This window comes from Streptomyces sp. NPDC104313, from assembly GCF_055583985.1.
Genome location: NZ_JBVJMW010000013.1, coordinates 112,547 through 167,350, shown reverse-complemented (window position 1 = coordinate 167,350; position 54,804 = coordinate 112,547). Strand labels below are relative to the sequence as shown.

General features: G+C 61.8%; 65 protein-coding genes, 6 tRNA genes and 1 pseudogene (2 of these 72 only partly in view). 31 read left to right on the top strand and 41 right to left on the bottom strand.

All coding sequences use genetic code 11. The features are described 5' to 3' along the window. On the top strand, nucleotides 1–142 hold the end of the coding sequence (locus tag ACZ60Q_RS27440) for a hypothetical protein (RefSeq protein ID WP_469639861.1). The gene continues 233 nt to the left of window position 1, outside the view; the window shows 142 of its 375 coding nt (coding positions 234–375); its start codon lies off the left edge, out of view; the stop codon is at nucleotides 140–142. Between the two features lie 261 nt (nucleotides 143–403). On the opposite strand, the gene ACZ60Q_RS27435 is transcribed toward ACZ60Q_RS27440, so the two are convergent. Further along, nucleotides 404–1,249, bottom strand: coding sequence for a MurR/RpiR family transcriptional regulator (locus ACZ60Q_RS27435; protein ID WP_469639859.1), 846 nt, complete (start codon nucleotides 1,247–1,249; stop codon nucleotides 404–406). 203 nt (nucleotides 1,250–1,452) lie between these two features. Between ACZ60Q_RS27435 and ACZ60Q_RS27430 the strand changes: the two genes are divergently transcribed. Continuing rightward, a complete protein-coding gene (locus tag ACZ60Q_RS27430; protein WP_469639857.1) occupies nucleotides 1,453–1,872 on the top strand; it encodes a hypothetical protein in 420 nt (139 codons plus the stop codon). A 382-nt stretch (nucleotides 1,873–2,254) separates the two neighbouring features. On the opposite strand, the pseudogene ACZ60Q_RS27425 reads toward ACZ60Q_RS27430, so the two are convergent. Continuing rightward, nucleotides 2,255–2,749: pseudogene (locus ACZ60Q_RS27425) on the bottom strand (CBS domain-containing protein); the annotation flags it as partial. A gap of 114 nt (nucleotides 2,750–2,863) precedes the next feature. Between ACZ60Q_RS27425 and ACZ60Q_RS27420 the strand changes: the two are divergent. Beyond that, the gene (locus tag ACZ60Q_RS27420; RefSeq protein ID WP_469639855.1) at nucleotides 2,864–4,492 is read left to right on the top strand and encodes a recombinase family protein; all 1,629 of its coding nucleotides are present in this window, start codon (nucleotides 2,864–2,866) and stop codon (nucleotides 4,490–4,492) included. 110 nt (nucleotides 4,493–4,602) lie between these two features. On the opposite strand, the gene ACZ60Q_RS27415 is transcribed toward ACZ60Q_RS27420, so the two are convergent. The 17 genes from ACZ60Q_RS27415 to ACZ60Q_RS27335 form a co-directional block, all read right to left on the bottom strand. Beyond that, nucleotides 4,603–5,079 carry a cytidine/deoxycytidylate deaminase family protein gene (locus ACZ60Q_RS27415; protein ID WP_469639853.1) on the bottom strand — a complete coding sequence of 159 codons (477 nt, stop codon included), beginning with the start codon at nucleotides 5,077–5,079 and terminating at the stop codon, nucleotides 4,603–4,605. Continuing rightward, nucleotides 5,079–5,342 (bottom strand): hypothetical protein, encoded by a 264-nt coding sequence (locus tag ACZ60Q_RS27410; RefSeq protein ID WP_469639851.1) that lies wholly within the window; start codon nucleotides 5,340–5,342, stop codon nucleotides 5,079–5,081. Before ACZ60Q_RS27410 ends, ACZ60Q_RS27415 begins: the two co-directional genes overlap by 1 nt. A gap of 77 nt (nucleotides 5,343–5,419) precedes the next feature. Beyond that, on the bottom strand, nucleotides 5,420–5,683 hold the full coding sequence (locus ACZ60Q_RS27405) for a hypothetical protein (RefSeq protein ID WP_469639849.1): 264 nt from the start codon (nucleotides 5,681–5,683) through the stop codon (nucleotides 5,420–5,422). A 9-nt stretch (nucleotides 5,684–5,692) separates the two neighbouring features. Next, on the bottom strand, nucleotides 5,693–7,525 hold the full coding sequence (locus ACZ60Q_RS27400) for a DNA polymerase (protein WP_469639848.1): 1,833 nt from the start codon (nucleotides 7,523–7,525) through the stop codon (nucleotides 5,693–5,695). Between the two features lie 215 nt (nucleotides 7,526–7,740). Next, nucleotides 7,741–8,196 carry a hypothetical protein gene (locus ACZ60Q_RS27395; protein ID WP_469639846.1) on the bottom strand — a complete coding sequence of 152 codons (456 nt, stop codon included), beginning with the start codon at nucleotides 8,194–8,196 and terminating at the stop codon, nucleotides 7,741–7,743. A gap of 95 nt (nucleotides 8,197–8,291) precedes the next feature. Further along, nucleotides 8,292–8,843, bottom strand: coding sequence for a hypothetical protein (locus ACZ60Q_RS27390; RefSeq protein WP_469639844.1), 552 nt, complete (start codon nucleotides 8,841–8,843; stop codon nucleotides 8,292–8,294). Continuing rightward, nucleotides 8,836–9,654, bottom strand: a complete 819-nt coding sequence (locus tag ACZ60Q_RS27385; protein ID WP_469639842.1) for a metallophosphoesterase — start codon at nucleotides 9,652–9,654, stop codon at nucleotides 8,836–8,838. The genes ACZ60Q_RS27390 and ACZ60Q_RS27385 overlap by 8 nt, the downstream gene beginning before the upstream one ends. Next, nucleotides 9,651–10,061 (bottom strand): hypothetical protein, encoded by a 411-nt coding sequence (locus ACZ60Q_RS27380; protein ID WP_469639840.1) that lies wholly within the window; start codon nucleotides 10,059–10,061, stop codon nucleotides 9,651–9,653. The genes ACZ60Q_RS27385 and ACZ60Q_RS27380 overlap by 4 nt, the downstream gene beginning before the upstream one ends. Beyond that, nucleotides 10,054–10,398 carry a DUF3310 domain-containing protein gene (locus tag ACZ60Q_RS27375; RefSeq protein ID WP_469639839.1) on the bottom strand — a complete coding sequence of 115 codons (345 nt, stop codon included), beginning with the start codon at nucleotides 10,396–10,398 and terminating at the stop codon, nucleotides 10,054–10,056. Before ACZ60Q_RS27375 ends, ACZ60Q_RS27380 begins: the two co-directional genes overlap by 8 nt. A gap of 59 nt (nucleotides 10,399–10,457) precedes the next feature. Then, nucleotides 10,458–11,090, bottom strand: coding sequence for a topoisomerase (locus ACZ60Q_RS27370; RefSeq protein ID WP_469639995.1), 633 nt, complete (start codon nucleotides 11,088–11,090; stop codon nucleotides 10,458–10,460). Then, a complete protein-coding gene (locus ACZ60Q_RS27365) occupies nucleotides 10,984–11,379 on the bottom strand; it encodes a CHC2 zinc finger domain-containing protein (RefSeq protein ID WP_469639837.1) in 396 nt (131 codons plus the stop codon). Before ACZ60Q_RS27365 ends, ACZ60Q_RS27370 begins: the two co-directional genes overlap by 107 nt. A gap of 135 nt (nucleotides 11,380–11,514) precedes the next feature. Beyond that, entirely contained in the window at nucleotides 11,515–11,826 is a 312-nt protein-coding gene (locus tag ACZ60Q_RS27360) for a hypothetical protein (RefSeq protein WP_469639835.1), read from the bottom strand. Beyond that, complete coding sequence (locus ACZ60Q_RS27355) at nucleotides 11,810–12,253, bottom strand: endonuclease VII domain-containing protein (RefSeq protein ID WP_469639833.1); 444 nt, start codon at nucleotides 12,251–12,253, stop codon at nucleotides 11,810–11,812. The genes ACZ60Q_RS27360 and ACZ60Q_RS27355 overlap by 17 nt, the downstream gene beginning before the upstream one ends. Beyond that, nucleotides 12,254–12,601, bottom strand: a complete 348-nt coding sequence (locus ACZ60Q_RS27350; RefSeq protein WP_469639832.1) for a hypothetical protein — start codon at nucleotides 12,599–12,601, stop codon at nucleotides 12,254–12,256. Between the two features lie 46 nt (nucleotides 12,602–12,647). Beyond that, nucleotides 12,648–13,421, bottom strand: a complete 774-nt coding sequence (locus tag ACZ60Q_RS27345) for an AAA family ATPase (RefSeq protein ID WP_469639830.1) — start codon at nucleotides 13,419–13,421, stop codon at nucleotides 12,648–12,650. Between the two features lie 160 nt (nucleotides 13,422–13,581). Next, nucleotides 13,582–14,370 carry a RecB family exonuclease gene (locus ACZ60Q_RS27340; RefSeq protein ID WP_469639828.1) on the bottom strand — a complete coding sequence of 263 codons (789 nt, stop codon included), beginning with the start codon at nucleotides 14,368–14,370 and terminating at the stop codon, nucleotides 13,582–13,584. A gap of 568 nt (nucleotides 14,371–14,938) precedes the next feature. Further along, on the bottom strand, nucleotides 14,939–15,505 hold the full coding sequence (locus ACZ60Q_RS27335; RefSeq protein ID WP_469639826.1) for a hypothetical protein: 567 nt from the start codon (nucleotides 15,503–15,505) through the stop codon (nucleotides 14,939–14,941). 526 nt (nucleotides 15,506–16,031) lie between these two features. On the opposite strand from ACZ60Q_RS27335, the gene ACZ60Q_RS27330 reads away from it, so the two are divergent. From ACZ60Q_RS27330 to ACZ60Q_RS27195, 28 genes are all read left to right on the top strand, one after another. Continuing rightward, the gene (locus ACZ60Q_RS27330) at nucleotides 16,032–16,190 is read left to right on the top strand and encodes an HNH endonuclease (RefSeq protein WP_469639824.1); all 159 of its coding nucleotides are present in this window, start codon (nucleotides 16,032–16,034) and stop codon (nucleotides 16,188–16,190) included. Between the two features lie 181 nt (nucleotides 16,191–16,371). Then, nucleotides 16,372–16,444: transfer RNA gene (locus ACZ60Q_RS27325), tRNA-Lys, on the top strand. Nucleotides 16,445–16,546: 102 nt separating this feature from the next. Continuing rightward, nucleotides 16,547–16,628 (top strand) — tRNA-OTHER (locus ACZ60Q_RS27320). Between the two features lie 14 nt (nucleotides 16,629–16,642). Next, nucleotides 16,643–16,718 (top strand) — tRNA-Trp (locus ACZ60Q_RS27315). A gap of 56 nt (nucleotides 16,719–16,774) precedes the next feature. Beyond that, nucleotides 16,775–16,845: transfer RNA gene (locus ACZ60Q_RS27310), tRNA-Leu, on the top strand. Nucleotides 16,846–16,854: 9 nt separating this feature from the next. Continuing rightward, nucleotides 16,855–16,927: transfer RNA gene (locus ACZ60Q_RS27305), tRNA-Leu, on the top strand. 29 nt (nucleotides 16,928–16,956) lie between these two features. Then, nucleotides 16,957–17,029: transfer RNA gene (locus ACZ60Q_RS27300), tRNA-Pro, on the top strand. Between the two features lie 62 nt (nucleotides 17,030–17,091). Next, the gene (locus tag ACZ60Q_RS27295) at nucleotides 17,092–17,253 is read left to right on the top strand and encodes a hypothetical protein (protein ID WP_397751241.1); all 162 of its coding nucleotides are present in this window, start codon (nucleotides 17,092–17,094) and stop codon (nucleotides 17,251–17,253) included. Next, a complete protein-coding gene (locus tag ACZ60Q_RS27290) occupies nucleotides 17,250–17,669 on the top strand; it encodes a phage terminase small subunit (protein ID WP_469639821.1) in 420 nt (139 codons plus the stop codon). The genes ACZ60Q_RS27295 and ACZ60Q_RS27290 overlap by 4 nt, the downstream gene beginning before the upstream one ends. Before the next feature lie 262 nt (nucleotides 17,670–17,931). Then, nucleotides 17,932–19,254 carry a hypothetical protein gene (locus ACZ60Q_RS27285; protein WP_469639819.1) on the top strand — a complete coding sequence of 441 codons (1,323 nt, stop codon included), beginning with the start codon at nucleotides 17,932–17,934 and terminating at the stop codon, nucleotides 19,252–19,254. Between the two features lie 14 nt (nucleotides 19,255–19,268). After that, entirely contained in the window at nucleotides 19,269–20,711 is a 1,443-nt protein-coding gene (locus tag ACZ60Q_RS27280; RefSeq protein WP_469639817.1) for a phage portal protein, read from the top strand. Between the two features lie 38 nt (nucleotides 20,712–20,749). Continuing rightward, the gene (locus tag ACZ60Q_RS27275) at nucleotides 20,750–21,265 is read left to right on the top strand and encodes a hypothetical protein (protein WP_469639815.1); all 516 of its coding nucleotides are present in this window, start codon (nucleotides 20,750–20,752) and stop codon (nucleotides 21,263–21,265) included. A gap of 108 nt (nucleotides 21,266–21,373) precedes the next feature. Further along, nucleotides 21,374–22,468, top strand: a complete 1,095-nt coding sequence (locus ACZ60Q_RS27270; protein ID WP_469639814.1) for a phage major capsid protein — start codon at nucleotides 21,374–21,376, stop codon at nucleotides 22,466–22,468. A gap of 165 nt (nucleotides 22,469–22,633) precedes the next feature. Further along, nucleotides 22,634–23,074, top strand: a complete 441-nt coding sequence (locus ACZ60Q_RS27265) for a phage gp6-like head-tail connector protein (protein WP_469639812.1) — start codon at nucleotides 22,634–22,636, stop codon at nucleotides 23,072–23,074. Further along, nucleotides 23,058–23,384, top strand: a complete 327-nt coding sequence (locus ACZ60Q_RS27260) for a hypothetical protein (protein ID WP_469639810.1) — start codon at nucleotides 23,058–23,060, stop codon at nucleotides 23,382–23,384. The genes ACZ60Q_RS27265 and ACZ60Q_RS27260 overlap by 17 nt, the downstream gene beginning before the upstream one ends. 17 nt (nucleotides 23,385–23,401) lie before the next feature. Further along, nucleotides 23,402–23,749, top strand: a complete 348-nt coding sequence (locus tag ACZ60Q_RS27255; protein WP_469639808.1) for a hypothetical protein — start codon at nucleotides 23,402–23,404, stop codon at nucleotides 23,747–23,749. Beyond that, nucleotides 23,750–24,136 carry a hypothetical protein gene (locus ACZ60Q_RS27250; RefSeq protein WP_469639807.1) on the top strand — a complete coding sequence of 129 codons (387 nt, stop codon included), beginning with the start codon at nucleotides 23,750–23,752 and terminating at the stop codon, nucleotides 24,134–24,136. It begins immediately after the preceding gene. A gap of 64 nt (nucleotides 24,137–24,200) precedes the next feature. Continuing rightward, nucleotides 24,201–24,803, top strand: coding sequence for a phage tail tube protein (locus ACZ60Q_RS27245; RefSeq protein WP_469639805.1), 603 nt, complete (start codon nucleotides 24,201–24,203; stop codon nucleotides 24,801–24,803). A gap of 51 nt (nucleotides 24,804–24,854) precedes the next feature. Then, complete coding sequence (locus ACZ60Q_RS27240; protein ID WP_469639803.1) at nucleotides 24,855–25,169, top strand: hypothetical protein; 315 nt, start codon at nucleotides 24,855–24,857, stop codon at nucleotides 25,167–25,169. Nucleotides 25,170–25,186: 17 nt separating this feature from the next. Next, the gene (locus ACZ60Q_RS27235; RefSeq protein WP_469639801.1) at nucleotides 25,187–25,576 is read left to right on the top strand and encodes a hypothetical protein; all 390 of its coding nucleotides are present in this window, start codon (nucleotides 25,187–25,189) and stop codon (nucleotides 25,574–25,576) included. Nucleotides 25,577–25,587: 11 nt separating this feature from the next. Beyond that, nucleotides 25,588–30,357 carry a lytic transglycosylase domain-containing protein gene (locus ACZ60Q_RS27230; RefSeq protein WP_469639799.1) on the top strand — a complete coding sequence of 1,590 codons (4,770 nt, stop codon included), beginning with the start codon at nucleotides 25,588–25,590 and terminating at the stop codon, nucleotides 30,355–30,357. A gap of 9 nt (nucleotides 30,358–30,366) precedes the next feature. Beyond that, nucleotides 30,367–31,356 (top strand): phage tail family protein, encoded by a 990-nt coding sequence (locus tag ACZ60Q_RS27225; RefSeq protein WP_469639798.1) that lies wholly within the window; start codon nucleotides 30,367–30,369, stop codon nucleotides 31,354–31,356. A gap of 21 nt (nucleotides 31,357–31,377) precedes the next feature. Next, on the top strand, nucleotides 31,378–32,601 hold the full coding sequence (locus ACZ60Q_RS27220) for a siphovirus ReqiPepy6 Gp37-like family protein (protein ID WP_469639796.1): 1,224 nt from the start codon (nucleotides 31,378–31,380) through the stop codon (nucleotides 32,599–32,601). Between the two features lie 3 nt (nucleotides 32,602–32,604). Then, the gene (locus ACZ60Q_RS27215; RefSeq protein WP_469639794.1) at nucleotides 32,605–33,684 is read left to right on the top strand and encodes a hypothetical protein; all 1,080 of its coding nucleotides are present in this window, start codon (nucleotides 32,605–32,607) and stop codon (nucleotides 33,682–33,684) included. 161 nt (nucleotides 33,685–33,845) lie between these two features. Continuing rightward, nucleotides 33,846–35,270 carry a right-handed parallel beta-helix repeat-containing protein gene (locus ACZ60Q_RS27210; protein ID WP_469639792.1) on the top strand — a complete coding sequence of 475 codons (1,425 nt, stop codon included), beginning with the start codon at nucleotides 33,846–33,848 and terminating at the stop codon, nucleotides 35,268–35,270. A 7-nt stretch (nucleotides 35,271–35,277) separates the two neighbouring features. Next, on the top strand, nucleotides 35,278–35,565 hold the full coding sequence (locus ACZ60Q_RS27205; protein WP_469639791.1) for a hypothetical protein: 288 nt from the start codon (nucleotides 35,278–35,280) through the stop codon (nucleotides 35,563–35,565). Nucleotides 35,566–35,567: 2 nt separating this feature from the next. Beyond that, nucleotides 35,568–36,452, top strand: coding sequence for a peptidoglycan-binding protein (locus tag ACZ60Q_RS27200; protein WP_469639789.1), 885 nt, complete (start codon nucleotides 35,568–35,570; stop codon nucleotides 36,450–36,452). A gap of 349 nt (nucleotides 36,453–36,801) precedes the next feature. Then, nucleotides 36,802–36,951, top strand: a complete 150-nt coding sequence (locus ACZ60Q_RS27195; protein WP_469639787.1) for a hypothetical protein — start codon at nucleotides 36,802–36,804, stop codon at nucleotides 36,949–36,951. Nucleotides 36,952–37,034: 83 nt separating this feature from the next. On the opposite strand, the gene ACZ60Q_RS27190 is transcribed toward ACZ60Q_RS27195, so the two are convergent. From ACZ60Q_RS27190 to ACZ60Q_RS27085, 22 genes are all read right to left on the bottom strand, one after another. Then, the gene (locus tag ACZ60Q_RS27190) at nucleotides 37,035–37,319 is read right to left on the bottom strand and encodes a hypothetical protein (RefSeq protein WP_469639785.1); all 285 of its coding nucleotides are present in this window, start codon (nucleotides 37,317–37,319) and stop codon (nucleotides 37,035–37,037) included. Nucleotides 37,320–38,146: 827 nt separating this feature from the next. Then, a complete protein-coding gene (locus tag ACZ60Q_RS27185) occupies nucleotides 38,147–38,620 on the bottom strand; it encodes a hypothetical protein (RefSeq protein ID WP_469639783.1) in 474 nt (157 codons plus the stop codon). A gap of 192 nt (nucleotides 38,621–38,812) precedes the next feature. Next, entirely contained in the window at nucleotides 38,813–39,127 is a 315-nt protein-coding gene (locus ACZ60Q_RS27180) for a hypothetical protein (protein WP_469639781.1), read from the bottom strand. Between the two features lie 48 nt (nucleotides 39,128–39,175). After that, nucleotides 39,176–39,649 (bottom strand): Lsr2 family DNA-binding protein, encoded by a 474-nt coding sequence (locus ACZ60Q_RS27175; protein WP_469639779.1) that lies wholly within the window; start codon nucleotides 39,647–39,649, stop codon nucleotides 39,176–39,178. A gap of 118 nt (nucleotides 39,650–39,767) precedes the next feature. Further along, nucleotides 39,768–40,106 carry a histone-like nucleoid-structuring protein Lsr2 gene (locus ACZ60Q_RS27170; RefSeq protein ID WP_469639993.1) on the bottom strand — a complete coding sequence of 113 codons (339 nt, stop codon included), beginning with the start codon at nucleotides 40,104–40,106 and terminating at the stop codon, nucleotides 39,768–39,770. Nucleotides 40,107–40,314: 208 nt separating this feature from the next. Continuing rightward, nucleotides 40,315–41,052, bottom strand: a complete 738-nt coding sequence (locus tag ACZ60Q_RS27165; RefSeq protein WP_469639777.1) for a hypothetical protein — start codon at nucleotides 41,050–41,052, stop codon at nucleotides 40,315–40,317. Nucleotides 41,053–41,132: 80 nt separating this feature from the next. Continuing rightward, nucleotides 41,133–42,692: a DUF3987 domain-containing protein gene (locus ACZ60Q_RS27160; protein ID WP_469639775.1), complete on the bottom strand. Its 1,560-nt coding sequence runs from the start codon at nucleotides 42,690–42,692 to the stop codon at nucleotides 41,133–41,135. Nucleotides 42,693–42,805: 113 nt separating this feature from the next. Continuing rightward, nucleotides 42,806–43,240, bottom strand: coding sequence for a hypothetical protein (locus tag ACZ60Q_RS27155; protein WP_469639773.1), 435 nt, complete (start codon nucleotides 43,238–43,240; stop codon nucleotides 42,806–42,808). Between the two features lie 223 nt (nucleotides 43,241–43,463). Continuing rightward, the gene (locus tag ACZ60Q_RS27150) at nucleotides 43,464–43,817 is read right to left on the bottom strand and encodes a hypothetical protein (RefSeq protein ID WP_469639771.1); all 354 of its coding nucleotides are present in this window, start codon (nucleotides 43,815–43,817) and stop codon (nucleotides 43,464–43,466) included. Further along, complete coding sequence (locus ACZ60Q_RS27145; protein ID WP_469639769.1) at nucleotides 43,810–44,166, bottom strand: hypothetical protein; 357 nt, start codon at nucleotides 44,164–44,166, stop codon at nucleotides 43,810–43,812. Before ACZ60Q_RS27145 ends, ACZ60Q_RS27150 begins: the two co-directional genes overlap by 8 nt. A 417-nt stretch (nucleotides 44,167–44,583) precedes the next feature. Next, nucleotides 44,584–45,159 carry a hypothetical protein gene (locus ACZ60Q_RS27140; protein WP_469639767.1) on the bottom strand — a complete coding sequence of 192 codons (576 nt, stop codon included), beginning with the start codon at nucleotides 45,157–45,159 and terminating at the stop codon, nucleotides 44,584–44,586. A gap of 66 nt (nucleotides 45,160–45,225) precedes the next feature. Further along, complete coding sequence (locus ACZ60Q_RS27135) at nucleotides 45,226–45,945, bottom strand: hypothetical protein (RefSeq protein ID WP_469639766.1); 720 nt, start codon at nucleotides 45,943–45,945, stop codon at nucleotides 45,226–45,228. 126 nt (nucleotides 45,946–46,071) lie between these two features. Next, nucleotides 46,072–46,248 carry a hypothetical protein gene (locus ACZ60Q_RS27130; RefSeq protein ID WP_469639764.1) on the bottom strand — a complete coding sequence of 59 codons (177 nt, stop codon included), beginning with the start codon at nucleotides 46,246–46,248 and terminating at the stop codon, nucleotides 46,072–46,074. Between the two features lie 477 nt (nucleotides 46,249–46,725). Continuing rightward, a complete protein-coding gene (locus tag ACZ60Q_RS27125) occupies nucleotides 46,726–46,884 on the bottom strand; it encodes a hypothetical protein (protein ID WP_469639762.1) in 159 nt (52 codons plus the stop codon). Nucleotides 46,885–47,394: 510 nt separating this feature from the next. After that, a complete protein-coding gene (locus ACZ60Q_RS27120; RefSeq protein WP_469639760.1) occupies nucleotides 47,395–47,682 on the bottom strand; it encodes a hypothetical protein in 288 nt (95 codons plus the stop codon). Then, the gene (locus ACZ60Q_RS27115; protein ID WP_469639758.1) at nucleotides 47,675–48,010 is read right to left on the bottom strand and encodes a hypothetical protein; all 336 of its coding nucleotides are present in this window, start codon (nucleotides 48,008–48,010) and stop codon (nucleotides 47,675–47,677) included. Before ACZ60Q_RS27115 ends, ACZ60Q_RS27120 begins: the two co-directional genes overlap by 8 nt. 2,743 nt (nucleotides 48,011–50,753) lie before the next feature. After that, nucleotides 50,754–51,608 (bottom strand): rRNA adenine N-6-methyltransferase family protein, encoded by an 855-nt coding sequence (locus ACZ60Q_RS27110; RefSeq protein WP_469639756.1) that lies wholly within the window; start codon nucleotides 51,606–51,608, stop codon nucleotides 50,754–50,756. 339 nt (nucleotides 51,609–51,947) lie between these two features. Continuing rightward, the gene (locus ACZ60Q_RS27105) at nucleotides 51,948–52,664 is read right to left on the bottom strand and encodes a protein kinase domain-containing protein (RefSeq protein ID WP_469639755.1); all 717 of its coding nucleotides are present in this window, start codon (nucleotides 52,662–52,664) and stop codon (nucleotides 51,948–51,950) included. A gap of 205 nt (nucleotides 52,665–52,869) precedes the next feature. Then, nucleotides 52,870–53,331: a hypothetical protein gene (locus ACZ60Q_RS27100; RefSeq protein ID WP_469639753.1), complete on the bottom strand. Its 462-nt coding sequence runs from the start codon at nucleotides 53,329–53,331 to the stop codon at nucleotides 52,870–52,872. Between the two features lie 66 nt (nucleotides 53,332–53,397). Beyond that, entirely contained in the window at nucleotides 53,398–53,877 is a 480-nt protein-coding gene (locus ACZ60Q_RS27095; protein WP_469639751.1) for a glycine-rich domain-containing protein, read from the bottom strand. Nucleotides 53,878–54,088: 211 nt separating this feature from the next. Then, the gene (locus ACZ60Q_RS27090) at nucleotides 54,089–54,439 is read right to left on the bottom strand and encodes a hypothetical protein (protein ID WP_469639749.1); all 351 of its coding nucleotides are present in this window, start codon (nucleotides 54,437–54,439) and stop codon (nucleotides 54,089–54,091) included. Beyond that, nucleotides 54,436–54,804, bottom strand: partial view of an NUDIX domain-containing protein gene (locus tag ACZ60Q_RS27085; protein WP_469639747.1) — the 3' portion only. It continues 201 nt past the right edge of the window; only the last 369 of its 570 coding nucleotides appear in the window; its start codon lies beyond the right edge, outside the window; it ends in the stop codon at nucleotides 54,436–54,438. The genes ACZ60Q_RS27090 and ACZ60Q_RS27085 overlap by 4 nt, the downstream gene beginning before the upstream one ends.

The following is a 54,804-nucleotide window of genomic DNA, read 5'->3' as shown; positions in this document are numbered from 1 at the left end:
CACCCAGTACCACCTGATCCGGCTGCTCAGGGCCCGAGGCAACAACGGCCTGTTCCTCTACCTGGTGCTGGACGCGAGCCGGGCGAACCTGGCGATGGCCCGTCACCAGCTGAAGAAGATCGAGGCGGACCTGGAGGTCTGACCCGGGCCAGGTCCGGCCTCAGACCGGTCCGGTCCCAGGCGGGATCCGGTCCGGTCCCCACCAGGCCGGATCCGGGCCGGTCCCAGGCGGGATCCGGTCCGGTCCCCCACCAGGCCGGATCTCACCGGCGGTGACATCGCGCCCCGCCCGGCGCAAAAGGCGCTCCGGGCCGGTTCCGCGTACCGCTCCCGCGTGCCGGGGCCACGACGGCCGCAGATGAGCGACGCCTGAGAATCCGCGAAGGGGCCGGGCGCGGGGCCCTCACTCCACGAACAGACCGCGCGCCGCCGCCCGGGCGTCGAACTCCTCCAACCGGGCCTGGGCGTCGGGGAGTCCGTCGCACATCGCCTCCAGCAGCACCCGGCCGAGCAGCATCGGCGCGCAGACGGTGTCGAAGGAGAGCCCGGAGCCGATCGCCGCCGGGAGCAGCAGATCGCTGTGCTTGGCGACGGGCGCGAAGGCGGAGTCGGCGACCGTCACCACGGTCAGTCCCTGGTCCTGGGCGTACGCGAGCGCGTCCACGCTCTCCTTGGAGTGACGCGGCAGCGCGAAGCACATCAGGGCGGTGGCCCCGGCCCGGCGGGCGGAGTCGATCCGGTCGGGCAGCATGCTGCCACCCTCGTCGAGGACCCGGACGTCGGGGTGCACCTTGGCGGCGAAGTACCCGAAGCCGCGCGCCTGCGAGGAGGCGGCGCGCAGTCCCAGCACCGGCAACGGCCGGGAGGCGGCGAGCAGCCGGCCGGCCCGCTCGACGGGCGCGGGGTCGGCGAGCACGTCACAGAGGTGCTGGAGGTTCTCGATCTCGGCGCGGACGGCCTGCTGGTACTCGTTGTACGTCTCCCCCGCGTCCTCCTGCTCCGCGTCGGCGGGCGCGACCTCGCGCAGGTGCCTGCGCAGCGCCGGATAGCCGTCGAAGCCGAGGGCGACGGCGAAGCGGGTGACGGAGGGCTGGCTGACCCCGGCCAGCTCGGCCAGCTCGACGCTGGAGAGGAACGGCGCGTCGGCCGCCCGGCGGACCATGCAGTGCGCGATGCGCCGCTGGGTGGGCGTGAGCCGGTGGCCTTCGAAGAGCCGCTGCAACCGTGCGGCGGGGCCGCTCCCACTCATGCTGTCCCCTTGCTGGATCCGTCGCGCCACGACCGGCGCCGACCGTTCTATTCAGCCAGGAAGGTCGCTGTATGTCCATATGCAGGGGGTGGACCGGGGCGGTGCGGGAGCGGAACGGGGGCGGCGGGCCGGGGGGTTAACCCCCCGGAATCAGGGGGCTGGCCCCACTGCGGACGGGGGCCCGGCTCCGTACCGTGGTCGGTATGGAAGCCCGTGACCACGAGCTCAAGAAGGAGCTCGCCGCCACCCTCCAGGCACGCGGCGAGCTGGGCGCGGAGTACGAGACCGCGCTCATCGACTCGTTCCTGGAGAAGGTCGAGCAGCGGCTCGACACCACGCTCGACCGCCGGGTCCGCCGTCAGCTCGCCGAGCGGCAGATGTCCACCGCCCGGGGAGCGCACCCGGCGGAGCCGGGAAGCTTCGGGGAACGGCACGGTCTGGGGATCGTCTCGCTGATTCTGGCCATCCCGCTGTCCGCGATCGGCGTCGCGAACGCCGGGGTCGAGGGGCTGGTCGTGGCCTGGCTCGGCATCGTCGGCGTCAACGCGTTCCAGGCGGCGCGGGGCGGCGGCCTGTTCTTCCGTCGCCGGGAGGAACGCGCGCCGTCCGACTGGAGGGACTGAGCGCCGCACGAAGTATGTCGCGGGGACCGCCGCACCCCCGGTCACCCGGGGGGCGGGACGACGGCGGTCCCCGCGAGGGACGCGGTCCGGGTCAGGGCCGGTTGCCCGCGTCCGGGCGACGGTGGAGGTCCGGGAGCCGCTCCGTAGTCCGGTGTCGCCGTTCTGGGTGCCGGCGGGTTTCCCTGCCGACACCCACCAATGTGCCGCAGCCGTGTTAAGCGGGTGCTGCGCGGACGTGACGCGCTCGTACCGATTACGCGAAGGCCCGCCGCCGCCGGGCCGTCAGGCACCTGGGCCGGGGGCGCGTCCGCCCCGTCAAGCTCCGGCCGGGGCTCCGGGTCCGGCCCGTCAGGCCTCGGCCGAGCCCCCGGCGGCCGAACCCTCAGGCCTTCGCCGTGACCGCGTCCTTGGCGAGGAACGCCAGCAGGTCCTGCCTGCTCACGACGCCCTTGGGCTTGCCCTCGACGAGCACGATCGCCGCGTCGGCGCCGCCCGCGCCGCCCAGCACGGCCATCAGATCCTCGACCGGTTCGCCGGAGCCGACCTGCGGCAGCGGAGCCGACATGTGCTTCTCCAGCGGGTCGCTCAGCGAGGCGCGCTGGGTGAACAGCGCGTCCAGCAGCTGCCGCTCCACGACGGATCCGATGACCTCGGCGGCCATCACGTCCGGGTGACCGGCGCCCGGCTTCACGATCGGCATCTGGGAGACGCCGTACTCGCGGAGCACCTCGATGGCCTCGCCGACCGTCTCCTCCGGGTGCATGTGGACGAGGGAGGGCATCGGGCCCTCCTTGAAGTCCAGGACCGCACCGACGTTGGCGGAGGTGCCGGTGTTCTCCAGGAAGCCGTAGTCGGCCATCCACTCGTCTGAGTCAATCGGTAGACCTGTGTTAGCTTCCTTCCCTACTGACAAGGGGCGGCACGCTGGACGCTTCCCCACTGACAAGGGCAGGCGGCTGAGCTGCCTTCCCTACCGACAAGGTGGGACTCCATGGCAGGCAGGTCCAAGAGCTACCTGAACCCGGACCTCGTCCGGGCCTTGAGCCAGGGCAGGACATACGAGGAGTGGCTAGACGGTCGCGTGCCGGGCATGGACTACGCCCGCATCAGCGGCGACCAGTCCGTCAGGTCTGCGGTCAAGGCCAAGGGCCGCGAAGTAGGTACAGGCGTGCGCCACCAGCACGAGGACAACGAGGAGCAAGCCGAGAAGCATAACGTCGCCATTGTCAAGTATTACGAGGACAACAACATTACTGCGGCGGACCCCGATGTCTTTCGCCCCGCATTTCTCGAAATGACAAAGGCCCTACTACACAGGAAGACGGAAGAGGGCTACAGGATATGCGCCATAGTCGCAACAGAGTATCAACGCGTTTGGCGTCTCCCGGAAGACTACTTGCGATTCCGGCGAGCCGTAATCGCGGAGGATGACGGGCTTTTCATAGAACGAGAAAAGCCCTATGACATCAGAAGCACCGGGGGCCACATCGTCGGACTGGTGAACTCCGGTGTCAGTGAAGGCGAAGTATCAAACACAAAAGAGCGCATCGAGAGGAATCAGCGGAGACGCCAACAAGACGGAACGACCCCCGGAGGAAGGCGTCGGTTCGGATACTTGGGCCCGGACCCGCTGAAGGGGCGTTCCACGAATACCATCTGCGACGAGAAAGAGAAGCCCTGGGGGCGCTTCATCATTGAATCGGCGCTAGCTAGACGCGCCTGGAAGTCGATCGCCAGAGAGGTGAACGCGAATAATGTGACCGGAGCTTCTGGGAAGCGCTGGTCCGGCGAAACCATTAGGCAGTGGGCGGTGAACCCCACGAACTATGGATACCGCGCCGTTCGGGGTGTCCTGGTTCGAGACAAGGACGGGAACCTGGTAAAGGGCAAATGGGAAACCATTGGAACCCTGGAAGAATGGCAGATAATCACTGGCATCAGCATAGCCAACGGCGCTAAAACTGGAGTGCGCATAACCAATGGCGGGGGCAAGAACCCGAACCCGCCCGAGTATCGTGCCACGAAGTACATGTTCAGCGGATTCCTACAGTGCGGCAGGTTCCGCAAAACAGGGATCATCTGTCATTCCTCGATCGGGGGATCGAAACGCGAACCCACAAAAGATAACCCCAAAGGGCATCTTTACTATTGCAGCGACTTGGATTGCATGGGGGTATCACGGAACGGCACCCTCGTAGATGAACATCTGGAAGAACTCGTAATATGCGCCCTGGAGGCCCGCTATAAGCGCGCTGAACCCAAAGCGCGACCGTGGGAGGGCGAGGAACGATTGGGAGAACTGCGCACTAAAAAAGCGACCCTCTCATCCAAGTGGATGGAGGGCCGCCTAACAGACGAAGATTTCTACAGGTTGAACAGTGAGCTTACCGAACGCGTTGACGCCCTGGAAATCGACAAAGTGGAACACCAAGTGCAGCAAGCACAGGAAAACGCCTTCACGGGATGGGACCGCTCGAAATGGAAGAACATGGACTTGACACAGAAAAGGATGGCAATCAGCCGCATCATACAAGCAGTGATCATCATGCCGCTTCCGCAGGGTAGATCAAAGAGGGCCCCGTTCGACCCGAACCTACTGCGCGTGATTCCTCGCAGGTGAGGACTCTTCGCGGCTAGGCGCTAGACCAAGAATCCTCCGCAACTCGATATCGTTCTCCGGTGAAATAGGGGGGAGCTTCAACAGCTCCCCCCTTACCCATTCCTCCACAGTCACGCGACACCAGCCCCCGCCCGGGGCTTCGTCGCCCACTTCAGAACCTTGGCCTCCGTGCCGGTCTCGTTCGCCCAGACCACCCGGAAGACGCGTGCCTCTCGGAGCCGTTGCAGGCACCGGTACCCGGGCGCTCGGGTGACGTACACCGTGCCGCCGTCCAGGTCCGCCCTACGGGCCCGGATCACCAGGCGCTCAGTGGCCTGGAGAGCCGTGCAGTCCGCATGATCCGCCCGACCATGCGCCTTACTGCTGTCGAGCCGCCCACGGGGGCACCAGGCCTCTTCCAGACATCCGGGCTCACCCCGGGGCGGCCCGTTGTAACCCTCCGCGCAGAGGTGCCCGTGCCGGTCCAGGAGGACGGCCCCGACTTGAGATCGGGAACAGTCGGCCATCCTGGAGACCGCGACGGCTACGCCGAGGGCCCAGTCATCCGTACGTGACCGTCTGGCCCTCTGGGAGGCAGGTATGGGCACTACTTGCCGTCCATGAGCCCAAGGGCCTCACGGAGACCCGTAATGCGGGACTGGAGCTGACTCGTCGTCGCGTAGTGCCCCCGGTCAGCTCGCTCCTTCGCTCGTGCCTCCAGCTCCTCGACCCGCCCCTCAATCCGGGCTTGCAGGCCGGTGTCAGCTATGGACACTGCCACGGTGACGGCGTCCTGGGGGACGCCCGTCAGGTCGATAGTCCTGACTCCATCGAGGTCACGGAGGATCTTCGGAAACAGGCTGGAATTCATGACGGCTCTCTCTCGGGCTCTCAATGGTTCGGCCGTATCCAGGCGGTTGCTATTCGCAGTCCATAGCCGCTGCCCCCTTATTCGGTGCTGTCTTCGGCGGAAGGGCTGGAACCTTCCTCGACAACGGCATACGGGATGTCCATGACGGATGCCCAGAAGTCCGTTGCCATTTCCTGTGCAAGGCCAGCCGGCACACCGGACGCAACCGCGTCTGTATAAACGAGCCCGGTGACGCGAGCGGAGGCAACGGCATGTTTCCCCTTGCGTTCCAGCGCCTTCGCGTTCAGTTCTTCCTCGAAATCACTGAACAGGTCCTCGAACGTTGTCTCTTCTGCTGCCATAACGCTCTCCTAGTGTTTGCTGTCTTCTAGTTCCAGGACGCTTCCCCAGGACTGGAGGCCGATCTCCCCTTCTGCGGGGACGAGGAGGCCCATGAACACCATTTCCATGATTCGGGCCGCACGTTCCGTCAGCTCGGCGGCACGTTCCTCCGGGAAGGAAAATACGATCTCGTCGTGAATCGGCAAACGCATCCATTGCGTGAATCCGGCCTTGTCGAGTTCCAGGATCGCCCTTGCCATGATGTCCCTTGCACTGCTCTGGATAAAGTAGTTGAGGGCGGCATATGGCCGGGACCGGTCCACGGGAAGCCGTCGCCCGGTAGCGGTGTAGATGTATCCGGTTCGCCGGGCTTCCTTTTGAAGCTTGTCAGCAAACTTGGCTACGCCGAGGTAGGTGTTCCAAAAGGCCCATACAGCCTTCTTCGCGTCGGCTTCGGGCACCCCGTATTGCTCGGATACTGCCCGCCATCCGCCCCCGAAGCACACCGTAAAATTCGTGCCCTTACCAGCAGGGCGTTTCGGGTGTTTATCCAACCCGTCGGGCATGGGCCCGAATGCGGCAATCGCCGTAAGGTTGTGCAGATCCGCGCCTTCAAGGAAGGCCTGCAACATGATGGGGTCGTGGGAGGCCGCAGCCAGCACGCGGAGTTCCATATTGGCGTAGTCGATGCTTACGGTTACATGGCCCTCATCAGCAAGGAACATATTCCGCACATAGCCCGAGCCGGCCGGGTATGTCTGCGCCGCAATGGTGCCAGAAATCGACATCCGGGCTGTCCTCGCCCGGCAACTATGTATGCTTGCATGAACCCGGTTCTCCCAGTCCCTTCCTTCCAGGGCTTTGATGAACCAGGTCTTCCGCCACTTACCCGCACGCTTTGCCTTGATTACCGCATCAGCAGCCGGATGATCGATGGACGACAGGACATCGTCGTCAACCGAAAGGTTCCCTTTCTTGGTCTTCTTGGTGAAGCGGAACCCGAGGCTCTTGAACACCTCGATGAGCTGCGCCGTGGAATTAACGTTCTCAATACCATGGACCCGTGCTACCTGCTCCCACTGCCTTTGCTCAGACAGCAAATCCGCACAGCACCGCTCGGCGTAACTGACATCAAGCAAATAGCCGGTTCGCTCCATCTTGGCAACGACGTGGGCTAGACGGTTCTCCCATTGCATGAGCCCCGCCGCCTTTGTGCGGCCCGGGACAAGGGGATACAAGATGAAGAACAGCCGGTAGGCCAGTACCGGGTCCATTCCGGCGTAGAGCAGGAACTCGTCATCGAACAGTTCAACGGTGGACCAAATATGCTCCTTCTTCACCTTGTATCGTTTGGCTATCTCCGTCATTGAGCCCTTGACCTCGTCGGCCGCGCGGGCGTCAATGTACTTCTTTACGCATTCTTCGAGCTTTCCGCCTGCCCCGCCCTCTTTCGCTTCCCTCGGGTCAACGAGGTGGGCAAGTTTCTGCGTGCACCAGACTTTCGGGGCTAGTTCCTCCATTGGAATGCCTAGGCATTCTTCGGCAACGTGCAGGTCGAACGTTGCGTTATGCGCGATGAGGTATTTGGCGTCCCGGAGGGCTTCCGCTACAGCATCAGCGAAGACGGGGCCAAGCTCGACGGGTACGATCCAGGATTCTCTACTGTTGCCGAATTGTGCGAGTCGCAGACGGAAGGGCCCGTTGTTACGGGCCTCCCACCAGGACAATCCGGTGGTCTCTGTGTCGAACCCTAGGACCGCATTACTTTCGATGAAGTCGCGGAACTGATCGAGGTCGTCAGCAGTCTCCGCGACTCGGATATGGACTGGCTGTCCCCTGATCCGGTATCGGAGGTTCTTCATGTACTCCTAGACGCTAGCTGTGCGGTATCAGCGCCACCGGGTCCAGATGTAGTCAGCGAGGACGACGACTGTGTACCCGCAGGCTCCGCCGATCAGGGCGTGAGCCGCGTAGTTCAGTACGTCCATGGAGGCACCTCTTTCGGTGTGGCGATGAAAAGGGGTATGGGGGCCGGGGGCGGGGCCGGCTGGGCTCGGCCCCGCCCCCGGAATACCGGCTACTTGGCCTTGAACGAGCCGTCGTTCTGCCGCCAAAGGGGCTCGCACTGGCCCGACTTGTCGGGGGCCTGGCAGAACATTGCGGCCCACGCGCCCTTATCGACAAGCTTTCGGCCGTGAGGGCAGTCATCCCCGGAAGGGGTGCCTGCGGGCGCGGAGCCGCCGCCGCCCTTTGCGACGACTCGGCCGTTCTCGAACTTCTTCGGGGCCGCGTCCCCAGTCATGGGCTTGTGTGATTCACGCATCTTGACGGATGCGCTGCTGACTATGTCGATGACCCCGTTGTCTGCTAGGGCCTTGACGAGTTCGAGAACCCGCTTGGCGACTTCCTCGCCGGTCGATCCATATACGCGGGGGGTAAGCCATGCGGCATCAAAGCCGGCTGCCGCCTTGAGGGTAATGCCAATCATGAACGGATTAGGTGCAGCAACATTGCTCGGGGTGTCAACGGGCATAGGCGTACTCTCCTCTTTTGCGGTCTCGCCCCACGGGGACGGGCCGTCAAATGGGTTGGGGAAACTCAAACTGGCTCCCTTCGGTTGGGTGGAAATCAGGTGGTCTTGCGGGTGTCCCGGTTCATCTGTCGCGCTAGCGCGTCCAGTGCCCTATGTGCGGCGCGACGCTCGGTATCACTTTCCGGCGGAAGGCCTTCGATGTAGCGCCGGTGGATTAGCGCCCTTTGCCGCTGCGGCATTCGCGGAAGGGATATGGCTGTATCCAGTCGGGCGGACATCAGATTGTCGGTGACGCGGCACCCTAGAAGGTCATCGCCGCGCCCCATCATCTGTCCCAGTTCGTCATCGCTGAGAAAGAAGCTCTCGACAGCGATACGAACTTCGTCGGGCGTGTAGTAATACCGGCCATCAGTTACGTCCCGGGCGTCTCGTTCTCGGGATGCATACTGCGTTCCGGACTTCTTGAAAATGGACCAGATCATCATCTCGTCGCCGTAGTGCCGTTCAATGGCAGGGCGGTTCTCATAGGCATGCTTGAGAATTTCCTGCTTGACGTCGTCCTTCTCTACGATCGCCCAACTGGAGGAGATAGAGGAGGCTGCCCGGTCTGCGAGATTGCTGAGGTAGCCCCAGTCAAGATCAACCATGGGCCACCTTCTTGGTGAAACGGCCACCCTTTCCTCGGGCGGACTTTCCGTAGGTGACGCCCTCCACGATGAAGGAGCCGTCCCGGGCGATGTCGACGGGAACGGGGGCGACGTGGGACTTTTCGACGTAGAGGATTCCGAATCCGGATTGCCAATTGGCGACGCCCCCGGAGCCCAGATAGCTTGCCTTGGCTGGGTGCATCAGGTTGCCGACTTCGAAACCCCAGCGGACCGTTCGGTTTCCTCCCTCGTAGCCTATTCCGCCGCGCATGACTCCGAGCCTGTGTGTGTGGCCCATGACGACATTGACGGCTGCCTTCGTGGCGTGCTGGAAGGCGGTCCTTCCGGCTACCTGGGAAAGTCCCTTGATCTCGTGGCCGTGCATGAGGACGGTGTCCGGACCCACCTTGTGAAAGGGGGGCACAAGGTCAATTCCGAAACCATCGAAATCCAGGAGCTTGGAGAAGTGGAAATCGTCGGCGTACTCACCGAGAGCCGGCGACTGGCCCGCAAGGTACGTTCGGGGCCGGAGGTCGTGGTTACCTTCCAGAACTCCGAAGGGCCCGGAGTAGCGGCTTCGTAGCGGTTCCCAGAAAACACGTTTCGTGGTCTCTGAGTCCTTCTTCACCGCCTGCCGGTATTCGTGCCGGGTGCCGACACTCCACCGGCTGGGGGTGTCGTAATCGTTGAGGTCGCCAATCTGGAATGCGGCATCGGGCTGATAGTCACCGATGAAGTCGAGGACGTTCTTCAGGTACTTGGGGTGGTGGTAGGGAATCTGTGTGTCTGAGACGACAACGATCCGCTTCAAATGCCCTCCCCCACGCTGCGGGCGTAGGCCTCGCCCCAGGTCTGCCCGCTGTCCTGAACGTGTTGGACCTGGCCGAGAGCTTCAACGGTCCGGTCCGACAGGGGGAGGCCGAGGGCGGCCACGGCCTGATTGGCGTCGTGCCCCTCCAGCTCCGTGAGGCGGTCGAGAGACAGCCCGAGGCGGTTGAGCACTTGGCCGACGAGGCACCCTGGGGAGACCGGGTCACCCGTCAGGTCGTCGGTGTGGACGTAGAAGCAGGAGCTGGGATCGTCGTCAACCTGATGTTCGGGGGCTTCGTAGACCCGGTCCGGGTTCGCAGCCACAACTTCCTTGAGGGCCTTCATGACCTTCTCGTCCGTGATGGAGGCCGGGTCAACCTGCATGGCTTTCGCCGGGGCGTCAGACACTCCTTGTCTCCTCCTTGAGTCGCTGGATTTCTCGGGTGACGTACCAGAGCGCTTTTTCGAGATCCTGGATCTCTGGAGCCGACTTCTTCCGGCCGGCTCGGTAGAGGTACTTGATCGCGTTGCCCCGGTTGAAGTTGAGGGTTTCGGTGATGTCGATGACCTCTACGCCATTGGGGAGCTTGTAGTGGCCCGGCTCGTTCACAGGGTCGGGAAGGGATTCCGCCGGTCGCATCTCTGAGGACAGGAACCTGCGGAGAAGGCCGCTACTTAGACGCACTCCGTAGGGGAACGGCTCGGAAAAGTCGATGTCGGAGATCGTGCCGGTGCTTCCGGCCATTGCGTGCTTCGGGAAACGGACTGGCGCGGTTATGACCACGCGAGTGCCCTTCTTGTACGTCAGAGCTTCAACCTCTCCTTGAGTCCTCGCGTGCCCTCCGCGAGGAAGATTTGATTGCTGTCCTTGTCGTCTTTCATCCGCATGACTTTGCCGTTCGGCATCTTGGACGCCAGGTCATCCATGAAGGTTTCTCCGGCGTCGTCCTCCGCCAAGAGATAGACCGTGCCGTACCCACGGAAGGCGTGATACCAGTAATTTCGCCAGGTCCCTGTTCCAGGAACGCCCGCAGCGGGCACCCCAATCAGGTCCCATGTCATCGTGTCGAATTCGCCCTCGACAAGGACAACGAAAGGGCTCGGCCTTATGAGTTCGGCGGTGTTGAACAACCGGGGCGGATCACCGCCCAGCGTCATGTACTTCCCGCCCTTATGGTCGTGCCGCTCTTTCTTTCCCAGTTGGAAGTAATAGCGGCCTTCGGGCGACTTCACGCACGCATCTGCGACACAGCGAAATCGGACGGTGGCGACGCCATGGGCGCCACCAGCCGGGCGCATGTAGGGGATGGCCAGATAGCCCGCATATTTATCATGACCAGGTAGAGCCGAACGGACGTATCCCAGGCCGAACTTTCCCGCCACTTCTCCGAGACTCCGGGCTACTACGTAGGACTCCGCCGGACTCCCCGGGTACATCTCGTGGTAGGCCTTCGCCGCTTCCACGGAACCGCTGATGTGCAAATTCTTTGGCTTCAAGGAAGCCACAGCTCAGCTCCCTCATGACGATCGCATAGGAATCTTCTGACAGGTTGCAGACGAAGCAGGACCACCGGCCGAACTCGCAGTTGACCGATGCGCTCGGAGAAGAGTCAGCGTGGAGGGGGCAACAGAATTTCTGCCACCCTCTTCGCTCGGTGTTTACCCGCACTCCGTAGAAGAACTTGAGAGCGTCTGCAACCGATGGCTTAGGCTCGCGCTCGGTCATCTGCCTGTCTCGGCCTAGTCGGCTCGGCCTGACGGATCTCTACCGGGAACTCGTACCTCCGGAATGCGTCGAGCCATGTCTTTCTGCTCCCCCGGTATTCACGGCTGCTCGTGGAGTGACGAGCCTCGTCTCTCATTAGAAGGAGTAGAGATTCCGCGGGGCGGTCTTCGGCTTCCCCGTTTCACCGAAGCCGGCTCGGAAAGTGATTCCGCCATCCAGACGCTCATAGGCGTGGTGGACGCCGCCTTCGAGGCTGCTGTAGCCCTTCACGCCCGCATTGATGAGGGCGGTGTACATCTCTTCGGTATAGCGGCGGTAGGAACCCTCATGGCTACCGGAGACCTTCACGAAGATGGCCGTCAGAACTTCTGCGGCTTCCTTGGAAATCGTCAGCGTGACAGTCTCCTCAACGCGGGTCTTCTTGGTCAGCTCAGCCTTGATCGTCATGGTGATCCTTCGCGTTGGTGTATCGAGGTCCGAGGACTTTCCAGGCCGGATAGTCCTCTAGGTAGTCGGCAGCCCGGCGCAGTACGTCAGGGCGGTCTCTAGACCCCCGTGCTAGAAGCTGCCCGTTGCACCGGGCGCAGAGGAGGCCGCGCACGGCCTCCGTCTTGTGGCAGTGATCCACGGCCAGGTTGGTGCGCCGCTTTTCACGGCAGATGGCACAACGGCCACCCTGGTAAACGAGGAGCTGTTCGTAGTCCTCGACTGATAGCCCATAGGTGGCCTGTAGATGTGTACTTCGGGATGCTGCCTGGCGCTTCGCCTTTCGGCAGGTCGCGCAGATTCTTCCTCGTGTGGACACAAAGAAGCGCTCGGCACGATTCTTACCACACCGAGCGCATTCTCTGTATCCGGTTCTAGGTTTGGGCATTTACCCCTCTCGGCGCTCCTTGGTCTCCTGGATGAGCAAGGACCGGAGTTCCGCCATCTCTTCGACGGTGAGCCAGAGAGTGAGCATGTCGAGCGAGGTTATGAGCTTTTCGCCTCGGCAGGTTACTACTGCCGTCTTGATGCCGCCCTTTGCCGCACCGAGGATGACCTTCGACAGAGAGGAGAGACGGAGGCCTCGGGCGGCAGGGATTTCGATGATGATGGCGGCGCTTTCGAGCTGTGTCTCGTTGAAGCTGACACGGGGGAACCGCTCGGGAAGTTCCCAGCCGAATACGCGCGTCGCGGTAAAGCCGCCTCGGTGAATGCGTTCCTGCGTTGCCTGGATCATAATCCGCCCCTCACTCCTGTTGTCGTCTGTCTACGTCGTTCTCGCACTAGGCCGCGTACGCCATAAGGTCATCCCCGATCTCCTCCAATCTGAGATTGCTGCGGTTCAGTCGGTAGCTGACGAACGTCTCTCCGGACGAGTCCTCGAATCCCTCTCGGTTTTTCACCGGGGAGATATTCAAGATCCGGCTGTCCATTCCGTCAATCTCCTTGTGCAGGGTGACGACTAGGGCCGGAACTCTGGCGATCTTCCCTTTCACTCCACTCAGCGGAATGGGTTTCAGGCCGTCGGAATGCTCACCGGTCGTGTGGTGAAGTCCTAGCACATGCGCCCCGGTTTCCCGGGCCATGTCCGACAGGTATTCGCACAGGCTTTCCAGGCCGAAGCTATAGCTTTCGGCATCGCCCGCCCCGCCGGTATCGACGTTGGTAACGTTGTCTACCACGAGGAGGTGCGGAAAGCATCCGAAGATTTCCAGGTAGCACAGCAGCGTGGATTCGATCTCGTCCGGCGAGGGTCGCGCGGAAAAGTTGAACCGCACCCACCACCGGTCTCCCAAGGCCTTTTCGTAGTCACCGAAGGCGTCGTCCAGCAGTGCGTTCTTCACGGTCTTGACGTCGGTGCCCGTGATCATGGATGTGCAGCGGGCTACCTGTGTGGCTGCCGTGGAGTCTGCGGAGAAGTACAGGACGGGAATGTTGCCGTGCATCGCCAGGAAGGCCGCGAAGAGGCTTTTCCCTGTGCCGGGGCCGGCTACTGCTAGGGATAGCTCCCCGCGCCTGAAGTCAACTTCCATCCTTTGGAGTGCCGCGTAGGGCATGGGGATGGGCTCCCCTGCCGCCCCTCGAATGTGAGCTGACTGCGGTAGCGAGAACATTGCACCCTCTTTCCCCATTGACAAGTGAGAAGCGATAAAAAAGCCGGACCAGTTGACCCGGGTTAACATTTACAGCAATTTTTCCCTACTGACAAGTGGCCGCTCATGAAAAAGAGCAGGCGTGCGACACGTCACAGAATCGGCAGTTCCACCCGGGCCTTGCTGGGAAGACGCCTGCCTTCACTCCGGCATCCATGGCAGCGAACACTTCTCCCACCTCTTCCTCTTGCACTTTTGATACATCGAGGGCTCTTGAGAGTCCACCGGTCTTACCCATGTACCAGTCGGCTTTCCTGACCTCGACGTTGTACACCTTCCGGGTCAGGATGGTGTACGTCTTGAGCTGGAATTTCGATCGGGTTGAACCGGTTTTCAGGTCGCGGACCCTTACGGAGTCGTCAGGCTCCTCCGTCAGCTGGTCAATGTACCCCTGGACTGGGACGCCGCCGATCTCTGCCTCTACGTGAAGTTCCAGCCCTGGAGACCCGTCAGGGGCCTTCCAGATCACAGGCCCCTTTTCGGCGGCCCATTCAACATACCGGGCAACCTGGGTGCGGCCGAGGGCATGCCGGCTTACTACGTCGGTCTCTCCGCCCACACCTCCAGCCGTCATCCAACGAGTGAGGTTGCTTTCCTTGTCGAGCGAACTGTTCGTCAGCGCAGCATAGGAGTCCGAGTAAATCTCTACAGCTTCCTCGGAAGACATCGTCCGGTCTGAGCGCTCGAAGGCTTCGCACGCTTCATGGAACGCGTTGCCTTGATGCGACCATGCAGCCGGCCGAGGTGTCACCTTCTCGATGCGGCGCAACCTGTACTGCTCGGGGCACTTTTCGTACTGGCCCGCTTGACTGACTGAACGGGTCATGCTGGCTATCCGGTCAGGGACAGCCACAGATGTTTCTTTCAGGGGGGACCTCCTTGGGTCGGTCAGGGTGTATCACATACATCGTGTAAGCGGCACAGCCGGGAAGACGCGAGCTGGTATGAAAGTGGGGTTCTTCCTCAACTACGCGGTCGGTCCAGTCACCCCCGAGGCTGACGGACAACGAGGTCAGGGCCGGAGCGTCGTCAGGGTCCAGCTCCTTATCTCCGACCATCACTAGGTAGTACGAGCCGAAGGAACTTGTCACACAGTCGATCACCAGCGACTCCGAGACATAGATCCGGCGATGGCTCTGTACAAGCATTTCCCGGATGAGAGCGAGAAGGCCCGCAGCCGTCCAGCGCACTTCCGCCGCCGCCGCGCATCCAATCATGATCATGGCTACCGTCCCCCCCTGTTCCAGCAGCAGCCAAATCCAGCCGTGCGTCCTGTTTCTGACTTTAACCTCCGGCTAGCGGAGTCCCGCACTCCGTTATTGAGTGACATGGATCACCGTCGCCAAGTGTCGTGGTTCGTACAACCAATGAGGGCCTGGACGTATCTACGTCCAGGCCCTCTCAACAGCAAGAAGCTCTGATCACTTCAGGAAGATGGCTAGCTCCCTGCCCTCCGGGCATGCCAGCAGCTGAAGCTGCTCGGGCGTGGGAGGGGCCGAATCCTCCGGCCAACGGACGACGAGGCCGCCGTCTGACGGCAGGCGGGGCAGATAGGTGAGGCGCTTGCCGTCCGGCTCCAGGTGTGCGACTTCGTCCTCCACCACGTGGCGCACGAAGGCCCTCGCGTACCGGTCGGGCTCCTTCTCCCGAAGACGTACCTGCACCAGCCTGCGCAGGCCACGGAAGACGGAGTCCCGAATCAGATCGGCCCGGTGCGGGTGCTCGCTGACGTCCCAGGGAAGGACGGCCAGGGCTTCAGCCTTGGGCCCCCTCATAAACATGTTCATGTGCAGAGCCCGGTAGCTCACAGCCTGACGCGTGACGCCGAAGCGGGTAGCGATCTTGGTGTAGTCCGGCTCCTGGAGAAGGATCTTCCGAAGCTCCAGATCATCTTCTGGCAAATCACCCACGAGGACCCCATTACTCCGCACTGCCCGGACGGTACGGGCAGGACCGCTCTGCACACAACGAGCCTTCACGTCTTCCACACAGGACTACCTGTGACCTGTGTCTCATATGTTACTCGCCTGTCCGATCTCAAGGGATCGGACACCTACGTAATAAGTGAGAGCAAGAGAGAAGACATAGACATGAACTCCTACTACCTGTAGGGGAGTTCGAAAGTGAACTTACCAGCAGCCGTCAGCCGGCCCCCCGACCGGGGCCGAGCGGTAGCCCGGTCGGAGTACATCCCGAAAACGGACCACCTGACGACCTGTCATCTACATCTGATCCCTGGGGCCAGAACTTCACCCCCCAGGGACACACTCCTTCACGAGTCCGCCCCAGCCCTCCAGGGCTGACCGGAGTCTCATCACGGAACGGTATCGGGGGTGTGCCACGCCTAGAGCCGCTTCGGTTTGCTACGTCCGGGGCTGTACCACCCGCACCGTCCGTTCCGGCCGGTGCGAACGCCACGCTCCACCAGCTCCGAAACCGTGGTCTACAAAAAGTGCCCGGAACGCGACACGCAGTAGCGACTGGGAACGGCGAATCAGACCGCGCGCCCTGGTTTTGGCTCGCTTCGCCTGCCAGGCCTGCGGTGCCGGTGAGCGCTTGGAGGTCGATCACATCGTTCCCGTGTCGCAGGGCGGCACGTGGACGCTCGACAACGCCCAGGTGCTATGTCAGCCGTGCCACAGGGCGAAGACGGTCCGGGATCGAGCCCGGTGAGTATCGGACAGGTACCGCAGGTGCAGGGCGGGGTACCCGCGTGGCTAAGAGGATGAGGCCACAGAGCGCGACAAGCCCGTTTCGGCTAATGGCAAGCCGCACGCGTAGAAGCCCTGGCTTCGAGGTGTAATCCTGGTTCGACTCCGGGCGGGGGCACAATCCGCGCCGTAAAGCGCGATGGGATTCCATAGCTCAGTTGGTAGAGCGAGGGGCTTTTAACCCCTGCGTCCTCGGTTCGAGTCCGAGTGGAATCACAGCACTTCCGGTATTTCAACAGGCAGACTGTGCCCTTGGGGGCGAGGTTCGGGTTCGAGCCCCGACCGGGAGTCAAAGAGGAGCCGGAGCATCCGGAGCCTTATGGGGTAGCTCAGTCAGGTAGAGCGAGCGGAAGTTCCACTGAGCGACTTTCGTGTGTCGGGGGTTCAAATCCCTCTCCCAACGGCTTCTCCCTTATGGGGTGTAGCTCAGTGGTAGAGCGCCGGTCTCCAAAGCCGGATGTCGCAGGTTCGAATCCTGTCACCCATGCCATCCAGGTAGCTCCTGGAATGCTCTGAAACTCCCCCTGATCAGGGGACGGATGAGCGGTGCGTTTCGTCTAGCGGCCCAGGACTCCCCCGGAGAGGGGGTAACGCCGGTTCGAATCCGGCAGCGCACATATCAGCCGGCCTGCTTAGGCAAAAGGCAAAGCCGCCTGTCCTAGGAACAGGTGTATGCGGGTTCGACTCCCGCAGCAGGTACATACGCCCGCCGATCTCGGCGGGCTTCTTCGGGTGTAGCTCAGTTGGTAGAGCACGCGCTTTGGGAGCGCGAGGCCGCAGGTTCGAGACCTGTCACCCGGACTACTTACGAGGCCCTGCGGGGCCACACAACATCAGCGACGGAGACGTTCATCGGGGGACGAGTGCACGACGACGACCAGGAGGCCGGGCCGCGACTGCGGCACACCTCCCAGCCAGGCCGGGCCGCTCAGGTCCGGCACTGGCGGCAGGACGCCGCCACGGAGCTGGAGGAGCTGCGCGACCTCTACCCGCTCATCGAGGGCCTGGAGGTGCCGCGTCTATGACTCGTGGGCCGCAGCCGAGCCCGAACGCAGCGCGCAGGAACGTTCACCCGCACGCCCGGGAACTGTCCCGTGAACCGAAGGCTCCTCGCCAGGCGCCCACGGGCCTTTCTCTGAAAACTGCCGGGGGGAAAAGGTTTTGGCTGATGTGGAGCCAGGCTCCGCAGACAGCGGAATGGACTGAGACCGACTGGCTTGAGCTGGAAATCACCGCACGTCTCGTTGATGCCCTGTATCAGGGTGACCTTCGGCAGGCGGGTGAGATCCGGCAGAGAACCGCTAAATGGGGTTCGACCGTGGAGGACCGTAACCGCCTCCGCATGAAGTTCGACGATTCCGACGAGGCCGAGGAAGATCCTGCGGAGCCGTCAGGGATGGATATGGACGAGGAGCTTTACAAGCTGCTCGGAGGCAAATGAATAGGTAGGTGGTGCCTTTGCAGACAGGGAATCTGCCCGCAGGGGTACCGAAGCCCACCGAGACCTTGGGCTACTCCATCATTCGATGGGCTCAGACATACATTGTGCAGCCGGATGGCGATCGAGCCGGCGAACCCTGGAAATTCACTCCGGAACAGCTCCGGTTTGTTCTCTGGTTTTATGCGATCCGCCCCGATGGGGGGTGGGCCTACTCAGCCGCGACGCTCCGACGAGCGAAAGGCTGGGGCTTAGCAAGACTCCATTGCTTGCAGCCCTGGCGATTGTCGAGTTCTTGGGGCCCTGCCGGTTCAGCCATTTCAACGCCTTCGGGCTTCCGGTTGGAAAGCCCGTGCCGCTGCCGGTGGTGCAGGTCGGGGCTACTGCCCTCGATCAGACGGACCAGACCCTAGACATGATTCGCGGCATGCTCTCCGAAAGTCCGGCCGAGAAAGTTTACGGCCTGGACATCGGAAAGAGCATCGTCCAATTCAAATCCGGCAAGCCCGGAAGCATTAAGCCGAAGGCCACCGCGGGCAGAACAAACGAGGGCAACCGGCCATCGTTTTGCCTTATGGACGAATGCCACCACTGGGTTTCCAGCAACGGGGGCCCCGAGTTCTTCCAGACCTTGAAGCGGAATATCGAAAAGACCACCAAGGCGGGGTCCAGGTGGGTTAGTACCACTAATGCCTATAACCCCAACGAGGATTCCGTGGCGCAGATCATCCATGAATCCGAGATGATCACGCAAGGGTTCTGGCTTTACGACTGCCTTGAAGGCTCCATCGACGTTGACGATATGCGCGATGAGGAAGCCGTCCGGGCCGCATTGGTGGAGGCCTACGGGGATGCCTCATGGGCGGATATCGACGGGCTGACCCGAACAATCCTGCATGACCGGACCACTCCGGACAGCACCTACTGTCGCTTCTTCTTCAACCAGATAGCCGAGTCCAGCGACGGTTGGATGGTCAAGGCTGAATGGGACGCCTGTGTCTCCGACACCGATCCCATCATGCCCGGAGATCAGATTGCCTGCGGTTTCGATGGAAGTATCCGAAATGACTCGACAGGAATTGTCGGCGTCAGATTGCGTGACGCCAAGCTATTCATGATCGACCTGTGGGAGAAGCCGAAACACGCAGGTGTCGACTGGGAAGTTGATGTTCTCGCTGTTGAGGCGGCTGTGCATCGCATGTTCGCTACGTACCGCGTCGAATGGATGTATTGCGATCCGCCGTATTTCCAGGAGGCTATCGGCCGGTGGGCTATCGAGCACGGCGACGACCGTGTTTACGAGTATTGGACCAACAAACCTACCCGGATGACGCAGGCCGTTGAACGCTTCCGCACGGCTGTCACGGTCAAAGACGTTTCCCACGAGGGCGATGAACGCCTCAGCCGGCACGTGCTGAATGCCGTCACCCGTGAAGTTTCCCAAGGAATCCTCATCCAGAAAGACAGCCCGAGATCGAAAAGGCGCATTGACCTAGCGGTCTGTGCGGTTCTCGCTCTGGAGGCCCGAGCTGACGCAATTGCCGATGGCCGTCTATCAATCCGAAGGAGCCGCGTAGTCGGTTTCTAACTGCGAGGTTCTATTTGATCGTACCCCCCAACGGCCATACCGCCTTCATAGGCGAACCGTCGAAACCCGTCGAGTGGCTTTCCTACCTGTACGGCAAAATGCCTGGACCGGGCTCCCCTATGCTGGTCTACGGCAACTACTACGAGGGCGAACAGCAGAAGCTAGCGTTCGCTCAGCCTCGTTATAAAACCGCCTTTCACGATGTCTTCGCCCAATGGCGCGACAACTTTTGCGGCATGATCATTGACTCTGCTAACGAGCGCATGAATGTGGACTCCTTCCGCCTCCCTGACCATGAGGGCAGCGACAAGGAAGTTCGGGAGTTCTGGCAGCGCAATTCCATGGATGCCTTCTCCTCCTCGGTGCACCTGGACGCCATGGTGGCCGGTACGTCTTACGTGCTGGTGTGGGCGGACGCCGAGGGCCGCCCGACCATAACCCCGTACTCCGGGGAACAGATGGTCGTGCAGTACAAAACCGGTTCCCTGACAGAGATCCAGGCTGCCGCCCTTTTCATCCAGGACGCATGGGGCCGTCAGATATCGACTCTGTGGACCGAGAAGTATGTCTACGAGGTCTCAGCCGGAACAACCGACTGGGAGAACGGCAAGCTGGAGAAGAACCCTCTGGGTGCCGTCCCTGTCGTCGCGTTCCATAACCGGGCCCGGCTCGGCCGGCCTGCCGTCTCTGATCTTCATAACGTCATCCCCATTCAGGATGCGATCAACAAGACGGTCACTGACGCGCTCACCGCATCTGAAACGGCGGCGTTCCCACAAAGGTGGGTGACTGGCCTGGAAATCGTGGAGGACGAGCACGGCAATCCGGTGGAACCGTTCTCCGTTGCCGCTGACAAACTCCTCCAGGCCGAGAGTGACCTAGTCAAGTTCGGCACCTTCGAGGCAGCCGACCTCAAGAACTATGTGACTCTCGTGTCCATGCTGGTTCAGCACATGGCCAGCCTTTCCAGGCTCCCGCTCCATTATTTTCTGGTCAACGGTGGAGCTTCGCCTTCCGGCGAGTCTCTTATCTCTGCCGAGGCCGGATTGGTGGCCAAGGTGAAAGAGCGCATGTTGCACTTCGGTGAGTCATGGGAACGGGTTGTCCGGTTGTGCTTCGCGGTCCTCGGTGACGCCAGGCGAAATGCCTACACCATGGAAACCATGTGGCGTGATCCGGAATACCGTACCGAAGCCCAGCACGTTGACGCGCTTCTCAAGCTGGCACAGCTCGACGTCCCGAGGGAATTCCTTTGGTCGTCGGCGGGATTCTCCGCAGCGCAAATCTCCAGCTTCCGGAAGATGCGAGTGGAGGACGCCAAGGCAGCGGCCGAGATTCAGAAGCTCGGACCGCAGCCGCAAACCGCTGGTACCGCTGTCCCCGGTGACGTGAAACCGAAACCGCCACAGGGCAACTCGGGGAACGCGAATCGCAAGATTTATGAACCTAGTCACTGACGTGCCGGAATGGTGCGTCCTTCCGAAATGGAATCAATTTGACTGAATCTGTTCCCGCAGACCAGACCGAGACCAAGCCTTCGGGCTCTCAGCCGGCTCCGCCTCCCTCCGATTCCGGTGAGGAGAAGTGGAAGGCCCTTTCCCGCGAGAACGAGCGGAAGTGGCGGGCTGCTTCCAAGGAGCTGGAGGAGCTGCGTAAGGCGCAGATGACCGACCAGGAAAAGGCGCTCGACGACGCGCGAGCGGAGGCCCGCAAGGCGACCATGTCTGAAATGGGGGCCCGACTCGCGAAGGCCGAGATCCGCGTTCAAGCCTCCAAGGCCGGTGTGGAGGCTCCCACTGATTACCTGGACCTTTCCCAGTTTCTCGGTGACGACGGCGAGACCAACGCGGAAAAGGTCGGCGCGTTCATTGCTTCGCTGAAGAATAACACTCCGAAGGGTGAGGCATTCCCTCAGCTCAACGGAGTTGGACACCACCAGTCCGGTAACGACATTACCTCGATGGACCCGACTGAACTTGCCGACCTGATTGCGGGCAAGTCCTTCATCTAGCCCTCTTCAACCCTCTACTTGTCTTGCCCTCTGTAGAGGGGTTTTTAGCAGCTCCATAGCGCGCGAAAGATCCCCCCGCGGGGGGCTTTCTTATGCCCTGGAGCGCTTTTGCCACTAACCACCCACCACTTCAACCTCAACCCGCGACAGGTCACCATCGCGGCACTCGGTCTTCTTGACCGACAGCTCACACTGGGCGGCCTTCCGGCCCGTTACTCGGAACTCAGTTTTACGGGCGGCCTCGGTGACGTGATCAACGTTGACCGTGAGAGCCGGGGCATTCCGGTGCAGGCTGCGGGCATTACCGCACCTATCAAGAACCCGATTACCGGCGATAAGAACCGGCTTGCTGCCGCTTCGGATCGCCCTCTGCCGGCTGATCCCCGTCTAGCGCCCCAGGGATTCATCAGCGAGTCCCGTTTTCCGGTTCAGCTCTCGACGCTGGCTCAGAACTCGACGGTTCTGAGCATGGAGCAGATCGCCTTTGACCTGCGGCAGTTCGGCGCGCAGGTTCTGACTAAACTAACTCGGGGTTTTGCCGAGTATTTTGATGACACCACGGCCGCCTTCATCAAGGCCAACATCACCCGATCCGGCCTCACGGCCGCTCAGCAGAAAGCGGTTGGCGGCGACGTAGCAGTTACCATTCCTGCGGCTGACGGCACGGCCGCGAACATGAGCGCCCGCGCTCTTGCTCTCCGGGCCGCTCTCGTTGATGCACGAATGGCTATGAATCTGGCACAGGTTCCGACTTCGGAGCGGTATCTTATTGCCGGTCCCGAGGTCGAGGCCATTCTTCTGAAAGATCCGGAATTCGTGGCGGTTGACTACAGCGGCGACACGAATGCGCTGCGCCGGGCGATCATCGGCCGAATCTATGGTTTCGACATCGTCATTCACAACTCTTTCGGCCTGGAAGCTTACCTCTTCCACAAGTCGGCCATGCTTCTGGTCAGCGCTTGCCCTGCCATCCCGATGGGTGCCGTTCAGGGAAGCATTCAGAACATTAACGGTATCGCCACCCGCATGTTGATCGATTACGACTACGGGCGGAAAGCGGACACTATCGGGCTCGACACCATGTATGGCCTTTCTACCGTTGCGGAGGACCCCGACTATTCCGTTCGGGGCACGGCTATCGGTGAGAAGTTCGTGCGAGGTCTCAAAATCGCGATCACGGAAACCGCCCCCTCGGGAGGCTGATAGGGGGTGGCTGTGGCACTGGCTACCGCCCAAGATGTGGTCCTTCGGTCGGCAGAGCCGATCCCCGATGAAGCCCTCCCTCGCATCGAGGCGTTCATCGCGGACGCCACAGGGCTCATAGAGGACTACTGCGGACGAGATTTGTACCGGAGGACGGGGGAGACCTTGAGTCTCTACCCGTCTGACAGTGCGGTCCTTCCGATCCCCTCCCGGTACACGACGGCTCTCCTGGTCTCGGCCGTCTCGGTCGACGGCCAGGAGGTCATCGACTGGACGATGCAGCGGGGGCGGCTCCTCCGCGATTCGGGCTGGGGCCAGCAGCTCGTTGCCGTGTCGGGCTCCTGGGGGTACGAACGCGTCCCGGCCTCCCTCACCGGGATCGTCTGCGCGGAGGTGCTGCGCTGGCTCGGCCTCACCCCCGGGGCCGAGTCGGAACGGGTTGGAGAGGTCGAGATCCATTTCGCTGACCCGGGCTCCGGCCTCTCCCTCTCCCCCGCTACGCGGCTCGCTCTGAGGCCGTACAAGCGCATGGCAGCGGGAACGCTGACCGTTCGGCGTGAGACGCCCGCCCTCGATCTCAGGGGGCCCCATGTACTTCGCCATTGAACCGGTGGACGTCTGGCGGGCCCCCCGCGAGGACAACGCCTACACGTCACGCCCCGACTGGGGCCAGGCCGTCAAGGTCTGGTCCGGGCCGGGCTCCGTCCAGCCGGACAAGAGCTACGAGGCCTTCACCCCTTCCCGGGACTCCGTGACCGAGCGCGTAACCGTGTTCCTGCCCCTGGCGGCGGTTGTGGGGCCCGCAGATCGTCTGACAGTCCGAGGCCATTCGTACGAAGTCGACGGGGAGCCGAAGCGGCTTCTCCAGACCTCACGGCGGCACACCCGCATTACGGCCTGGAGGGCGATCAAGTGACCACTCCCAAAGCGCGTATGACCTTCCGAGCCGGCTGGGAGACGCAGGTGTTCGGTCTCCCCGGAACGCAGCGGCTCCTTCTTCACGCGGTGGCGCGCATCGAGGCGTATGCCAAGGGCGACGCCCCGCGCCGTGAGAACGCTGGACGCCGGACTGGCCGTCGCACGTCTTGGACCTCGATCCGGAACAACATCGTCTCCGCCGTGCACATGGACGCAGGCGGTTGGTACGGCGCGGTTATCACCGAGGCCGACCCCCGCGTACGTCATGCGATGCTCACCCATCAGGGCTTCCGTGACCGGGCCGGGAGACGGCACCCCGGCAGGCGCTTCCTGAAGGGTGCACTCCTGAAGGCGAGGATGTGATTGCGCATAGACCCGGTTGACTTCCTCGTCGCCTTCCTCCGGTCTCAGCCCGGTATTCCTGGCACAGCCCCGAAGGGCGATCTCACCCATCACACGTACGGCGATACCACCGTGTATCTGGAGCCATCCGGCGGTTTCCGCATGGTTCGGGACCGGATGGACCGCGTGGATATCGAATATGACGTGTACAGCCTGGACCGTAAGGCGTGCATCGATCTCGCTCTGACGGTACGGGAAGCACTGCTAGAGGTTCTGCCGAACAACACGGTAGACAGGGCCCTGGTACTCGACGTTGAGGATATCCAGTTCCCGACGTACTACCCCGACAAGAACTCTCGTGAGCATGTTTACGGCGGAGAGCTATCCGTCTTCTTCGCAGCTGGCTAGCTGACCCACCTACTTCTTCAGGCCCCCTCCGCGGGGCCTTTTTTTATGCCCTTTTGGAGGCTGCATGGCGAACGACGCCAAGAAAATTCGTTTCGCTCCTAACGGTGCGCTCTACATTGCGCCCGCTCCTGTCGAGGGGGCTTCCGGCGGCACTACCGTGCCGACAGGCCTGGGCGATCCTGATACCCCACCGACCGGTTACAAGGCGCTCGGCTATGCCGACGAGTCCGGGGTGACTCTGACCCCTGCTATCGAGACGCAGCCGGTAAACGCGTGGCAATCCGCAGTGCCGGTTCTCTACAGCGTCACCGGGGCTAGCTTCTCCATCAAAGCAGTTCTGCTTGAGACCAACGAAATCACCACGGAACTGTTCTTCGGTGCGCAGTGGGTTGAGGTGATGTCGGAGAACCCGACGCCGGTAGGTACCGGAGTTTTCAAGCTGGATCTTTCCAGCACCCCGGACCTGAAGGAACTTTCACTCGTCGTGGACTGGAACCAGGCGGGCATTCGATATCGATGTGTGATCACCCGGGCCATGATTTCCGACCGTGGAGCGATCCAGCTCAACCGTACGGAGCCCGGCAAATTCGAGCTGACGCTTGAGGCCCTGGACTTCAAGGGCAACCTCGGAACCATCTTCACCAACGACGACATCGCCGCCGCCTAGCCCTTTCCTGCCCTTCTCCGCCTTCCTTTCCCAGTTCTGTAGGAGCCGCCTGTGTCCAATAAGAAGAAGCACAAGAAGAACGTTTCCCGTAATCCTGCCCCGAACAAGGTTTCCGCTCAGAAGGCGGAGGCCCTGGCCGAGGGCCTGGTTTTCGAACACCGCGATGTGACGTTCACGGTCCGCCCGGTGGGCAAGTATCCGGTGGCCGTTCTGGAGACGGACGACGAGGTTGAGGTTCTGAAGCTCATTCTCGGCAAGGAGCAGTGGGCCGCCTATCTCGATACCGAGCCGACCCTTGACGACCTCCCTGAGTTTCTGGAGAAGTTCTCTGTTACTGCGGGTGGAGACGACGCGGCGGGAAACTGATCGCAGCCGTCCGGGCCATGCAGGAATACCCGGACGAACTTGAGGCCGATCTCCTCGAATTCTTCCAGGTCGACATCCTTGACTTCTGGCGCGGCCGGCTGTCCCTGCGCCGTATCGGCGTGCTCATCAAATCACTTCTCCGAAAGCCCGGTCGGAGTCTCCTCCTCCAGGCACTCGACGAGAAAGCAGAGTGGGACGAGTCGACCTATCTCCTGGCTCGTTCGTCGGATGCTCTGGAGCTGACGAACCACCTGCTTCTCAAAGCGCATTTCGATCCGGCACAGACCAAGGATCTCCCGCTTCCCCCGAAAATTCCCCGCCCCGGCGAAGACGAGCCGGCTCCTGAAGTTGAGATGTCCTCCCCGCAAGAGGTCATGAGTCTCTTTCAGGTGATGAACAGCCTTTAGGAGGTGCCCTCATGGCTTCCGAAGGCCGTGGTTCCATCCGTGTGGGAACGGGACATGTAGAAGTCGTCCCCAGGATTCCCCAGGACAGCAAGACAGAGCTTCGCACCGAACTGGTCCACGTCATGGAGCAGGCCGGTGCGGCTTCGGGCAAGGCTTACAAGGCCGCTGCTACCAAGGCGGTGAAGGGGACTTCCGAAGCGGTCGAGAAGGAAGCGAAGAAGGCTTCCGCCGCGACGAAGAAGGAGGCCCGGGAAACCGAGGCCGCCCTTAAGCGGGCTGAGCAGTACGTTACCCGGGAAGCGGGCAAGGAAGCCGCCAAGCGGCTGAAGACGTACGTTAAGGCGGAGAAGGACAAGCGGCAGGCCACCGAGGGCCTTTCGGCGGTGCTGAAACGTCTTTCCCAGCAGGCCATCAAGGATACTCGCGCCGAATCCAAAGCGAAGATCAAGGCCGTTGAGGATGCCAAGAAGGCTACCGAGAAGGCAGAGAAGGCAAAGGCGACGGCCGCCGTTGCGGCCACGCGCGAGGCCGAGAAGGCAGAGAAGCATCGTACAACCGAGCACGGCAAGGAGAGCCGTCTCCGGATGGCTCAGGAGCGGCACGAATCCGCGCAGTCCCTTACCGCGATCCGGGAAAGGCAGCTCCGCCAGAAAGAGGCGGACCGTGTACGCCTCCTAGCCGTGAAGGAGCAGAGCGACGCAGCACGCGCCGCGCATCTGCGGCGGCTTGAGGAAATACGAGAGCAGAGCAGCCGGCAGAAGCTAGCCAATGACGCGGCGACGGCTGCGATAAAGCAGCAGATTCTTCTTTCTCAGGCTGCGGCCCGGCAGATGCGTGACGCCGTGTCCGGTATTCAGCGGGATACGCGTCTTCATGCTCAGGGCATCCGCAATGACATCTCGGCACAGCAGGCACAGCTCCGGGACCTGCGTACGCAGATGCGTGACGCACGCCGACAGATCAGCGGTACGTCCACGACTACAACTCAGGTAGTCCGGGGCATCAGCCGAGAACTTCGTGGCGTGGGGACATGGTTCGACAATATCGGCCAGTCCATCAACGAAGCCGGGAACATCCTCACAACCAAGTTTCTGGCCCCGCTAGCTCTCGCCGGTACCACTCTGGCGACCATCGGTGTGAAGTCTGCTGACGCCCGGCTCCTCGGACAGCTCGGCCTTTCCGCTTCCGGCGTTTCCAAGGGCCAGTCCGCAGACCAGATGAACCGTATTCAGAACTACGCGATCGACACTCCGTTCTCGATCGACGTCATGCACGAATACCAGATGAAACTTATCCGGTCCGTGGCGGGCTCCGATAAGCGCTGGTTCTCCGAAGATCCGGACGTGAAGGGCAAGGCCGCCGATAAGGCAGCCGGCCAGGCAACGGACTTGATTATGGCTATCGGTGACTCGATGGCCCGTGCCGGTAACCTCAACCCGACTCAGTTCACTCGCGCTATGTACGCGATGGACATGATCATGGATATGGACCGGGCGCCCACGAAAAACGTGAGACAGCTCATCGCGTCCACGGGTATCCCTGCCGCTGAGCTTGCTCACCTTCTCGGCTTCCCCGACTCCGAAAAAATGTACAAGGTGATGGGCACTCCGGCCGCAAAGGGCGGAGGCATTACCGGTAAGTCCATCATGGACAGCATGCTGAATTACTGGGATCCCACCAAGTACAAGGGAGACCAGAAAACAGGCGGGTCCGTTGGCTACGCGCAGGCGATGACGAATGAAACCATCACCGGCCGTATCCAGCAGATGAAAGAGCGCGCGACTTACGAGTTGGGCAACTTGTTCATCGAGGAAGACGAAGACGGATCGCTCAAATACTCGGGTCTGGGCGAGCAGCTTATGGGCCGGGACATTGTGGAGTACGGCGAGCGAGGCAACGTTTCCCGCAGGGCCCACGAGGATGGGCTAGTCGACAAGGTCCAGAACATGGCGCGGGATTACGCGCCGATGGTTCCGGTCTTCCTGGAAAAGTTCTTTGAAGCAGTCGACAACTTCGCAGACATGATCAACAGCGTCGTCGGATTTTTCCGCGAGCACGACGAATTCGTACAGCTCGGGGAATCCATAGCCGACTTCCTTGTGGAGTGGGGACCGCTCATCCTGGCCGTGGGGCTCCTGTCCAAGGTGCTCGGCAAGACAATCGGGATCGTGGGGAGACTCCTCTCCCCCGCTGCCGCCCTGGTTCAGGGTGCGGCCCGGGGCATCCGAGGAACAGGGCGACTCAGGTCCCAGGTCAACACCAGTGCCACCGCCTACCAGGATGCCCGTGCCAGCGGGCAGGGCAGCCGAGAAGCGCGACGGACGGCGAATACCGCCTACCGCGAGGAGCGGGCCCGGCAGCGCGGCGACAACGACCGCCGTGGAGTCGGGCAACGGGTCACGGACCGCCTGACCGGTGACCGTACGGACCTCACCCGAGGACGGCGGGAGCTGGCCGAAATGGAGCGCCAGGCCCGCGCCGTCGAGGAGCGTGTGGAGGAGCTGCGCGCCGAGCTGCGTGCCGTGGACGGCCAGACATTCCGTCAGGTCCAGGCTGCGCTAGCCGGGGGCTCGACCTCGGTCCAGGGCTCGGCCCGTCAGGCACAAGGTGCGGCGGGAAATCTTCAGACGGCCATAGCCGATATCAACCGGGCTTCTCTGGCAGCGATCCGCCAGGAGGCGGACCAGGTCGAGGCCGCTGTGAAGAAGGTGACCGAGGAGTTCGGCCAGGCCCGGACGAAGGCGGCGTCCCTCAACACGTCGAAGCTCGACCTGGTGACCGGTGAGGCCCGGAAGCTCTCTGCTGCGGCGGAGGCGACCGGCAGGAACGTCACGTCGGTCAACACCAGGGTCGGAAACCTCAACGGCCGGGATCTCAAGGGCGTCACTGGCTCGATGGACGGCCTCCGTGCCATGTCGGAGCGGACAGCCGGCCGGATCGGTGACGGAGCCAATTCATCTTCCGTTTCCGGCCGTACAGCCAATCTGAACAAGCGCAGGTTGACCGATGTCATTGCGGAGTTCCGGAAGCTGTACGAGCGGGCTGACGACGCCTATAAGAAGGTTGGTCAGGGTACGGGGGCCGGTTCGCTGGCAGGCCGTATCGGTCTGCTCAACGGCCGTTCCCTCAAGGCTGTGACCGAGCGCGTTGACGACCTCGCCAAGTCGCTGCGTAAAGCGGCGGACGCCAGTGACGACCTGGACGGCGGTCTGGGCCGGATCTCCAACCGTTCCCCCGGTGGGGGCAGCGGCAGCGGCGGGAAGAAGCCGAAGGGCCGTGCCCGTGGTGGTGTCGTTCCGGGCTACGCCCCGTGGGTGGACAGCGTTCCTACGATCCTCTCCCCCGGCGAAGGCGTGTTGCGGCCGGAGGTGACGGCCGCGATCGGTGAACCCACCATCAACGCGTGGAACGAGTTGGCCATTCGTGGCCGTATCTCGCGCCGTGCCCGGGGTGGGGTTGTCGGCAGCTCCGGGGGCGGACGGTTCTCCCTCGATGAGCTGAAGCAGTACGTCGACCTGAATTACGGCCTCGTCCAGCACGGCCGGTCAGCTGTCGACACCATGCGCCTGGGCTCGACGTCCGATCCACTCGGGGGCCCGGTCCAGGGCGGCATCCTCGGGACCGGCGACCGCTCCTCTGCCTTCATCGGGCGGGGGGTGGCCTCCAACTTCCGGGGGGTTTACGACTGGATCACCCGGGACGTCTTCACGCTGATGAAGAAGGTCCCGACGATTGTGGGCCAGGCTGCTGGTGTTCTCGGCGGGGCCATCACTCCCACGCTCGGAGAGTTTTTCTGGTCGGACGTGTGGAAGGGCAGGGGCAACATCGTCGAGCGCGGACAGGATTTCCTTTCCAACACGTTCTCGATGAAGACCCTGGCGAGTGTCAGCTCGGATCTACTCGGAGGCTTGTGGGACTCCGGGAAGTCCATTGCCGGTGTGATTGCTGATCCTATGGGGGCAGTTACCGAGGGAATCAGCGGCATCTACGACACTGTGGCGACTTCGTACAACTCTTTCATCGACATGGTGGGAGTCGTTCGAGATATCAGAAATTCTCCTCTCGACTACGCTTCGCGCGTCGCGGGCGGAATCGTTGATAACGCCCGGGAGTCCATGCCCAACTTGGAAGGTCTTTTCGACTTCAAGAAGGGCGAGAAGGTCAGCACTGATCAGTCCGCGGACCTGAGCAATCTGTTTAGCGTCACACCCTCGAAACAGGGTGATGCGGTGACTCGATGGATTCCTGTGATCAAGCAGGCCCTTGCGGCTCTCAACTTGCCCGACAGTCACATTCCGCTGATCCTTCACCGGATCGGCGTGGAGTCCGGGGGTAACCCGAACGCCATCAATAATTGGGACATCAACGCTAAAAATGGCGTCCCGTCCCAGGGGCTGATGCAGACCATCCCGCCGACGTTCAACGCGTATGCGGGTCCGTTCCGGAAGCTGGGAATCACGAATCCACTCGCCAATATTTATGCGGGCATCAACTACGCCATGAACAGGTATGGCGTCGGATGGACTCGGGCCCTTTCCGGGACGATGGGATACGCCAAGGGAACCCTATCTGCTTCTCCTGGCCTCGCGGTTGTCGGCGAACAAGGCCGAGAGCTTATCGATTTCGGCGGCGGCGGTCAGCGGGTCTACAACAACGCTGAGACGGAATCTCTTCTGGGGAGGAAGTACGAAATCCATATCCATGAGGCCAAGAACGAACCTACGCCGCAGGCAGTAATGCGGGCCCTTCAGCAGGCGGAGGCCCTTTACGCAAGCATCTAAGGGGGTCTTATGCCTGTACCCGCACTGTCGGCGCCGGTGGTAAACAGGCCAAACGTGTTTGCCCCGGCGCCGGTGAAATGGCAAACCACACATGTAACGCTTATCGGAAAGTCGGGCCGCGGTGAGGAAATAGACCTCACCGGGTTCGCCGGTAAAGCTTGGCCCGGCGTTTTCATCCAGCCGGGAGCCACGGGGCTCGACGCCCCTCCCTTTGCCGTGTTCTCCGATGACAGTCCGAATCTCGACGGGTCCATGTTCCGCTCGGCCCGTGCAAGTGCCCGCGAGATCATGATTCCGGTGTATCTCCACGGCATTGACCGGCAGACGATCAACGGGCTGAAACGCAAGTTCTTCCAGGCACTCAATCCGTCACAGGGATACTGCCTTCTCCGGTTCACCGAGGGTGGCATTACGAGACAGCTCACGGCCTACTACAAGGGAGGCATGGAAGGGGCCGAAGGAGTCGACACATCGGGTTTCACGTGGACTCGATACGGACTGACATTCACCGCTATGGATCCGTGGTATTACGCCACCTCCCAGTATGTAGAGCGCTGGTCCTTCGGCACGGGCGAGCCGTTCCTTCACCCTTCAGGCCTCTTCCCTCTCCGCATCGCTGAGGGCGTCATGGGCGGCATTGGCGACCTGTACGACCTGACGAACCCCGGCGACATCGAGGCGTGGCCCGTATGGACGCTGAAAGGCCCGATCAAGTCTTTTGCCCTCACTCATACAGATGGGCGGACCATCAAGGCTTCTGCCCTTCCCAGCGGGCTCGATCTCATCCCAGCCGGCCGAGTCGTCACCATCGATACGCGCCCCGGAAAGAAGACGGTCAAGGACGACATCGGAACGAACTTCTGGCCGCTCCTCGATGTGAACCCGGGCTTCTGGCAGATAGACCCCGGTGTCTCTCAGGCCTCAATCAAAATCGTCACGGGTTCCGGAAACGCATCCGTGGCACTGGCTTTCTACCCGAGATTCGCAAGCTACATGTGATGGAGGCGTATGGGATACCGCGTGGAAGTGATCGACAGGAACTTGAAGCGAGTGGGCGAGATCGACTCGTGGATCTCCCTGGACTTCTCTGTACGGCTTTCCCAGGAAGGAATCTGGCAGCTCCTCATCAAGGACGGGACTCCGCAGGCCGCCATGATTCAGAAGGGTGGCGGCATTGTCATCTGGCAGGACGGAGTCAGTAAACCCGTCCTCTCCGGGCAGGTTGATTCCTATCAGAAATATTGGACGAAGCTCCAGCACACAGGGCCCGGCAGTCTTTACATTGCCGGGAAGTGCCATAACTCTCTTGCCTACCGACGCCTCCTCTTCCCTGATCCGGCTAAGCCAGTTTCACAGCAGTACCTAGCCCGTGGAGCAAGCCGCCCCATTCGGGCCGCTGAAGGAGCCGGCCACCTCATCTATGACGAGGTCAACAAATCCATGGGCCCTGCGGCCCTTACCGACCGACGTATTACCAACCTGAACCTGACCGACTCTGCGGTGGGCCTCGGAATTGGAGATACCGTCCGGTTCGATGGCCTCGGAGAAAAATTGGAAGAGTGGTGCAAGGAACGCAGCGTCGCCTACCGGTTCATTTACAACCCGGTAACACAAAAGATCGATCTTGAGATTTTCACCCCGAAGGACCGCTCTAAGGGTGTCCGCTTCTCCCCGGATCTCGGAAACCTCACCGAATACATCTGGACGCTGTCGTCCCCGAAGGTCACCCGGGCAATCGTGGGCTGTGCCGGTGAAGGAAAAGACCGGTACATGAAACAGAAGATCGATACGGCTTCCGAGGCAGAGTGGGGCATGCAGATCGAGCGGTTCATTGACCGCCGAGACATCCCAGTCAAGACGAACATGACCACTGGCCAGCCGATGAAATCCGATCCTGAGCTGACAGCGGATGAGTACACGGCCGTACTCACTTCCATTGATGACGCGTTGACCACCGCCCTCACCGAGGGCGAGAAGAATGGCAATTTTCAGATTTACCCGATCGACACGAACTCTTGCAAATTCGGCAGGGACTACTTCGTGGGCGACATCGTCACAGTTGCCGTGGACGGCACGGAATACAGCGATGTTGTCCGCGAGGTCACTATCTCCGTGGATGACGGCGGCACCGCGACGGAGATCCGTCCGAAGATCGGTGAACAGGGCAGCGGTGAACCGCTCAACCTGTACAAGACGGTATTTGAAATGCAACGGAAGCTGGACCGGCTTCAAGCGAGGATGTGACCCTTGGCAGAGATCAGCTATCCGTTCAATGCGGCCGATACCGCAACAGGCGCGACGAACCTCGTATCGGAAACGCAGTGGCAATCGATGGCCCGCATGTGGGGAGGGGACCGTATTGACCGGTCCCTTACCGGCCAGGCTAGTGCGGCGACCTTGCCGTTCTCCGGCAAGGTCGTCAACGTCTCCACAGTCCAGATCAGCCCGGGTAAGGCATTCGTGGGTGGGTTCTACTACGAATTGACCTCCGCTCTCAATCTGACTGTCGCTGCGAATACGGCCAACACGCCCCGCAAGGACCTCGTGGTCATTCGGGCGGACATGTCCAAGCCTGCGGTGAACTTGGCTATCCGTAAGGGCGTGAATGCGGCCACGCCTCTTGAGCCGGCTCCGGTCAGACAAGCGGGCGGCGTATGGGAGATGCCTCTCTACGAGATCACTCTTCCAGCTAACGGGGGCCTTCCCACTGTGGCGTCACGCGGGCCCTACAACATTCCCGATCCTGTCGCCTATCCCTGGAATGCCAGCGCTTCCGCGGCTCTTATGCCCAAGAATACTTTCGCTTACGACATGGACAACAATGGCCCGGAGGAGATCACCGAGTATTTCACCTACTCGGACAAGCCCCGTGTGGCTCGGCAGCTAGGCCCGACGCGTAAGTACACGCCGAGCCTCGTGAATGTTGCGCCGCTCACGGCAGGGATCGCAACTAGGACGGGACGCTATCGGTGGATCAGCCCCAACACCGTCTGGTTTAGCGTGCGAGTTTCAACGCCCGTAGAGATCAAGCACCTTGACTCTAGCTGGTATGTCGGCATTGCACTTCCGGTCAAGGCTTCCGCTGCCACGGGCCAGACGTTTCACGGCCTGGTTCAGAACACCGGCCCTCGACAGGCAGCCTCCGGCCTGCCGAACTATTTCCAGCTAACCGGATGGGTTCCTGTGGGTTCGCCAACCAACACATGCATTCTTCTCTACCCGAACCCGAACACCTCCTCAGCCGGCCTCGACGGACTTCCCAAACTCCCGCCCAGTTCGAGCCTTGTCATTTCTGGTGTCTACGAGGCCGCTGACTTTCCACAGTAAGGAATATTGATTTGGCACGTAATCTCTTTGGCGGTACATCAGCAGACGCAGCAGAAGACGCATCAGGCGCACGGATACCGGGGGTGGTCGGCACCCTTTGGGACGGGCCTTCCGAGGGGGCCGCACAGGTAACGGATCTCCTTGACGCGGACCATGCGCCCATGTCCACGGTCATATCCGATGCTGACGGCATGATCCCGCCCTTCTGGGGCCCGGAAGCCGCAGAGAAGTTGTGGATCACCTTCGGGGTCACGCGGGTCGCCCTCGTCGCCACGAATGCGGGTGAACGCCTGGCGGACCACGTGGCCGCGCCGGACCCTCACGGGTCACAGGCTGCGTCCTCGGCGGAGCTTGCTGCCCTGCGTGGCACTCCGGGCGGTCTGGCCACCCTCGATGGTCTCGGTCAGGTCCCGGCGGACCAGCTCCCCGTTCTCGCTCCCGTAATGCTCGACTGGGTCAGCGTCACAGCAGCCCCCTACGGGGCTACCGGCGACGGGATCACGGACGACACAGCAGCCATCCAGGCCGCCATCAACGCAGCCGGTATCGGCGGAGTCGCCTACCTCCCCCGGGGCGTCTACCGGACGTCTGCGCCGCTCGACCTTCCCCGGGGAGTCACGCTCACCGGGTCTCACTCGAATCTGATGGTCGGGCCTGGAATGAGCCAGGCTGACTATCCCTGTTACATCCAGGCTCTCCCCAGTTTCACCACCGGGGCCATGATCACCATCATTGGTGATGCTGACGGAAGCCATCCCGCCATTAGTGGCGAACAGCGACTCTACAACATCATGCTGGACGGCTCTCAAGTGAAGTCGGGGAACCTCGACGGCATTTACGCAAAGGGGAACGTTCAGAACGTCGTACTGAGAGACGTGTGTATCCGCGACATGCCGAACAACGGCATCATCACCGGCAGGAACGCGGCGGGTGAACTTCCTTACTCCTGGCGTCTCCATTCGGTCATGGTGGACAACTCACACAGCAACGGATATGTATTCGAGCGCAATACAGACTTGACCATGATTGATTGCCAGGCAATTGGCTGCTGGGCCGTAGGCTTCAAAATCACCAACTGTGCGAACAGCACTTTTATCGGATGTAGGGCCGAGTGGACCGGCTCCCACGGAATGCATTTCACGGGCGCGTGGGGTAACTGGCCGGGCAGTGGTTCCGCCACTGTTTCCGCCTGTTCCACCGATCGCTGCGGGCAGGACGGTGTTCGTATTGACGCCAGCGGGAACAGCCCTTTCATCGTTTCCGCACTTATGACCCGGCGGGATGGCCGCAATGGTGGCGCTGGCGGTGGCGGGTTCGCGGGGCTCGCTCTGCTCAACCGTGCTCCCGTCCTGGTCAACGGGCTTACGTGCTACGTGGGGACGGATGACGCCGGGACAGCGGGAACGTCCCCGGAATACGGGCTTCGTGTAGCCGGTGCCCGTGATGTGACGGTGGTCGGCGCGTATCTCCACGGCACAACTGCCGGTGTCTTCCAGGAAGGTACAACCGAGCGCATCCGACTGACCGCAATCACCACTGTGGCAGGCAGCAACTATGCAGAAGACCGTGTCCAGTCGGCCGCATAGGAGTCCTATGACCTTTACTCAAGCTCTGCCCGTCCTGGGCACTCTCGCCTCTCTTATCGCTGCCCTTGTGGTTGTTCTCGCCGCTTACCGGACGAGTGCCGCGAGGGTTTGGCGCGAGGAGGCCGAAGCGCAGAAAGAGCGCGCTGACCGCCTGGCGGGCGATCTCACGGAGATCAAGAACCGTCTCTCTCGTATCGAGTCTGAGAACGCCCGCCTGATCGCTCTGCTAACCGCTCTCGATCCATCTCGCCTGGCTGTTATCCGCCTGGCCACCAACCACCCTACGGAGGATTGAATTTGGCAACCCCGATGACGGCTGCGCAGATTGTTGCGCAGCTCAAGAAGTTCGGCATTCCATTCAAGGAGTTCAAGAGCTGGAAGACGTACAACCGAAACCATAAGGGCCCGTGGGGGCCCGTTCACGGCTTCATGGTCCATCACACGGGCTCTGACTCGAAAGACCAGCGAGCGCTTCTCTACGACGGCTTCACGGCCCTTCCCGGGCCGCTCAGTCACTTCGGTCTCGCTCAGGACGGCACTGTCCACCTGATCGGCTGGGGCCGCGCGAATCACGCGGGCCTCGGTGACGACGACGTCCTCCAGGCCGTCATCAACGAGAAGCCTCTCCCTCCGGACAACGAGTCCAACACTGATGGCAACAGGCACTTCTACGGCGTTGAGATTTGGTACAGCGGCAGTCACCGCATGTCAGATTCCCAGTACGCGACCCTTCGCCGGCTCGCGGCGGCGGTCTGCGACTTCCACGGCTGGACCGAGAAGTCAGTGATCGGTCACGGCGAATGGGGCTCCCCCGGGAAGTGGGACCCGGGCATGGCCCCGGGAAAGATGATGGACATGGGGAAGGTCCGGTCCGACATCAAGACCATCCTGGCCGAGGGCAAGCCGACCACCCCCAGCAAGCCGAAGCCGGTCAAGCCCAAGCCACCGGCCTTCCCCGGTCGCGGGTACTTCCGGCCCGGTGCGAGCAACGGCTACGTCACCCAGCTCGGCAAGCAGCTCGTGAAGAAGGGCTACGGCCGCTTCTACTCGGTGGGTGCCGGTCCCACCTGGACAGGATCGGACCGGGCCGCCGTGAAGGCCTTCCAGAAGTCGCAGGGCTGGACGGGGGCCGATGCGGACGGCTACCCCGGTCCCTCGACCTGGTCCCGCCTGTTCTCCTGATCCGCTCTACCTGAAGGTGCTGAGAAAGAATTAATAACTTCGTGTCGCGCTACGGCGCTCGGATCTACGCGGCCCTGGCCGCGCTCCTGCCCCTCTGCCTCCAGCTGTGGCCATCGGTTCCGTGGGAGGCAGTCCTAGCCGCGTCTGCGGCCCTTCTCGGTACCGGCGCTGCGGTTGCGTGGCACGAGGACACCAAGACAATCCGGGCCCTATATCAGGAGAGCCCTTTCGTCAAGGAGGTCAACCACTCGAACGAGTGATCAGAAGGTTGTTGATCTTGCAATCGGTTTTGCCTGGATAGCTTCTCGCCATGGGTTGGAAACGGATCAGCACAGGCACCGGGTTTTCCATGGCTTCCCGAGTGCAGGAGGACGCCGTCAATAGGGCGGAGGCTGCCCGGCTCGCCGGAGACGGAGAGGAGGTTGATCGGATGGAACAACGGGCGGACAACGCAGCGGACGCCATGGGCGAGTACAAGGAAGACAAGTACGGCAGCTAGTCAAACTGCTGCCTCACCGTTGTTGAGAAACGCAAAAAGGGCCCCCCTCCGGTTGGAGGGGGGCCCTTTTTCTGTACCTGGGTTCAGATAAGTCCAAGGCGCGCAATCTCCGCATCGGCCCACCGGCCGGCTGCGGCCTCGTCGCCAGAGTCACGTATCTCGCGAGTAAGTCCGTACAGCTCTATGGTTTCGACGGCCCATCGGGTTTGTCCGGACTCAGGATCTTTGAACTCGGTGAGGCTAACGCTTTTTCCCTCCCGCTCAGTGTGCCGGATGGGTTCAGCGACTGCTATCAGTCGCATCTTGTCCAGCTTCCGTATCTCAGGCGAGAGGGGTCTTGCCGCGCTGATCCCGTTCGGGTCGGCCATCTTGGAATTGTTCATAACGCACCCCGGGCCCCGCCGTTTCTACGGCGGGGCCCTTCTTTTCGTTCCACTGGCCCTCGGAAACTGACGCGGGCCCCCGTGAATGTCTGACTGGTCAGCGTCCACGATACGGCTCCGGGGCCCCACTTCCCAATCCTTTGCCGGCTCGGTAGAGCGGCAGAGTTAGACCCACTTTTGTTGATCTTCCTTGGGGTCCATTAAAGGGCTGTCAGAAACGCACCAAGCAGGGGCAGTTACGCGCACCGAAACGGATAGCGGGTCTCTCAGGCCCCGGGGGTGACAGGCACGACTCGAACGCTTCTGACGTCCTCCAAGGGCTCCAGTTCCTCCGCATGCTGCCTCGCGCTCCGCTCGTCGTACGCCACGACGGACACGCGCTCTCGGTCGCCCTCGACCCAACGGACCTTGAAGTTCCTCAACTCCTCTCCTCGATGAGAACCATGGTTGTGGGATGCATTAGCGTCCAGTGGCCAGCACACCCCTGACACATGTTGTGGATAGTGACCCTCCCACCTCGTGTCTCTTCAACCTGACAAGTGGCTGTCCGAAGACACAGCCCCGTGCCGTCTTCGGTCAGGCCGTTTCCGGAATCACACTGCGCCATCTCGGCTACCTCTCATTGGTTGGGAAGCCGCTGCCACGAACTCGCTTCACTGAAGTACACCCCTGCCGCGCTGGCCGGCTAGCTGTGACATATCTCCATTGGTGACGGTGATGGACTCACCCTATTTACTCATTCGCGCCGGGACAAGGGCGAGTGTCGAGGTCAGCGGCCCGTATGCCGGACCTTATTTTGTTTGGCAGTACACTCACGACGTCCCCTCTCCCTCTCCTGATACCAGAACCTTCAACGTGTCGGAGATATCGCCGAGGCTCGTCGTCAGTTCGTCCCACATCGCATCTTTCTCGTCGGTCTCATACTCTTTCGGATGGTCGAAAGCCCTCTCCATCTGGGTCAGCATTTCCTTGAAGACCTCCCACTGTTCCTTGAGCTGTTCGAAAGGGTTCCCCTCTCCGGCGACCTCGTAGACAGCCTCACGGAGGACATGAACTTTCTCCGTGAATTCCTCAGAGATCAGTCCTCCCTCGGCCAGGGAGTCAAGGGAGTCCAGGAACTTGAAGAGTTCGCTGCCTTCCTGAATCTCGGAAACTGTTTCCGCAGCGGTTTCGTAACTGAACAGCGGACCATCCCGGAACTCGTTGGACCAATCCGTGATTTCGTCAAAGGCCGGGCGTCGCCGGGACTTCTTGGTCAGCGCCTCGATGCGGGCAATCTCGCTCACTATGCGTGTCTCATTCTGCTAGTTCTGGCTACCACGGGCGGGTTTCGGGCACTCCGTACCACGGGTGGTGATGGTCAGTAAGGCAGCTCCGACAGATCGGCTGCGAACAGATCCGGCAGGAGGTCTCACCGGGGACTGCTCCGCAGCGGTGGCAGTCGGAGGGCGGGGGCGCCTGGCTCTCTGAACGGCTACTCACGCCCTTCTCTCCATCCACGCCTCGTCCTCGACCAGGGCCTCCCGGTACCGCCGTTCGTGGCCCTGGAGGACCTTACGAGCGCCCTCTTCATCACCGGGCCCGACAATGGAATCCTGGATGACCTTGATCAGGATTTCCCGGCGTCCCTCCAGCCGGCCAAGGAGTCGAGACTTCGCCGCCGCTGTCGGCTTCTTCTCGGCCCTCTCAGCCTGCACGGCCAGGCCGACCGTGGTGGCCAGGCCGGACGCGTACGCCTTGCCGTGATCGGCCTCCAGGCCGCTGCATACGGCCTCTCTCGCTACCCGATACACGCTGTCCCTCTCTCGTGTGGCTCACGCGGGACCAGGGCGACCATCTACCTACTTGCTGTCTGCTGCCATGTCGGAGACCGTGGCAGGCTCCTCGACCCCAGGGGCCTTGCTCTCCGCCAGGTGCGGGAGGGCCCGCGTAAGAGCCTCCTTCTCCTTGGCCTCCGCGTAGGCCTCCCTCCAGGCCTTCGGGATGCGGCCCCGGTCAGGGATCGACTCCCCGCCGATCAGGTGGCCGGACTCCTTCGCCCACCGGCGGACAGCCGTTGCGTCCGGTCCGTCATCCTTCTTGGCAACCCTGCCGGGCAGCATGGGCTGACCCGGGGTGGTGTCCTCGGCTTTCTCCACGTACACCTGAAGCGCCTCCCGGATTTCGTGCGCCTGCTTCAGGAGACCTGACAGCCTCTCCTGTTCCCCCGGGGTGAGATCGATTCGGTACTTCCGGTCATCTACCTCGAATTCCTGGACCTCCACCCCTTCCTTCTCCCCTGTGATGTCACACACTCGGATCTGCTGAAGTGCCATTGTGGCCCCCTCCTTGGGTGTCGCCCTGCGGTACGGAATTCTTTCATGTCTCGCCCGAATCAGGCCAGTTGAGAGAGGGCCCCGATCTGGGGCCCTCTCTTTTTGCGCTCTTTCCTGATCAGGCGTGCGCCTTGTTGTACGCCTCCCTCATCTCGGCCGGAATGCGGCCTCGGTCCATAGGCTTGAACCCATTCTCGCGGGCCCACTTACGCACGTCGGCCGTCTTCGGACCGGCCTTGCCCGAACCGCTGGCCTTCCGTATCGGAGCTGACCCGCCGCCCGCCTTCATCCGGCGGCCGGCCTTGCGGTAGGGCTCCAGGAAGTTGCGGAGCTTGACGGCGTTCACCATCGAGAGGTCGATCTCGTACACGTTGCCGTCGAGACCAAACGTCAGGGTCTCGTCCGCCTCCGTACCGTCGACGTCGTCAATCAGGAGGATTTCGACCTTCTGAGCCATGGTGGTCATGCCTTTCATGTTCTGGTGACCGCCGTGCGGTTCACCAAGTCAGGGGTAATTCAAGGGATAGCCGGATGTAAAACTGGTCACCCGGGCGGGACTCCGGACCAGTTGACCCGGTGGGAATGCATGGGTCGCACGTTGCAGCTTTCGGGTACGACAAAGGGGAGGCCGCAGGTGCAGCCTCCCCTTCGTGTCGGGCAGTCGGTTAGATCCACTCGTTCCGCAGTGGCTTACCGGTGGGAGAGTCGTACAGGGTCCACCCCAGGAGCACGTTCGCCGGGGTCAGGCACGGAAGCCGGTGAAGGCCGTCCTCCCCCAGGACCATCACGCCCCGCTGCGGGGTCACGGTCTCGGGCTCCACGGCCTTCTTCGCCGTCGTCTTCTTGGCCGGGGCCCGCTCCGCAGCCGGAGCCTTCTTCGCGGGGGCCCGCTTCGCCGGGGCCTTCTTCGCTGCCGTCTTCTTCGCTGCACCGGGCTTCTTCGCCTGCGGTGCTTCCTTCTCCGGCACTCTCTCTACTTCCCTAGCTTCTGCTCCCCCACCTATCGGGGGGAGGTTTTCCGACTCGCGGAACGAGTTCAACAGGGCAACGTAGTCGGCCGAGTTGATGACTCGCGTGGGCAGTCCAGACCTATCGGATAGCCAGCGCTTCGCATGAACGGTGAACCCTTCTAGGCTTTCCAGGCTGAGCGAATGCCAGACCTCATCGAAAGGCCCCTTCTCCGGCCGTTCCCTGACCAGTTCTACCATTACCGCCCGGGTGGCTTCACCAGGGTCTACGGATACATCCGTTCGATGGTCGCTGAACTGTGGGGCGAGAGTCAGCCCCTTTTCGTTGAGTACAGCAGCCCACTTGCGGCGGCTGCTGTGTACGTGAAGATCAATAAGCGCCTTTTCCTTCAGTGCCTCGATGGTCTGAAGCTTCACCCCGAATCCGTTGATCATGGTTCGGTCTCCCCGCCACATGAGCCCCAGGGCACGCTTCTCCTCCGCGCTGAGATCCACAACCCACCCCCCCTTTCGTACTAGTTGAAGAGATCGCCCTGACCGGTGGCGCTCCCGGCTGACGCCCGCTTCGCGGTCGTCTTCTTCGCGGCGGCCTTCTTCGCCGTCGTCTTCTTGGCCGGGGCCCGCTTCGCGGGAGCCGCCTTCTTCGCCCCTGGCTCCGCAGCCGGAGCCTTCTTGGCCGGGGCCTTCTTTGCTGCCGTCTTCCGGGCCGCCGTCGCCTTGACCGGCGTCTGCGTGGTGGAAGTCACCGGGGCCGGTGCCCGCTTCGCGGCGCGCTGCCGGACAACCGTCACAATGGGTTCCGGCTCCCTCTCCTCCGGTTCCTCCGGAGCGAAGTCGAAGAACACAGGGTTGGGCCCGGGTCGGCCGTTCGTCCTTTCCATGCGTCGAATATCTGCCATCCGGGCCGCAGCCTCTTCAATCTCGCCGTGTGTGTGCCGGTTGCCCACGGCACTGAAAAGCTGAGTCCGGGTACGTTCCCCATCACGCCCGATCGCATCCCGGATCTTCTGCTCAAGCGTCTTCGGCTGATTAGACCGGGCAACCAGGGAAGGCATCTTCGCCAACTCGATAACGGTTTCCCGGGAGTATTCAACGAAAGCTCGTGCGGCACGCACGGCACCGACAGAGATCGTCGTCTTCCGTTCCGTGGCGGTAAGCAGGCAAGCAATCCGGGCAATATTCTCGGGGGCTCTCACGAAGTAACTGGCAACGTGCTCGTCCTCCTCGGCGACGATGCGCTTGTGGGCTTTACGTGCCGCAATGAACTCGCGTCCGGCAGCGTCCGAATACTTCATCTCTTTGGCCGCCCCCTTACGAACCCACTCGTAAGCATTGGCGATCTCAACGGAGGACTGCACAAACGAGTCCGGTTCGGCGTTGAGTCCGGCAACATCGTCCAGCTCTTGCCATTCCTCGATTGCCACTGGAAGCATCCGGTTGTAGTCCCCTCCGAGCGCATTGGTTCGGCTGATAGCAGTAGGCCAGATACCCGGCTGGATGTGAGCATGGAACCCCAGGAGAGGCTTATCAATCCACTCCTCTTCCGCCTCCCCTTTCGTCTTGCCCTTAATGGTGTTACTGATGGAGCTTCCGTCCCACGCCTTGCGCAAGTGCTCCGAAAACTGTGCATCCCGGTTAAGCACTTTGAGGGTGCTCCCCCATTCGTCGCAGAGCATGAAAATCCTGCTGTCTTCCCCGGCCTCGGTTCCACTCGACTCCTGGATAGCCTGGGTAAAGACACGGACGAGGGTCGGCGCGTTCTTGATCGACGTTTTGGTTCGGGCTCCGAGATAGCTCCCGATGGCACCCTCCGTGATCTTCCCTGCTACACGGTAGGCAGTGCCCTTTCCGCCCGTGGAGGACTTGCCGACAAGTACGGTCCAGACGAGAGCGGGGCGAGTCCCGCCCGGCAAAAGGACCTGCCCGGCGAAAGCTGATGACAGCATTGCGTAGGTGGCAGCCAGCACCCCGATGGGATCGCCCTCCGTGTGCGGCTTCGCCTGCTGCACCGCCCGCCCGATCGGGCCGTAAGTCATTTCCTCGAACCGGTCGAGTCGACCGTTCAGAACCCTCACTTCTCACCCTTCCCTAGCCTGAGCATCTATGGATCGGGACACCGACGAATCGTTGCCCGTCACCAAAGCGGCTCACGCTTCCTAGTCGCCCGACCGATGGCGGGCGATTCTGTTTAGAGACTTGTCATCGCTGCGCACCATTCCCACCACAGCATCCCGTCGATGGTGAGAGTCCCCGTCTCAGGGCAGGGCACGATATCCGATTCTGAGATTTCGAGGCCGGCGAACCTCAACTCACGGAGGACTGTGTCTCTGTCCGCGTGATATCGGGGGTCAATCATCTGTGCTCTCTCCGTGGGTTCACCGTGCCGGTTGGTGTAGGTGGCCAGCAGCTCGTTGAACCGTCGTTCTGCCTCTCCGTGCTGATCGGCACCGAACGAGTCAGGCTCTGCCCATTGGGTCGGGAACTCGTCTCCGGCATAGTGCCGATGGTCGGTCACGAACCGGACTCCCGGACGGGTCTCCGTCATCTGGATTCGGGCGGTCACTCCGGACAAGCGCCAGGCGGCGCTTTCCACGATGAGATCCCACATGCCGACTTGTCTCATGTAATCGATGCTCGCTTTTCCTGGTAAGCCGTGACGGCCTCGCGCATCAACACCGCAAATGCCGTGACGGGGTCACTATATCGGGAAGCAGCCAACTGCAAGCCGTTTCGCGTATTTCTGTACGCGGCGGCCCGGAGTCTTATGTTCGGAAGTTCGGCCGCACGTTCCCCGCACGTCCGGGACTCCCGAAGGTCCCGAGCGAAGTTCTTGACCGCTCCCATGGCTAGTCCCCGTTGATTCCGAGGCGTTCACGGTCCTTGCCGGGAACGGAGCTAGCAGGCCACCACTCCCACCGGTCCGTGATGGATTCCAGGACCATGGCCGCGAAGACCGAGCTGTCCGGCTGCGCCTGGAGGACTGCCTCCAGGGCCTCCGTCGGCGACGGCTCCTCACCCCGGTAAGGGTGGTGGGGCATCCGGAGGTCAGGCAGCTCCAGTTCCTCCGCTCCCAGCCACCCGGGGCCGCACATGGTGACCAGGACGCCTGGCGTGTCCGGGGTCCACTGGACGGCCACCAGGGCATCGGGGATGTTCGGCAGCGGGGCCACCGCCGCGTCCCTGTAGGTTCGCTCAGGCATGCGCCTCCCCCTTCGTTGTGCTGTCCACCACGAGATCCCATTCGTAATCGCCCCAGAGAGCAACGAACTTGGCGAGCGCCCCGTAATCCCCGAGGAACATCGTCACGGGTCCGTCTATGTCCACGAGTTGAAGCATGGAAACCGTAAGCGCGTTGAACCATTCACAAGCCGGTGTCGTTACCGGCAGCACGTCACAGAAGGCCCGGTATACTCTGCGCTCTTTCAGCGTGTCAGCCTCGTACACGAGGAGCTGAACGTCAGATGTGCGGGTGTCCCATTCAAGGTGGACCCGCACGTTGTACGTGGCGCATATCCCAATCGCCAAGTTGTTGGGCACGTTTCCGTCCACGCGACTCCCTTTCACTAGTAGGTTGCGCAAGAGGCACGGAGAGTTCCCCGTGCCTCAAACGCATCCGGCTAGATCAGGTTGTTGCGGGTACGCCACTCCTTCAAAGCGGCCTCCTGCTGATCGGCAGGGATGCACCCAGGGTGCCGCGTCTTGTGACACGGAGTCCAGTTGCCCGCCTTGTCGGTGCGTCCTCGGATGTGGCTGTAAAACTTCTTCCCTCTCCACCCGCACCCGAGTTCGCAATCCCACTCGGAATGGGTATCGCTTCCCATGTACGGGCCGACGAGGGTCCAGGCATGGAACCGGCCGGTAGTTACTGCCTTTCGGGCCGCGTCAAGGTTCCGCTTGTTCGCCCCCTGTTTGAGTACCGGCGATATCTCCGGGGTGCTGTCTGACACTGTCCACTTCTCCTTTGAGCTAGTTCGGGCGGGCGGAAAGCAGCTCCGCCGCAAGGCATCCGATGGAGTGCAGGAAGTAGTCCGGGAGTTCCCTCTCTTCCTTTCCGTGATCCTCACGGGTGTACACGGCGTACATGCCAACGGCGTGTTCCTGTGCCGTATCCCAGCTACTCCGCGCACCGTCGCGTGTCTTCGCGTTCAGGTCCAGGGGGTACTTCGCGTAATGGCCCTGCCAGTACATGAATTCAGCGAACGTGCGGGCCGCCCTGTGCATGGCGATCCACATGTTCCGCTCTGTCATCGTCTCGGCATTCGCGGCCGATTCCACGAAGTTGGTGAAGTAGGGGTTGGGAAGTACCCGCTTCCCGATGATCGCCGCATCGGGTATCAGCCCGTGGGCCTGCCGGTACTCCTCAATGGGCTTCACTTCCCAATCCCCAAAGAGCCCGGCATGGCCTCCGCAAAGAATCATCCGGAGCCGCTTTCCCTGGTAGCCCGTATGCCGAACGACGGAGCCGGGGAACGGGCAGTGCCCCGGGCTCTCCTTCCGCATGAAGACCTCACACATGAAGTCGCCTGTCTGCTGACTGGCCATAACGCATGTCCTCTCACTAGATGGAGCGCAAGAGGCACGGGGGAGCCCGTGCCCCAAACTCCCCACCTAGCGGTGACGGGCCCGGCAGGAACGGCAGTGCGCGCACGGGTCGACGAGTCGGATTCCGTCGCGCTCGTAGACCAGTGCCGCCCATCCCGCCCGGGGAGCCTCCGAACTGGCGGACAGCTCCGCCGAGGCCCTGCGCCACCCCTCGTGTCCTTCCGGGTCGGTCTCGGCCCACTCTGCGAGGACGGCGTCACGCTTGCGGGCGTTCTCCGCTCTCTGCTCCTCGGAGTACCGGGCCTGAACGGGGGGACTTCCGGCCCCGGACGGGTAGGTGTTGCACGTCGCCCCGGGCTCACTGGCGTACACGTGGAACCGGAGGTCCATGGCAATGGCCTGCGACGGACGGTGAACGTGGGAGGTCGCGCCCGAGGCGTACCGGATGCAGGCGGACATGCGGGCAGAGAGCCGCCCCGCCATTTCAGCCCGCTCCTGGTCGCGGCCGGCCAGGTGTTGCCTTGAGAGTCGTGCCTTGTGCGCCAGGGCCTCGCGGACGGCCTCCGCCATCCGTGACGACATGGTCACCGTGACGCCCTGGCCCATCTTGTAGGCCACCTCCCGGACTGCGTCCCACCCGAACCCTGCACCTCCTCCTCTTGTCGGCATGGCATAGGTCCGGGGGTCTATCCCCATCGCGGGCAGCGCCACCCGCCCGTACAGGTTCACGGAAAGGCGGAGAACGTCCGCTTCTTCGGTGCTCTCGCACTTGAACTTGACACTCACGTGCGTGCCCTTTCGCAGGGCCTCCGAGCTGATCTCTAGAGGCTCAACACCAGGGGCAGGAGTGGCATCGGACGCCGCCGCGTCTGCACTTCTCTTGCCCCTGATATTGGTCCGCTACAGACAGCCCTAGCCCCACACGAGCAAGTCCTTGCATTCGTCGCGGACGCAGTCACCGGACAAGTGTCGGTAGACAACCGGCACCATGTTTTCACCCACCATCACATTCACAGGGCCGAGATCGCTCCATTCCGTAGCCAGCCACTCACCAGCGGCGAACACGTGCCACAGCAGAGACTTCTTCACGTTCGGACTCCCTTGTTGTTGATACAGAGCGGACTGTTCCCGTTGTAGGGCCCGCATTCCTCGCAGTGCTCACCCCGGTTGACCAAGCAGCCGCACGGGGCCGCCCATGCGCCGAGGAGTCGCCGGTACGGCCCGGGGTCATGGGATGTCAGGGGGATTCGGCCCACGCTCACCGTTCCGCCGTCCGTGAGGACGTACGTACCGACCCCGTACCGGTTCGCCTTTTCGTACGTCCACCAACCCGGATGCGTCGGGTGGGGGACCGGGGCCGACTCGATTACCGCAATGGGTTCCCGGTGGAATCCCGTAACAATGTCGCCCCGCTTGATCTCTTCAGCAGGCAGTGACGTCCCCAAGTAGTAGGCAGCCATTCGCCCGGCCTCTTGCCATGCGTTCACGCAGTAACTCCGTCCTGGTTTCGGGCATGAGAAAGGCGCACGGCCTGCTCGGCTCGTGCGCCCTGAGTGAGGAATGGCCCTAGTGGATGAGCAAGGCCTTTTCCCCGTCGCTCTCAGACTCAATGGTCATGTCCGCCGCCACCATGTCCGGGTTGCGGCCCTTACAGACGACAACTTCCATATCCCCGTCCTCCGTGAGGATGGTTTCCGCTCGTTCGATGAACTCAGAAAGCCTCATGGCTCCCTCTCACTAGCACCTACAGGGACAAGGGGAGACACGTACGGGACGTGTCTCCGATGAACCCACAGATCCCGTCAGGGAATCCAGCGCAGTTCCACACGCGGACCTATGTACCCGTCCGCACCATGCCGGGACACTTCCAGGGTGGCTAGGCAGTTGCCGAGAAACCGTTCTGACGCCTCGTTCTCCCGCTCGTTCCCTACGTCATAATCGTACGACTCACCGGTGTCCGTGACAGTTATTTGCAGCCTCATTCACTCCCCCTAGTGCAGCGACGCACAGTAGTTCTCGACGGGTCCGAAACGTGTGCCGATCCGCCGGAACTGCGTCTTCAGCACTTCCCCGGATTCCAGCAAAGCCGGTATGAGGGAGTCCACGTCATAGTCCCCCCAGAGAGACGGCCCCACCCGCTCCGCCGTCTCCGGAAACCATCCGGCCAGAGCATCCCCCATGTGTCCGGGGCAAGCCATGTAATCGGCAGGCTCGTAGTAGAAGTAGCGTTCCCCCTTAGCCACGCTCGTCCCCCCGGTAAATGTCGCCCTCGATGTAGGTAATGGCCGACCCGTCCGGGGCACGCATCGCGTAGTAGTAGGAGGCCCTGGCCCATATCTGAACCCACCCCGCCGCCCGCAGAGAATCCCAGACACTCGGATCACTGCCGGACAGCTCGTAAAAGCCGTCACCGGCCGAGACACCAGGCACCACGGGCAGAATGCGAAGTACATCATCCGCATTCTGTGCGCTTTCGAGCGCCACAAGTTGAGCCCTAGTTCTTTCACGCCAGTTGTCAGTCATTGTCATTCTCCTTGTGATGCTCGCAGTTGCAACCGGGCATGTTGGTGCAGTACATCGCTGAATATCCGTGCTGCGGAAGAATCAGGTTAGCCCGGTAGTTCACGTTTCCACCGAGCCACCATTTGACCCGGGCGAGACCCGTTTCCCACTCCTCGCCCGGTTGCGCGGGGCACGGGCCCCCGTCAAAGGGGTTGTCGCCCACAAAGAAGGTGACTTCACTCCGACACACGAGGTTTTCTCGTCGGTCGAGGTGAACGTCTACCTTGACGTTGTCGCTCAGCCACTCACTCAGGACGAGAGAGAAGCTATGTATCTCCAGTACGCGCATTAAAACCACAGCTCCCCGATTACCTGAAAGTCCAGGATGCGCCGGTAGTAGATCACCGTTTCCAGATCGGTTTCCGTAAACGCAATGGGACGCCAGTCCCCTTCCAGGGCGGAAGGGAAAGACTCCCCCGCGTGTTCCAGACAGGCAGGGTCATCAACGAAATGCCGCCCTTCCAGGACGTACGTCCGGGCAACGGATGCCGTCTCCCAGCAACCCGACTGGTTACAGCGGTACTTAATGAGGCTCAGACGCATATCTGTAGCCCTTTCAATAGGTCAACGCAGCCCGTTACGGGCCACGGAAGCGCCTTACCGGCTCTCCCCTAGACTCACGTGCTCTCAGCCGCTTAGAGACCCGCTCACGCGGTCCGGTGAGTATCAGTCACCATGACCGGCCGGAGCCTGGACGCGCCATGTCGAGAACATGAGCCGTAGGCAAATCAGGTAAGGCATGGGGGGCGAATCCTGTTGAGCTTCACGAGTCCTCACGGGTCATCACGGGGTCACCTTTCGGGAGCCCGCGCCTATTCCCCTCTCGCGACAACCATTGACAGGTTCAAGTGGTATCCGCCCACCCAAAACGTCATGCATACGCGTCATTCAGCGGCTACTAGGTAACGCCACTCAGCCGTCACAAGACGTGTCTTACCGGCATCCTCACGCCCCCTCGTACCGTCTGACTGCAACCGACCCGCTACGGGTCTCGGGAGTCCTTAGAACGGCGTCCAGGGGTGTTGCTGGCACGTCTTTGACGGTTGGTCTTGATTCGCTTCGCCGTCTGCTGTCACGCACATCGATCTATTCATCGCCCGGACGATCAGTCCCGGTTCCTCACCACTCCCCGACGCTTTCGCGCTCTCAGCCGATGACGGCAGACTCTCGGGTCCGCTAGGCACTGTGGGATTCACTCGGAGTTCTCCCCCGGGTGTGAGTAGCTATTGATTCAGTTCTCAAGGTGGCTACGCGGTCCGTCTGTGTCGACGCCGTACGCGGAGGAGTAGGAATCCTTGGGGAGAGGGCCGCTAGGCCGTCTCCCGCGCTCTCAGGGCCGATTCCGGGCCCGGTGAGTGGTGGACACTCACCCGCGCTCTGTGTGGTGGGGACCGTGCGCTCATTCGCTTGCCTGCCTTTCGCTCTGCCGCCCCGGTGGGCGGCGGTTGGTGACGGGCTGAACATTGCCCCGCGCTTTCCCAACTGACAAGTCGGCTCATCTGGCCGAGATGAGGGCCAGTACGGGCACGCGTAAAGACATAAGGAGAGGTCAGGGCGTCACGAGCCAAGAGAGTGCACCACTTGCCCTACTTTGCTCCCTGCTTCCCTACTGACAAGCCTTTACCTTCTCTTTGCAAAGCTGTCCACTATGCCCCGAATCACAAGCGCACAACCAAAGGAACTCTTTACCTAAAGCCCTCTCGCAAGATTCCGGCATATAGCCCAAACCTATATACGCAAGGTCCCTGCATATGTGGTTCTGGCTGAGAGTCAGGGAACTGAGACGCGCCCTATGTCCTGAAATGAGAAAAGCCAGGCTCACGGACACACCCCGAAAGGAGGTCTGCATTCCTGGCTGTCACGCATGGCGTGCGCACAAAGTCAACAGGTAAATCCCTGTGACTCACCTCACCTAATTACTTCTCACCCCTCCCCACCCTCTCCCCCACCCCTATGCCGAGAAACAAATAACCCGCTCACATGAGCGAGATATTAATTCTTTCTCACCATAAACACACCCCGGGGTAATGCATGTAATTCCTTCTCGGGTACCGCAGGGGGGCGCCTTCCTTCGATCCTGTACGGGTTTAAAAATATTCACCGCGGCTTCCGCCGGCTCGTCTTCCACCATGCCGGCCCCCGTTTATCCTCGTTAAACCGCCACAACAACTCGTCACCCACCAACCTCCGATGAAACTTCGGCGTGAGCCCGGGATTGAGGAACATGGCGTGAGGAAGGCAGTGCTCCAACTTGGTGCCTCGTACGTTCTCGCAGCGGGGCTTGCCTTTCCTGCCCTCGTACACCCAGATACAGCGCGCATGATCAGGCAGTTGATCCACTTCGGAGCCTTCTTTCAGTGAGGTTGACCACAGTCATGTCACGAAACTTGCCAGCGGACACCTACGTATTTAGTGAGGGCAGGGGTATTACCTCCTGCCCTGGAGTGTCTTGAGAGGCCCCCGGCCGCCCTCAAGAGGCGGCTGAAGGTCTTGCTAGCTGATCTGGCATTCACCTAGGTGGCATTCAAACAGTCGACAGGTAATCCGGCCCTGTCGTTGAGGGATCTGACAGAAGTAACCGCACTTGATGAAGTCTGTTTCCTCTTCATCTCTCCAGACATGCCAAATTCCGATATCGGCACCCCGCCTGTCCTGTCTGACCGAGAGCAGCTTGACGTGATCCGAGTGGATTCCGGATTGTGTGCAGCGATTCATAATCGCCACCTCTGTCAGGTTCTTCTGATTCCGCTGCACTTTGATTTCTCGTCGACGTAAATCTGATACCGGGTGGTACGAAGGGCACCAGGCCTTCATCGTCTTCATGAGACTCCTCTCCAGAGGCCTCGGTGCAGCAGGAGGCTTCCGAGCCGGCCGAGCTAAGTGACGAACTCGGCCCCGGCCTCGATGGGCACCGACCTCTCGTCGGGTGGGGGAGGCCCTGGCCCTCTCGGTCGCTACTCATGTTGCTGCCGAGAAAGAATTAATATCTCCGGGGGCGTCGGCCCCGCCCACGCAGAGCGAGGCCGCGCGGGTCAGAGGGGCCAGGAGTTCCCGGGGTCGTCGAGCCAAGCCCTCTGGCCTTCGGCGTCGACAGAGAGGCCCAGGCGCCCATATCCGGGGCGGCCTTGCTCGACCCACCACGTGTACGCAGCCTTGGCTTCCGTCCAGAGCTGCCGGTGGCCGGACTGCCACACCTTGGCCGAGGCCCCTTCTCGGAAGGCGACACAGGCCCAGGAACGGTCTGTGAGCCCGTACAGCCACAAGGCCAACTGCCCATCGGCCTGCCGGGATACTGCGTGTGTACAGTCGCGGAGCCGGAGACCGATGACGAACCGCTGAACGCCGCCCTGGTCGTGCCCCAAGAGGTCATCCGCCGTCAGACTCGTGCCCGTTGTGGTGGCGATGGCTGAAGGAAGTGGCAACTGTCGGGCCGGGTCCGGATTCTCGAACCGAAGAGTCTGCGCAAGGGGTGCCTCGATCGGCCGCACGAAGCGCCCTGTGGCCCTCTGGTAATCGCTGTCGACGGTAAGTGTGACAATGGCGCGGGCCTGGCCGTAGGAGGTCCCCCATGGGGTCACGATGAGGCCTCCGGGGGTGGTCTGCTGAACCCACTCGAACGGGATCTCGTGCACTGCGCAGGTGGCTAGGACGCGGTCGTACAGGCCTCGTTGCGGGTACCCGTCCAGTCCATCTCCGATCACCACCCGTACGGGGTCACCATGGTCGGCCAATGCCTTCATCGCCTGGTGGGCTACGTCGCCCCGGGCTTCCACGGAGACGATGTTGTCGGCTCTTGCCCGGAAGGCCAGGAGAGCGGTTGTCCACCCTGTACCCGTCCCGATTTCCAGGATTCGGGAACTGGGTGTGACGTCCAGCTCTCCCAGCATGGGAAATAGGTGGGAAGGCTTAGGGGAAAGCGTTGTTGCTACCTGTCCGGCCCCCGAGCCGGCTCGCCATTCTGTGACGAGCTGAACGTCTGTGAAAACGTATCGTTGCCACAAGAACGGGTCCGCGGTCCGGGAAATCTCGACATCGATTCCGTTATCCGGGTCAAAAGCCCAGAAGGTATCGGGAAGGAAGAAGGATCGAGAGACATGGGCGGAGGCAGAGACCCATTCGCGAGGAAGGGCCCCCTTTTCCCGCAGGGTACGGGCTAAGTTCTTGCGGTCGGGTGAGGGGCCTGACATTTCTTGCCTCACGGTTGTTCTCCTGTGCGTGCAGTGCTTCTAGGTTTGGTAGCGAGATTTACAGGCAGCCGCCAGTTGTCTGCATACATCGTCGGCCGTTGGCCGTTCGGCTGGGTTTCGAGACATCATTGCCTTGATGAGCCGGCCGATTTCACCGGGAATCTCAACTGCCAGGCTGGTTCCGTATGCGATGGCTTTTCGCTGGTCTCTGCGGTCGGCGTCGTCGCGGTACTCAACGTGCCGTTGTCCTGTCGCACTGATCATCAGAGACGCACCGAGGGCGTAGACGTCTGACGCGCGTGTCGGTATGGCGAAACCTGTTTGCACCACGCTTCGGGCGATCTCCGGGGCCTCGTAATGAACAAGGCAGCCCCGGTATGCGAAATCCAGGTCAGCGGGGATTGGCCCACCTTGGGCTAGGGCGAGGTCGATGATGAACGTCCCCGGATCTCCCATGATCAGGTGTGCGGGCTGAATGTCGCCGTGGACCCAGTGCTTTCGGTGCAGCTCGGCCAGTGCTGCGACGCAGGAAACGGCCTGCCGCAAGTCCGGCTGCGGAGGTTCGTGCCCGGTGCGGTGCGGTTCCCAGAGTTCGTAGAGGCTGCTGCCGGTCCGCCACGGCTGTGCACCCCATGTGCCGTGCTCCCACGTGCCGGAAGGGAATTTCTCCGAAGTGAGCTGTCGGAGGACTGCGGCTTCTCTGCCCGGGGCAAGGGCTGTCCACTTGTGCGTCTTGGTGGGATAGCCAATCTTCACGGCGTAATACTGGCCTGGTGCCCGGACTTCCCAAAGGGTGGTCCCGCGCCGGTTCATTACTAAGCGGCCGGTCAGTGGGCGAAGGGCTTCGATAGCAGAAGTGGGGAGTTCGTAAGGGCCAGGGGAGGTCATGCTTGCGTACCTTTCGGCGGATGCAGCCGCCCCCCAGGAAGCGAGGGTTGGCCGCCCGCCATGGGTTTCGCTGCTATTTTGCGATGGTGATCAAACTTTGTGCTCGCGCCGTGATCTCCGGATCAGCGAAGGTGAATCGTCCGCCGAGAACTCTGCGAGTCCCGTACATCGGGGTTTCCAGGCTGACGCTTTGCGGCATCTGAAGTTCCCACTCGACATCTTCGAGGTTCAGAGAGTCGGGTGCCATGACCAGGCGGGCAGAGGCCCCAGTGCAGGCGAGCCATGCGGCGCGAGCCTGTTCGGGGCTCTTTCCTCCGTAAAGCCTGCTGGGGTCATGCCGTCCAGCCATGGCGAACATATCGCCGGGCTCGTGGACATTACCTTCCACGGGGACCACTCCCACGATGGAAGTTTGGTCCTGGTCGGGCACCGTGGTGTAGGCAAGAACCACATGGTTGTCCGGCCAAAGGTGCACGATGTGGAATACCGTGACACGGCCGCGCCCCTTTGGGTTTTTGTTCTTGCTCTCGTTCATGTTTCTCCAATCGCAGGCGGCCCCACCAGAATATAGGTGAGGCCACCCACGCCCTACATGATCTTGCTAGACGCTGTGCTCACACGTGGGCAGCGGGTTTCCGCCGCCCCCGTCGTCTCCGCAGGTGTCACCGCAGTCGCTGCGGCTCGCCTGCCACAGCTCCTTGTCTACGTAGTAGCCCGCCGCCTCGATGGCGGCCTCCGTCTTGGGGAGCCACGTCGCGGCGGGCTCGTAGTCCCCGTCCGGGCTGTCACACGGGTTGTGGTGGACCTTGGGCCAGCCGTTCGCGGCGAAAAACTCGTCGTACTGCCGCGTGTACTCCATGAACGCGTGCCAGCCGAGATCCACGAGAGGGCTCATGCCCAGCGACGGGGTGCCAGCCGGCTTCTGAGCGCAGGTCGCCAGATAGGCGAGCGCCTGTTCCGTGATGCGGTCAGCCAAGCCCTCGTCCACCTCGTTGAGCTGGACGACACGATTACTGAGTCGTGCGAAGAAATCGGCCGGTACGAGCGTCCTCGCGGACAGCTCGGCAATTGCAGTTGACATTTCAACACTCCGTTCTCGACGTTGTGTTACGTGTCCTTGCTGACCTTCTCCGGCGGCCTTTGCCGCGCAGGGGAAGGGGTCTGGATAGCCTCCCTCACAGGGGTCGGGCAGGGGTGACATCCCTGTGAGGGAGGCGTGAACCCCGCCCCTGCCGGGGGCCGAGAGGTCCGGGGGGGGACCTCGATCAGCCACATTCGGCAGGGACGGGAGACTAGGGGGCACCTTGACTAGGTGATCGCTCAGCATTCTTGGCAGGCTGCAACAGGTCCTGCATTCGCCGGAACTCAGCAGCAAAAACGTCGAGTTGGGTGGCCATCACGGCAGCTTCCTCCGGGCGGATGTCTCCCAACTCGACCCAGTAGGCGTGTTTCAGGTTGGGGCCGCAGGTATCACAGACCTGCGTTACTCCGATGCCGTCGAGATTGACCCCGAATCTCCGCAGGGCATTGACGAGTTGAACGCCTGCATCGATGGCCTGTTCGCGGTCGACGCTGTCGAAGTAGTCGGGGCCGACTGTGTCGTTTTTGACGAGTCCGTCTTTGGGGGTGTGGCGGACTTTCACGCGGCAGCCGGCTTCCAGGTCTCGACGCGTTCACCGAATTCCAGGAGGGGAACCCCCAAGCCGAAGTCCACGCTAACCATGGCTTCGTTGATGCACTTGAGTTGCGGCGCTGACGTGTAGTTAGGCATCTCGCCCAGCCCGATCCAGCTAAGCCCCTCCAGTACAGGCTTGGCCGGATCGGGAAGGCGGGTCTCGTGGGCCTCATCGACGGTGACAACTCCGCCGTCACATACCCAGATGAACCGGTCCAGGGGTGCGCGGGGAAGACTGGGGACCTGATCCACGGACAGGACGTGGGTAACGGTCCTCGCAACGCCGGTGTCCTTCAGCAGCTCCCGTTCAGCAGCGTCGGAAACGCTTTCACC

Bases quoted from the DNA above. Each gene is read 5' to 3' on its own strand.
- ACZ60Q_RS27435 (WP_469639859.1), bottom strand. From the start codon at position 1,249: ATGAGTGGGAGCGGCCCCGCCGCACGGTTGCAGCGGCTCTTCGAAGGC.
- ACZ60Q_RS27430 (WP_469639857.1), top strand. From the start codon at position 1,453: ATGGAAGCCCGTGACCACGAGCTCAAGAAGGAGCTCGCCGCCACCCTC.
- ACZ60Q_RS27420 (WP_469639855.1), top strand. From the start codon at position 2,864: ATGGCAGGCAGGTCCAAGAGCTACCTGAACCCGGACCTCGTCCGGGCC.
- ACZ60Q_RS27410 (WP_469639851.1), bottom strand. From the start codon at position 5,342: ATGAATTCCAGCCTGTTTCCGAAGATCCTCCGTGACCTCGATGGAGTC.
- ACZ60Q_RS27405 (WP_469639849.1), bottom strand. From the start codon at position 5,683: ATGGCAGCAGAAGAGACAACGTTCGAGGACCTGTTCAGTGATTTCGAG.
- ACZ60Q_RS27400 (WP_469639848.1), bottom strand. From the start codon at position 7,525: ATGAAGAACCTCCGATACCGGATCAGGGGACAGCCAGTCCATATCCGA.
- ACZ60Q_RS27395 (WP_469639846.1), bottom strand. From the start codon at position 8,196: ATGCCCGTTGACACCCCGAGCAATGTTGCTGCACCTAATCCGTTCATG.
- ACZ60Q_RS27390 (WP_469639844.1), bottom strand. From the start codon at position 8,843: ATGGTTGATCTTGACTGGGGCTACCTCAGCAATCTCGCAGACCGGGCA.
- ACZ60Q_RS27375 (WP_469639839.1), bottom strand. From the start codon at position 10,398: ATGGCCGGAAGCACCGGCACGATCTCCGACATCGACTTTTCCGAGCCG.
- ACZ60Q_RS27370 (WP_469639995.1), bottom strand. From the start codon at position 11,090: ATGTACCCGGGGAGTCCGGCGGAGTCCTACGTAGTAGCCCGGAGTCTC.
- ACZ60Q_RS27365 (WP_469639837.1), bottom strand. From the start codon at position 11,379: ATGACCGAGCGCGAGCCTAAGCCATCGGTTGCAGACGCTCTCAAGTTC.
- ACZ60Q_RS27360 (WP_469639835.1), bottom strand. From the start codon at position 11,826: ATGACGATCAAGGCTGAGCTGACCAAGAAGACCCGCGTTGAGGAGACT.
- ACZ60Q_RS27355 (WP_469639833.1), bottom strand. From the start codon at position 12,253: ATGCCCAAACCTAGAACCGGATACAGAGAATGCGCTCGGTGTGGTAAG.
- ACZ60Q_RS27350 (WP_469639832.1), bottom strand. From the start codon at position 12,601: ATGATCCAGGCAACGCAGGAACGCATTCACCGAGGCGGCTTTACCGCG.
- ACZ60Q_RS27345 (WP_469639830.1), bottom strand. From the start codon at position 13,421: ATGCCCTACGCGGCACTCCAAAGGATGGAAGTTGACTTCAGGCGCGGG.
- ACZ60Q_RS27290 (WP_469639821.1), top strand. From the start codon at position 17,250: ATGACTCGTGGGCCGCAGCCGAGCCCGAACGCAGCGCGCAGGAACGTT.
- ACZ60Q_RS27260 (WP_469639810.1), top strand. From the start codon at position 23,058: ATGTACTTCGCCATTGAACCGGTGGACGTCTGGCGGGCCCCCCGCGAG.
- ACZ60Q_RS27255 (WP_469639808.1), top strand. From the start codon at position 23,402: ATGACCTTCCGAGCCGGCTGGGAGACGCAGGTGTTCGGTCTCCCCGGA.
- ACZ60Q_RS27245 (WP_469639805.1), top strand. From the start codon at position 24,201: ATGGCGAACGACGCCAAGAAAATTCGTTTCGCTCCTAACGGTGCGCTC.
- ACZ60Q_RS27235 (WP_469639801.1), top strand. From the start codon at position 25,187: ATGCAGGAATACCCGGACGAACTTGAGGCCGATCTCCTCGAATTCTTC.
- ACZ60Q_RS27230 (WP_469639799.1), top strand. From the start codon at position 25,588: ATGGCTTCCGAAGGCCGTGGTTCCATCCGTGTGGGAACGGGACATGTA.
- ACZ60Q_RS27225 (WP_469639798.1), top strand. From the start codon at position 30,367: ATGCCTGTACCCGCACTGTCGGCGCCGGTGGTAAACAGGCCAAACGTG.
- ACZ60Q_RS27210 (WP_469639792.1), top strand. From the start codon at position 33,846: ATGTCCACGGTCATATCCGATGCTGACGGCATGATCCCGCCCTTCTGG.
- ACZ60Q_RS27205 (WP_469639791.1), top strand. From the start codon at position 35,278: ATGACCTTTACTCAAGCTCTGCCCGTCCTGGGCACTCTCGCCTCTCTT.
- ACZ60Q_RS27195 (WP_469639787.1), top strand. From the start codon at position 36,802: ATGGCTTCCCGAGTGCAGGAGGACGCCGTCAATAGGGCGGAGGCTGCC.
- ACZ60Q_RS27190 (WP_469639785.1), bottom strand. From the start codon at position 37,319: ATGGCCGACCCGAACGGGATCAGCGCGGCAAGACCCCTCTCGCCTGAG.
- ACZ60Q_RS27175 (WP_469639779.1), bottom strand. From the start codon at position 39,649: ATGGCACTTCAGCAGATCCGAGTGTGTGACATCACAGGGGAGAAGGAA.
- ACZ60Q_RS27170 (WP_469639993.1), bottom strand. From the start codon at position 40,106: ATGGCTCAGAAGGTCGAAATCCTCCTGATTGACGACGTCGACGGTACG.
- ACZ60Q_RS27165 (WP_469639777.1), bottom strand. From the start codon at position 41,052: ATGATCAACGGATTCGGGGTGAAGCTTCAGACCATCGAGGCACTGAAG.
- ACZ60Q_RS27155 (WP_469639773.1), bottom strand. From the start codon at position 43,240: ATGAGACAAGTCGGCATGTGGGATCTCATCGTGGAAAGCGCCGCCTGG.
- ACZ60Q_RS27150 (WP_469639771.1), bottom strand. From the start codon at position 43,817: ATGCCTGAGCGAACCTACAGGGACGCGGCGGTGGCCCCGCTGCCGAAC.
- ACZ60Q_RS27140 (WP_469639767.1), bottom strand. From the start codon at position 45,159: ATGGCCAGTCAGCAGACAGGCGACTTCATGTGTGAGGTCTTCATGCGG.
- ACZ60Q_RS27125 (WP_469639762.1), bottom strand. From the start codon at position 46,884: ATGAGGCTTTCTGAGTTCATCGAACGAGCGGAAACCATCCTCACGGAG.
- ACZ60Q_RS27120 (WP_469639760.1), bottom strand. From the start codon at position 47,682: ATGACTGACAACTGGCGTGAAAGAACTAGGGCTCAACTTGTGGCGCTC.
- ACZ60Q_RS27115 (WP_469639758.1), bottom strand. From the start codon at position 48,010: ATGCGCGTACTGGAGATACATAGCTTCTCTCTCGTCCTGAGTGAGTGG.
- ACZ60Q_RS27110 (WP_469639756.1), bottom strand. From the start codon at position 51,608: ATGCTGGGAGAGCTGGACGTCACACCCAGTTCCCGAATCCTGGAAATC.
- ACZ60Q_RS27100 (WP_469639753.1), bottom strand. From the start codon at position 53,331: ATGAACGAGAGCAAGAACAAAAACCCAAAGGGGCGCGGCCGTGTCACG.
- ACZ60Q_RS27095 (WP_469639751.1), bottom strand. From the start codon at position 53,877: ATGTCAACTGCAATTGCCGAGCTGTCCGCGAGGACGCTCGTACCGGCC.